Genomic DNA, 56348 nt, shown 5'->3' on the forward strand with positions numbered 1-56348 from the left:
CCTGGCTGGAGGAGGCGATGACGTCCGTGCCGTCGTGCAGCGCGACGGTCACGGCGGGAGTTGCGGTATCGAGAGCGAGCAGGAGCACGCAAACAGCCTACGGCTCCGGCGCCGTCCGCACGGTCGCCACGGTCCGCGCGGCAGGCTCCTGCTACGGTCACGACGGAAAGCGATTGCGTACTCACTCTTCGTGATCATGCGAGGCCGGGCGCATCGCCAGGGCTTCAGGCGCGTTTCCCGCGGGTTCCGGCATGTTCCGCGGGCTCCGCACGGGCTCGGAGCAGGTCAGGGCGACGTACGGCGGAGGTGGACGACGATGTCGGGCAGCAGCTCCGCGATCGTGGCGGGACTGACCGCCGCGGCCCTCGCGACGGTGGGCTTCCTCGCGTACCAGGCGTCGGCGAACGTCCCGGCCGAGTTCACCGGCCCCCGCGCGGCGGCCTCGCCCGGCGTGCCCCCCTCCGGGACCCCCCGGGGCGTCCGGCGTCCCGGCGGCCCGCCGGACGGTTCCGGGCGGGGCGCCCGGGTCGTGTACTCACTCGCCGACGACCGGGTGTGGCTGATCGGCAGGGGCGGCGAGGTCCGGCGTACGTTCCGGGTCAGCCCCGGCGCGGTCGACCCGCTGCCCGGCGTCCACGGCGTCACGTCCCGCTCGGACGCGGTGCGCGGCTCGGACGGCGTCCCCGTCGAGCACGTCGTCCGCTTCGCGGACGTCGACGGGGTGTCCATCGGCTTCAGCGCGGCGGTGGACGGCTCAGTGCCGGCCCGCCCCAAGGAACAGACGGGCGGCATTCGGGAGACCCGCGCGGACGGCGACGCGATGTGGGAGTTCGCGACGTACGGCCGGAAGGTCGTCGTCGTCCGCTAGGCCCTGTCGGTCGGTCACCCCGGCGCCGCGTGCCCGGCACGCGCACCCGCGGCGTTGCCGTCGCCCCCGGCTCAGGCCGCGCTCGGCTTCCCCCACGCCCGGCTCCGCCCAGCGCTCGGCTCCGCCCACCCGGGCGGGGCCCCTCGCGTCGGCTCCCCCGCCGTCCCGCAGCCGCACGCACCTGAGCGCGCTCGGGCGGGCCAGGACGCACGCGCCTCACGACCGGGCCGCTCCAGCCGGCAGTCCCCGGTCCCTGTCGCTCGCCGGTCCCTGTCGCTCGCCGGTTCCCCGCCGGCCGTGACCCCGGCTCAGGCCGCTGTGCGGTGACGTACGGGCTCGGGCGGGCGCGTCCCGCCGTACGGCTCCGAGGGCTGCGTGCCGTACGGCTCCGGGGCCCGCGGCGGCGTGGAGACCGCCCGCGCGGCGGCGCACGCCGCCAGCAGGTCGCGCATGGACACTCCGGCGACCGCGGTCGGCCGCGGGATGGGCTCCGACGTTGGCTCTGGCGTGGACATGGACGCCTCCTGAGGGCCGGGGCAAACGTAGTTAGGTAGACCTAACCACGGACTGGATACCATGTGACCACGCTGGGGAGGCCCAGCGCAAGATTTTCCCGACAGCGTGTCGGTACGTGGGACGGGGCCCCGAGGGTGCGCGGGACGGCGCGGTGCGCGAGCCCTGGAGGACTCCTTGTTCGCGCGGGACGGGACCGTGTCCGTCCCCGGGAAGGTCCCGTGGTCGTGCCCGGCACAGGACCGAGTTCGTCCCCGTGAGCGATCCGCGTTCGCGTCCGGGGCGGGTCCGAGTCGGTGCCCGGGACGCCGCCGTGTTCGTGCGTCGGGCGCGGCGCCATGCGGCTCAGGCCGCCAGCGCGCTCAGGTCGGCCGCCGCCCAGCGCTCCGGGACGGGTCCCAGTCGGTGCCCAGGACACAGCCGTCTTCGTACGTCGGGCGAGGCGCCGTGCGGCTCAGGCGGCCAGCGCCCTCAGGTCGGCTGCCGCCCAGCGCTCCGGGGCGGGTCCCAGTCGGTGCCCAGGACACAGCCGTCTTCGTACGTCGGGCGGGGCGCGCCGTACGGCTCAGGCGGCCAGCGCCCTCAGGTCGGCCGCCGCACAGCGCTCCGGGACAGGACCGAGTCGGTGCCCGGGACGCCGCCGTGTTCGTGCGTCGGGCGCGGCGCCATGCGGCTCAGGCCGCCAGCGCCCTCAGGTCGGCCGCCGCCCAGCGCTCCCCGAGCCCGGTCAGGGTCACGTGCCGCACCTCGTCGGTGGTGTCGCCGACGGCACGGTGGATGACGACCTGGAGCCGGTCCTCGGTCAGCTCCTCGACCTTGCCCTCGCCCCACTCGACGACGATCACGGAGTCCGGCAGCGACACGTCGAGGTCGAGGTCCTCCATCTCGTCCAGGCCTCCTGCCAGCCGGTACGCGTCCACGTGCACGAGCGGCGGGCCGTCACCGAGCGAGGGGTGCACGCGCGCGATGACGAACGTCGGGGAGGTGACCGCGCCGCGCACGTCCATGCCCTCGCCGAGCCCGCGGGTCAGGGTGGTCTTGCCCGCGCCCAGCTCGCCGGAGAGCATCACGAGATCGCCGGCGCGCAGCAGCTCGGCGAGCCTTCGGCCCAGCTCCTTCATCTGCTCGGGCGAGGTGATCGTCAGCCGGGTGCCCGCCGGGACGTCGGCCGGGGTGCCGGCCACGTCCTCGGCCGGGACGGCGGCCGGGGCGCCGGCCGGGTTCTCGGCCCGGTTCTCAGCCGGGTTGTGCGGTGCCGCTGGTGCTTCCATAGCCACCCACGGTAGCTCCTGCGGGCACCGCGCCCACGCGGGTGAGCAGGTCGGCGAGCCGGTCGGTCACCACGTCGGGATGCTCCAGCATCACCAGGTGCCCGGCGTCCGGTACGAGCACCAGCTCGGCGTGTGGCAGCAGGTCGGCGATGGCCTCGCTGTGCTCGCTGGGCGTGACGAGATCGCCGACGCCCGCCAGCACCAGCACCGGTATGTCCAGGAAGCGGGCGAGCGCCTCCGTCTTGTCGTGGTCGGTGAACGCCGGGTAGAACTCGGCGACCACGTCGATCGGCGTGCTCTCGATCATCCGCTCGGCGAACCGGGCGACCGCCGGATCGACGTCCCGTGAGGAGAACGAGTACCGCTTGATGACCCCGGCGAACAGGTCGGCCGTCGCCCGGCGTCCCTTCTCCACCAGCTCGGCCCGCTGCCCCAGCGCCTTCAGCACCCCGGGCAGCACCCTCCGCACCGCGTTCACCCCGGCCACCGGCAGCCCGAAGCTGACCTCGCCGAGCCGGCCCGACGACGTACCGACCAGGGCCGTACCGACGACGCGCTCGCGGACCAGCTCGGGGAACTGGTCGGCCAGCGCCATCATCGTCATGCCGCCCATCGAGTGGCCGACCAGCACGACCGGGCCCTCGGGCGCGGTGGCGTCGATGACGGTCTTCAGGTCGCGGCCCAACTGGTCGATGGTGAGCGGCACGCCGTCCCGCACCTGGGCCGTGCCGCGCCCGGAACGGCCGTGACTGCGCTGGTCCCAGTGCACGGTGCGGACGACGCCGCGCAGCGCGGCGCGCTGGAAGTGCCAGGAGTCCTGGTTGAGGCAGTAGCCGTGGCTGAACACGACCGTGACGGGCGCGGGCGCCTTCCGGCCGAACAGGCGCCTGCGGCGCGGCCCGGTCCCGTCCGCCGCCTCCGGGACCACGTCGTCGATTTCGTAGTACAGCTCGGTGCCGTCGTCGGCGTACGCCTTGCCGGGTATGCCGCGCAGTCCCCCGTACGGGCCGGCCGAGTCGAGCGCGAGGCGGGCCTTCTGCCGCATGCCGCGGCCGACCGTGAGGCGCTCGATCGCGACACCGGCCGCCGCGCCCGCCGCGACGACGCCGATCGCGGCGCCCGCGATACCGGCCCGGCGCCAGGTGCCCGTCCCCACGGCTGCCGTGCCGGTGGTTCCACCGGCGGCGCGGGCGGCGGACACGGCGGCGCTCGCCACGGCCTTCGCACTGCTGTCGCTCACGATCCCCTCCTCGTCGCCGCCACGGACACGGCGGCCGCCTCCCCGCCCGCCTACCCCTTGGCCTGCTCGTTCACCTGCTCGTTCGCCTGCTCGTCCAGATAGACGCGCGGGACGCGCCGTCCGATCCGGGTGACGATCTCGTACGCGATGGTCCCCGCGGCCTGCGCCCAGTCCTCCGCGGTGGGCTCGCCGCGGTCGCCCGGGCCGAACAGCACCGCTTCGCTGCCGGGCGCCGGCTCGTCGCCGCCGAGGTCGACGACGAACTGGTCCATGGCCACGCGCCCCGCGACCGTACGCCACTTGCCGTCCACCAGGACCGGGCCGGACGAGGAGGCGTGCCGCGGGATGCCGTCCGCGTAGCCCACGGGGACGAGGCCGAGGGTGGTCTCGCCGGGGGTCGTGTAATGGTGCCCGTAGCTCACACCGTGCCCACCCGGCACGTGCTTGACCAGAGCCAGGGAGGCCGACAGCGTCATCACGGGACGCAGCCCGAAGTCGGCCGGGGTGCCGATCTCGGGGCTCGGCGAGATGCCGTAGAGCGCGATCCCGGTCCGTACGAGGTCGAAGTGGGACTCGGGGACCGTGAGGGTGGCGGGCGAGTTGGCGATGTGCCGCACCTCGGGGCGGAGCCCCTGCGCCTCGGCGTGGGCCAGCATGTCCCTGAAGACCGTGAGCTGCGCGGCGATGGAGGGGTGGCCCGGCTCGTCGGCGCAGGCGAAGTGGGACCACACGCCCGTGACGCGCAGCAGGCCCTCGGCCTCGGCGCGCAGGGACTCGGCGACCAGCTCGGACCAGGCGCCGGGCGGGCACCCGTTGCGTCCGAGGCCCGTGTCGGCCTTGAGCTGCACGCGCGCGGGGCGGTCCGCGCGCCGGGCCGCCCCGGTGACCTCGCGCAGCGCCCACATACCGCTCACCGACACGTCGAGGTCGGCCTCGACGGCCTCGCGCCAGGGGCCGCCCGGCGTCCACAGCCAGCACATGATCCGGAGGTCGGGCGGCAGGGCTCCGGAGCGGCGCAGCGCGAGCGCCTCCTCGGGCGTCGCCGTGCCCAGCCAGGTGGCCCCCGCCTGGACGGCGGCGCGGGCGCACGGCAGCGCGCCGTGTCCGTATCCCTCGGACTTGACCACGGCCATGAGGGCGGACCCGGGGGCCTTGGCACGCAGCGCGCGCACGTTGGCCCGCAGGGCCGCCAGATCGATTTCGGCGCGGGCGCGCAGGGGTGCCGTCGGCAGGCTCGCTGTCTCAGTCATCGCGTCCCCAGTGTCTCAGAGGGGTACGACAGCCCGGCCCGTTCAGAGGCGTAGGGCAGCCCTGCGGGCGCCCCCCGCGCCGTGCGCGCGCTACCTCCGGGGATGACGGTCGACGAGCGCCGACGGGCGAACGGGGGTGCGGGCCCACGACAGCCGACGGGCGAACGGGGCACACGTCCCGCACGTCCCGCGCACCTCACGCACCTCACATGTCCCGCACACCCCGCGCATCTCACACGTCCCGCACGTCCCGCCAGGCCCTCGGCAGCGCCTCCGCCACGTCGTGGGCGCCGACCGGTGCGCCGTCGGAGGCGAAGCGGCACGCCAGGCCGTGCAGGTACGCAGCCGCGCTGCCCGCGTCGCGCGCGGAGAGCCCGGCCGCCAGCAGTGAGCCGGCGAGCCCGGACAGCACGTCGCCGCTGCCCGCGGTGGCCAGCCAGGGCGTCCCGGTGGCGTTCACCCGCACCGCACCGCCCACTGCACCGCCCACCGGCCCGCTGCCCGGCCCGCTGTCCGGCCCGCTGTCCGGGTGGGCTTCCGGGTGGGCTCCCGGGTCGGCGATCAGCGTCGTGGAGCCCTTCAGCAGCACCGTCGCCGAGTACCGCGACGCCAGCTCCCGCACCGCCGCCAGCCGCGCTCCCTCGACCTCCTCGCGGGCCACGCCGAGCAGCGCGGCGGCCTCTCCGGCGTGCGGGGTCATCAGGGTGGGCGCCGTCCGGGCCCGTACGGCGTCCCGGTCGGCGAGCCGCAGTCCGTCGGCGTCGATCAGCACGGGCACGTCGGCCGCGAGCACCTCGGCGACGGTGCCCGCGTCCTCGCCCGCGCCGGGCCCGGTGACCCACGCCTGCACGCGCCCCGCCTTCTTGGGACCCCGGTCGGAGACGAGCGTCTCGGGGAAGCGGGCGATGACGGCGTCCTGGGCGGGACCGACGTACCGCACGGCCCCGGCGCCGCCCCGCAGCGCGCCGGACACGGCCAGCACGGCGGCACCCGGATAGCGCGCGGAGCCTGCGGCGATGCCGACCACACCGCGCCGGTACTTGTCGCTCTCGGCACCCGGCACGGGCAGCAGCCGGGCGACGTCCGCGTGCTGCAGGGCCTCCAGAACGGGTTGGGCGGGCAGGTCGAGACCGATGTCGACCAGCCGCACCGACCCGGCGTACTCCCGCGCCGGGTCGACGAGCAGCCCCGGCTTGTGCGTCCCGAACGTCACCGTCAGGTCGGCCCGCAGCGCCACGCCGCGCACCTCGCCGGTGTCCGCGTCCACGCCGCTGGGCAGGTCGACGGCGACGACGGCGGCCCGGGAGCGCTCGGCGGCCCTCGCGAACGGCACGGCGTCCGGCCGCAGCCCGCCCCTGCCACCGATGCCGACGATGCCGTCCACCACGAGATCGGCGCGTGCGATCAGCTCGTCGGGGACGGCGGTGCCCGTGGGACCGGTGCGGCCGGTGGAGCCGGCAGGGCCGACCGGACCGGTGGCGCCGGTGACCGACCCGCCGGCCCGGCGCAGCGCCGCGAGGCCCCCGGCGTGGGCACGCCCGGGCGTGAGCAGCACCGCCGTGACGCCCGCGCCGCGCCGGGCGAGGCGGGCACCGGCATACAGGGCGTCACCCCCGTTGTCGCCGCTGCCGACCAGCAGCACGACACGGCTGCCGTACACCCGTCCGCCGCCCCCGGAACCCCTCACGCGCCCGAGCAACTCGGCGCAGGTGGCGGCGAGTCCGGCGGCGGCGCGCTGCATCAGCGCGCCCTCGGGAAGCCGTTCCATGAGACGGCGTTCGGCGGTCCTGACGGTCTCCACGCTGTAAGCACGACGCATGGGGACGAGTGTCCCGCACGGCGACGCACCACGCCCGACGGCCGCACCGAACCGACGGAGCCCCGGCCCCATCGGCGGCTCCCGGACCCGGGAACAGCCGCCCCGAACCCGTCGGCGGCTCCGGACCCGACGGCCCCCCGGACCCGGGAACAGCCACCCCGAACCCGACAGTCGCCCCCGAACCGAACGCCGCCCCGGACCCGGGAACCGCCACCCCGAACCCGACGGGCGACACAGGAACCCGGCAACCGCCCCGGACCCAACGGCCCCACCGAGCCGTCGGGCAGGCCCCGTTGGGCTCTCAGCCCTCCGCGATCACCACGGCCGAGGCGATCCCCGCGTCATGGCTGAGGGAGACGTGCCACGACCGCACCCCGAGCTGCGCGGCCCGCGCGGCAACCGTGCCCGAGACCCGCAGCCGGGGCTGCCCGCTGTCCTCGACGTACACCTCGGCGTCGGTCCAGTGCAGCCCGCCCGGCGCGCCCAGCGCCTTCGCCAGCGCCTCCTTGGCCGCGAACCGTGCGGCCAGCGAGGCGACCCCCCGCCGCTCCCCACTGGCGAGGAACAACTCGCTCTCCAGGAACAGCCGCCGCGCCATCGCCGGTGTACGCGCGAGCGACGCCGCGAACCGCTCGATCTCGGCGACGTCGATACCGACCCCGATAATGCTCATGACGAGCACCCTACGGCGCTCCCACGACCGCCCACGGCCGCACCGGCTCCTCACGCCTCGCCCCGGGCCCGACTCACCGCGGACGACGCCGGCACGCGGAGCCGGCGGCCGGCGCACCCGCACCCGCACCCGCACCCGCACCCGCACCCGCACCCGCACCCGCACCCGCACTTCACACAAGCCCGCGCGCCTACTCCACCGTCACCGACTTGGCCAGGTTCCGGGGCTGATCCACCTCGTTGCCCCGCGCCGTGGCCAGTTCGCAGGCGAAGACCTGGAGCGGCACCGTCGCGACCAGCGGCTGGAGCAGGGCGGGGGTGGCCGGGACGCGGATGAGGTGGTCGGCGTACGGGGTGACCACGTCGTCGCCCTCCTCCGCGATGACGATGGTGCGCGCACCCCGCGCGCGGATCTCCTGGATGTTGGACACGATCTTGTCGTGCAGGACGGACCGGCCCTGCGGCGACGGTACGACCACGACCACCGGCAGGTCCTCCTCGATGAGCGCGATCGGCCCGTGCTTCAGCTCGCCCGCCGCGAAGCCCTCGGCGTGCATGTAGGCGAGCTCCTTCAGCTTCAGCGCGCCTTCCAGGGCGACCGGATGGCCTACGTGCCGCCCCAGGAACAGCACCGTGTTCTTCGCGGCGAGCGAGCGCGCCAGGTCCCGTACCGGCCCCATCGTCTCCAGGACGCGTTCCACGGCGCCCGAGATCTGTGACAGGTCCTGGATCACCGCCCGGATCCCGTCACCGCGCTGCGTGCCGCGCACCTGGCCCAGGTACAGCGCCACCAGGTAACACGCGACCAGCTGCGTCAGGAACGCCTTCGTCGAGGCGACGGCGACCTCCGGCCCGGCGTGCGTGTAGAGCACCGCGTCGGACTCGCGCGGAATGGTCGAGCCGTTGGTGTTGCAGATGGCCAGCACCTTGGAGCCCTGCTCGCGGGCGTGGCGCAGCGCCATCAGGGTGTCCATCGTCTCCCCGGACTGGGAGATCGCCACGACCAGCGACCGGGGGCCCAGGATCGGGTCCCGGTAGCGGAACTCGCTGGCCAGCTCCACCTCGCACGGGACCCGCGCCCAGTGCTCGATGGCGTACTTGGCGATCAGCCCGGCGTGGAAGGCCGTACCGCACGCGACGATGACGACCTTGTCCGCCTCGCGCAGTGCCGCCGCCGAGATGCGCAGCTCGTCCAGGGTCAGCGCACCGGACGGTTCGATCCGCCCGAGCAGCGTGTCGGCGACCGCCTTCGGCTGCTCGGCGATCTCTTTCAGCATGAAGTACTCGTGACCGCCCTTCTCGGCGGCCGAGACGTCCCAGTCGATGCGGTACGTGCGGACGTCGGCGCGGCTGCCGTCGAAGCCGGTGACCGTGACGCCGTCGCGGCGCAGCTCCACCACCTGGTCCTGGCCCAGCTCGATGGCGTCCCGCGTGTGCTCGATGAACGCGGCGACGTCGGAGGCGAGGAAGGTTTCGCCCTCCCCCACGCCCACCACCAGCGGCGAGTTGCGGCGGGCCCCGACGACGACGTCCGGCGCGTCCGCGTGTACCGCGACCAGCGTGAACGCGCCCTCCAGACGTCGGCACACCAGCCGCATCGCCTCGGCCAGGTCGGCGCAGGCGGAGAACTCCTCGGCGAGCAGGTGCGCGACGACCTCGGTGTCCGTCTCGGACGCGAGCGCGTGCCCGCGGGCCGCCAGCTCGGCCCGCAGCAGCGCGAAGTTCTCGATGATGCCGTTGTGGACGACGGCGACCCGGCCCGCGTTGTCGAGGTGCGGGTGAGCGTTGGCGTCGGTCGGCGCGCCGTGCGTGGCCCAGCGGGTGTGCCCGATGCCGGTCGCGCCGGCCGGCAGGGGCCGCTCCTTGAGGGCTTTGTCCAGGTTGAGGAGCTTGCCGGACTTCTTGGCCGCCGCCAGCCCGCCGTCCGCGAGCACGGCGACGCCCGCCGAGTCGTAGCCCCGGTACTCCAGTCTCTTCAGTCCGGCCGTGACGACCTCGAGTGCCGACTGCGACCCCACATATCCCACGATTCCGCACATGGAACGGCAGCCTACGATCAGATGCCCGTCAAAATGGGTCGCCGCGTGCCCGAAATCGGAAATTCCCACCGGGGGGCGACACTCGAACGCCCGCGGCCCCCGGGAGGAATTCCCCTTCGGCGAAGTCAGCCGAGCTTCGCCAACTGCACGTCCACGATCTCGGTCGGGAACGCGAAGTCCTTGCCCGACGCGGCCGACGCCATGTTGATGACCGGGAAGTACGCGAGCGTCGCGCCCCTGCGCACGACGACGGTCTTCATCGGAGCCTTCACGCCCTTGTCGACCTCCATGTTCAGCGTCACGGCGAGCGCCTCGTCCCCGCCCTTCGGCGCCTCGGTCGTCGCGACCGACACGACCTTGGTGTCGCTGCCCTTGGCCGTGTAGGTGAACCCGCCCGCGCACTTCTCGGCAGCCGCGTTCAGGTCCTTCATGGCCTGCTCGGCGCCGCCGTCCGCGTACGACGCCAGGGTGACGTAGAGCTTGCTGACGTCGAGCCCGGCCAGCACGGCCTCCTCGATGTCCGCGCCCTTGGCGGGCTTCTTCGGCGCGCTCGTCCAGCCCCGCTTGACCGTCGCGGCGGGCTTGCCGACGTACGTCGTCATCTGCGCGTACGCGAGCGGCGTGCAGGCCGCGTCGCTCGCCTCGACCTCCGACTGCGCGACATCGTCCGCCGCCGGCACCTTGGCGACGACCTTGCCGCTCGTGACGTCGGCCTGCACCAGCGCGGCCTTCTCCAGCTCCGCGGAGGTGAGCGCCTTGGCCGCGGTCTTCTCCGGGGCCGCCGAAGACCCGCCCTGGTCCTTGGCGTCGTCGTCGCCGTTCTCCCCACCGCAGGCGGTGACGAGCAGGGCGAGCGCGGCGGTGGACGCGGCGAGGGCGGCACGGCGGACGGCGATGGTTCTCACGTAGGGGTCTCTCTCTCGAACGCGCGAAAGACACGTGAAGAACACACGCGCCCTCCGCAAACTGTGCGCGCACTTTATCCACGGGAATGTCACAAACGATCACTCGGCCCCCTGCCCCCGCACAACCCGGTACCCGACCGTGACGACACCGTGATCGCCGTGACCGCCGGGGTCGCGCGGCTCTCGAGGCCCCCTCGAACCACCCCCCGCGTGACGCAGCCCACCCCCACCCCGCCGCGAACTCCGTTAACAATGGACCGTGATCTCTCCGGTCCCCTCGATACCCCGGAGCGCCCACCGGCAGCGGCCGGAGGCGACTCCCTACCTCGACCTCACCCGAGCCGAATGGAGCGCGCTGCGCGACAAGACCCCGCTGCCGTTGTCCGCGGCGGAGGTCGAGAAGCTGCGCGGCCTGGGTGACGTCATCGACCTCGACGAGGTGCGGGACATCTACCTGCCACTGTCCCGGCTGCTGAACCTGTACGTCGGCGCCACGGACGGCCTCCGGGGAGCGCTGAACACGTTCCTGGGCGAGCAGGGCTCCCAGTCGGGCACCCCGTTCGTGATAGGCGTCGCCGGTTCGGTCGCGGTCGGCAAGTCCACCGTCGCCCGCCTCCTGCAGGCCCTGCTGTCCCGCTGGCCCGAGCATCCGCGCGTCGAGCTCGTCACGACGGACGGCTTCCTGCTGCCGACCAGGGAACTCCAGAACCGCGGCCTGATGTCCAGGAAGGGTTTCCCCGAGTCGTACGACCGCCGGGCCCTGACCCGCTTCGTCGCCGACGTCAAGGCCGGCAAGGCAGAAGTGACGGCTCCCGTCTACTCCCACCTGATCTACGACATCGTCCCCGGCGAGAAGCTCGCCGTGCGCCGGCCCGACATCCTGATCGTCGAGGGCCTCAACGTCCTGCAGCCCGCCCTGCCCGGCAAGGACGGCCGCACCCGCGTCGGCCTCGCCGACTACTTCGACTTCAGCGTGTACGTCGACGCCCGCCTCGAGGACATCGAGCGCTGGTACCTCAACCGCTTCAAGAAGCTGCGCGCGACCGCCTTCCAGGACCCGTCCTCGTACTTCCGCAAGTACACGCAGGTCTCCGAGGAGGAGGCCCTCGACTACGCGCGCACCATGTGGCGCACCATCAACAAGCCGAACCTGGTGGAGAACATCGCCCCCACCCGGGGCCGGGCCGCGCTCGTGCTGCGCAAGGGCCCGGACCACAAGGTGCAGCGGCTCAGCCTGCGCAAACTGTGAGCACGATTACGCTGCCGCCATGCTGCATCTGCGTCTGATCACCCCCTTGGACCACACGGACGACGTGGTCCGTCTGATCGAGAAGACGGTCGGCACCACCCACCTCTGCGTCCTGCGGGGCGCGGCCCTCGACCCCGCCGGCGACGTCGTGATGTGCGACGTGGCCCGCGAGGCGGGCGACGAACTCCTCCGGGAACTCCGCGAGCTCGGGCTGGACAAGTCCGGCTCGATCGCCGTGGAGACCATCGACCTGTCGCTGTCCACCCGCGCCGAACAGGCCGCCGACGACGCGCCGGGCGAAGCCGCGGACGCGGTGCTGTGGGAACAGCTCGAGGACGCGACGCACGAGGAGTCGACGCTCTCCGTCACCTACGTCGCCTTCATCACGCTGGCGACGATGATCGCCGCGTGCGGTGTGGTCCTCGACAACGCGGTCCTGATCGTGGGCGCCATGGCGGTCGGACCGGAGTTCGGGCCACTGGCCGGGATCTGCACGGCCGCCGTGCAGCGGGAGCCGCGGCTCGCGGCACGGTCGCTGCTGGCGCTGCTGGCCGGTTTCGCGGCGGCGATGACGGTGACGGTCGGCTTCAGCTGGTTCATGGACGCCGTCGGCCTGTTCACCGAGGGCAAGCTGGCCGCGGACCGTCCGAACACCGGGTTCGTGTACGCCCCGGACTGGTTCTCGTTCGTCGTCGCGGTCCTCGCGGGCGCCGCCGGGACGCTGTCGCTGACGTCGGCGAAGTCCGGGGCGCTGGTCGGTGTGGCGATCTCCGTGACGACCGTCCCGGCCGCCGCGAACGCCGCCGTGGCCCTCAGCTACGGCGACACCCAGCAGATGTGGGGCTCGACGGAGCAGCTCCTGCTCAACCTGCTCGGCATCGTCCTCGCCGGCATCCTCACGCTGCTGACCCAGAAGTGGCTCTGGGCCAGACAGCACCAGCGCACACCGGTACGCCCCGAGCACCTTCCCTAGGACCCGCCGCGCCGACCCGAAGAACCCGGGCGGCACCTGCCCCAGACCTGCGTGCCCGAGCCACCCGGACACCTGCCCCGGACTGCCTGCCCGAACGACCCGGGCACCCACCCCGGCGGCTGCCTGCCCGCGCGGCCCGAGCACCTACCCGAGCGCGGACTTCACCGAGTCGGCCAGTCGGCCGGCCACCGCGCGGGCCTGCTCGAGGTCGGCGGCCTCGACCATGACCCGCACCAGCGGCTCGGTGCCGGAGGAACGCAGCAGCACCCGGCCCGTCGAGCCCAGCTCCCGCTCGGCGTCGGTGACCGCGGCGGCCAGATCGGCGGAGGTCGCCACCCGGGACTTGTCGACGTCCTTCACATTGATCAGCACCTGCGGCAGCCGCTCCATCACCGACGCCAGCTCCCGCAGCGTCCGGCCGGACTCGGCGACCCGCGCGGCCAGCAGCAGCCCGGTGAGCGTGCCGTCGCCGGTGGTGGCGTGGTCGAGGACGATGACGTGCCCGGACTGCTCGCCGCCGAGAGCGAAGCCGTGCTCCTTCATCGCCTCCAGGACGTACCGGTCGCCGACGGCGGTCTGCACGAGGGAGATGCCCTCGCGCTCCATGGCGAGCTTGAACCCCAGGTTCGACATGACGGTCGCGACGACCGTGTCGGAGCGCAGAGCGGAACGTTCCCGCATGGCCACCGCGAGCACCGCGAGGATCTGGTCGCCGTCGACCTCGGCACCGGTGTGGTCCACGGCCAGGCACCGGTCCGCGTCACCGTCGTGCGCGATGCCCAGGTCGGCCCCGTGCTCCCGGACGGCGGCCTGCAGCAGACCGAGGTGGGTGGAGCCGCAGCCGTCGTTGATGTTGAGCCCGTCGGGCGCGGTACCGATCGTGACGACCTCGGCACCGGCCCGGATGAAGGCCTCGGGCGAGACCCGGGAGGCCGCCCCGTGCGCCTCGTCCAGGACGATCTTCAGACCGTCGAGCCGGTTGGGCAGCACGCCGATGAGGTGCGCGACGTACTGGTCGAGCCCTTCGTCGTAGTCGCGGACCCGGCCGACACCGGAGCCGGTCGGGCGGTCCCAGGGAGCACCGGTGCGGTGCTCCTCGTAGACGGACTCGATACGGTCCTCGAGCTCGTCGGCGAGTTTGTGGCCGCCACGGGCGAAGAACTTGATGCCGTTGTCCGGCATGGCGTTGTGACTGGCCGACAGCATGACGCCGAGGTCGGCGCCGAGCGCGCCGGTCAGGTGGGCGACCGCGGGCGTCGGCAGCACGCCGGCCTTCAGCACGTCCACGCCGGCGCTGGCGAGACCGGCGATCACGGCGGCCTCCAGGAACTCCCCCGACGCGCGCGGGTCACGTCCGACGACGGCGGTGGGCCGGTGTCCCTCGAACGTGCCCGCCTCGGCCAGCACGTGCGCCGCGGCGACGGAGAGGCCGAGCGCCATTTCCGCCGTGAGGTCCGCGTTGGCCACACCGCGCACGCCGTCCGTGCCGAAGAGTCGTCCCACTTGTCCTCCTGAGGAAGCGTCAGTTACGGGAAACCGTGCCGGTGCGGATCACGCAGGCGGCTCCCGAGGCCGGGCGGTGCCGTCATGTCAGTCCATGCCCGGACATCCGTACACACAAGCCGTTGAGCGTCTTGTGCCGTTATACGCCCAACGACAGCAATAAACGAACGCCCCGGCAGCACTGTGGCGTGCCGCCGGGGCGTTCGGAGTACGTACGAGCGGGCCGAACCGGCTCGTGGACGTACGAGCAGGCAGCGAAGCCTAGCGCTTGCTGTACTGCGGAGCCTTGCGGGCCTTCTTCAGACCGGCCTTCTTCCGCTCGACCGCGCGGTCGTCGCGGCGCAGGAAGCCGGCCTTCTTGAGCGCACCGCGGTTGTTGTCGACGTCGGCCTCGTTCAGCGCACGGGCGACACCGAGACGGAGCGCACCGGCCTGGCCGGAGACGCCGCCACCGGCGATACGGGCGATGACGTCGTAACGGCCCTCGAGCTCGAGCACCTTGAAGGGCTCGTTGACTTCCTGCTGGTGCACCTTGTTCGGGAAGTAGTCCTCGAGGGTGCGGCCGTTGATCTTCCACTTGCCGGTGCCCGGGACGATCCGGACACGGGCGATGGCGTTCTTGCGGCGGCCCAGGCCGGCGGCCGGCTGGGGCTCGCCGAAGCGGGAGGCCATGGACTCCGAGGTGTACTCGCCCTCGACGGGCGCCTCGGACTCGGTGGTGTAGCTGTCGATGTCGACGGTCTCGTCGAGCGGCTGCTCGGCAGTGGTCTCGGCCACGATTCTCCTCAGATTCTGTTCAGTCTTAGGGGGTGGCCGGACTTACTGCGCGACCTGGGTGATCTCGAACGGCACCGGCTGCTGCGCGGCGTGCGGGTGCTGGTCACCCTTGTAGACCTTCAGCTTCGTGAGCATCTGACGGCCCAGAGTGTTCTTGGGGAGCATGCCCTTGACGGCCTTCTCGATGGCCTTCTCGGGGTTCTTGTCAAGCAGCTCGTCGTAGCGGACGGAGCGCAGACCACCCGGGTAGCCGGAGTGGCGGTACGCCATCTTCTGGGTCCGCTTGTTGCCGGAGAGGTGCACCTTGTCGGCGTTGATGATGATGACGAAGTCACCAGCGTCGACGTGCGGCGCGTAGATCGGCTTGTGCTTGCCCCGCAGAAGGGTGGCGGCAGTGGTGGCGAGACGACCCAGGACAACATCCTGAGCGTCGATGACGTGCCACTGGCGCGTCACATCGCCGGGCTTGGGGCTGTACGTACGCACGGTTCGTAGCCTTCGCTTCGAGTGAATGGTCCTGACAAGGTCACCGAAACGATCACGACAGCCTGGACCGCACGGCGGCGACGCATACCGCATACATGGGGTCGCTGGTCATCGGCCCGGTGGACCGGTGTAAGGGCCCGTCCCGTGAGAATGAGCAAGCCAATACACAACGAACATGCAGGATAGCCGGGCTGCCCCGGACGGGTCAAAACGATCAACCCCGCCGAACGCCCGGCTCCTACCTCCCCCAGAGTACGCGACCCCCGGGCAGCGCGACCCGCGCGCATCCGCTGCCCCGCCCGGCCCACCGCCGGACGGGGCGCCCCGCGCCCCGTCTAAGATGCGCCCCATGAGCTACGGGCAGGGGGGACCCCAGGATCAGTGGGATCCCTGGAAACCGCATTCTCAGCAGCCCTGGAACAGCGGCGGCGACGGCACCCCGGACTGGGCGGCGCTCGCCGAGGCGTCCGAGGCCCGCGCCAAGCGGCGCCGGCTGCTGCTCATCGGCGGCGGCGCGCTCGCCACGGTCGCGATCGGCGTTGCCGTCGCGGTGGCGGTCGTCTCGGCGAACGGCGGCGACAAGCGGTCGGACGAGTCGGCCTCCCAGCTGCCCTCGGCCGACATCCCGAGCAAGAGCGCCGGCGCGCCCTCCTTCGACCCGACCACGGCGCCTCCCCCGCTGGACCCGAAGGACTTCGTGTCCACCGGGAAGAAGGACAAGGCCCCGCTCAGTCCGGAGATCCTCTTCCCCGGCACGCAGCTGACCATGGCCGAGACCGTCTACAAGAAGGGCCCGACGGCGGACGCCAGAACCTGCTCGTCGGCCGCCCAGGGCACCCTGCCGAAGGTCCTCACGTCCAACGACTGCACGCGGCTGATGCGCGTCACCTACACCCGGGACGGCATCGCCGTGACCGTCGGCGTCGCCGTCTTCGACACCGAGGCGCAGGCGCTGAGGGCGAAGAAGCAGGCCGACACCAAGAGCATCGTCCGGTCGCTGTCCGGCGGCGGTGTGCGCCCGTTCTGCACGGGCGCGGTATGCCGCTCGACCACCAACTCCTTCGGCCGCTACGCCTACTTCACCATCGCCGGCTACACCAGCGGCAAGGACGTCACCGAGAAGAACACCGAGGTCTACGCGTCCGGCGACGACCTGGCCGAGTTCACCTTCCGCCAGATCCGCCGCCGCGGCGAGGCCCAGGCCTCGGCGGCGGCGAACGAGTAGCGCGCCCCAGCCCGGTTCAGCAGCAGCCGGTCGAGGGCAGCGACCGCTTGTTCCTGGCCTCCTTGTTCCGCGCCGCGAGCAGTTCGTCGGCCGGATAGCCGACCTCCTCCAGCGTCAGCCCGTGCGGCCGGACGACGTGCACGGCGGAGTCCCGTATGCCCGCGCCGAGCACCTTGCCCGGCCAGTCCGCCGGCCGGTGCCCGTCCCCGACGAACAGCAGCGCCCCGATCAGTGAGCGCACCATGTTGTGGCAGAAGGCGTCGGCCCGCACGGTCGCCGTGATGATCCCGTCGTCCCCGCGCACCAGGCTGAGCTCCTGGAGCGTACGGATCGTGGTGGCCCCGTCGCGCTTCTTGCAGTAGGCGGCGAAGTCGTGCTCCCCGAGCAGCCGCCGGGCCGCCTCGTTCATGGCGTCGACGTCGAGCGGCCAGTCGTGCCACAGGACGTGACCGCGCAGCAGCGGGTCGACGCCGCCCGGCTTGTCGGTGACACGGTAGGCGTAGCGCCGCCAGATCGCCGAGAAGCGGGCGTTGAACCCGGCCGGTGCCTCCGCGAGCGACCAGATCCGCACGTCGCGGGCCAGCCGCCCGGCCAGTCGCTTCAGCAGCTTCTCCCTGTGCTCGGCCCACAGCTCCACGGGAAGATCCACGTGGGCCACCTGCCCGCGCGCGTGCACCCCGGCGTCGGTCCGCCCGGCCACGGTCAGCTCGTACGTCGTGTCCCCGGACCGCGTCACGGTGCGCAGCGCGTCCTCGATCTCGCCCTGCACGGTCCGGCGCCCACCGGCCTGCTTGGCCCACCCGGAGAACGCGGTCCCGTCGTACGACAGGTCCATCCGCACCCGGACGAACCCGGCCTCTGCTTCGTCACTCACCCCTGGATCCTCTCAGCAACGCAAAGGCGGGCCCGCCCCCGGAAGGGAACGGGCCCGCAACGCCCCGAGGGGCGCAGACGCTTACGCGTCCTTCGACTCCTCGGCGGCCTCGTCGGACGCGGCCTCGACGGCCTCGTCCTTCTTGACGGCGTCTTCCTTGACCGCGCGCTTGGTCGCGGCCTCGGCCTCGCCGGTCGCCTCCTGCGCCACCGTCAGCGCCTCGACCAGCTCGATGACGGCCATGGGCGCGTTGTCGCCACGGCGGTTACCGATCTTGGTGATACGGGTGTAGCCACCCGGACGGTTCTCGTAGCGCGGGCCGATCTCGGTGAAGAGCGTGTGGACGACGCTCTTGTCCGTGATGACCTGGAGCACCTGACGGCGGTTGTGAAGGTCGCCCTTCTTCGCCTTGGTGACCAGACGCTCCGCGTACGGGCGCAGGCGGCGGGCCTTCGCCTCGGTGGTGGTGATGCGGCCGTGCTCGAAGAGCGACTTCGCCAGGTTCGCGAGCAGCAGCTTCTCGTGCGCGGCACTGCCGCCCAGACGGGCACCCTTGGTGGGCTTCGGCATGGTGTTTCTCCTAGGTGTCTGCCCCGGCCGTATCAGGTACCGGGGTCAGTATCCGAGCAGGCGGTTACCTGTCGGAGATCCGTGCCCGCCCCGCAGGGGCGAGCACGGAGAGGGGCGCGGGGACTGCGCGGCACGCCACGGCGCACCCGCACCCGAGTACGGACCGTGAGGCCCGGGCTCTCAGTACTGCTCGGTCTCCACGAACCCGGCGTCCGCGTCGTCGTCCGCACCGAAGGCGTCCGCGGCAGCGGTGGGGTCGAATCCGGGAGGCGAGTCCTTCAGCGCGAGACCCATGCCGGCGAGCTTGGCCTTGACCTCGTCGATGGACTTCGCACCGAAGTTGCGGATGTCGAGCAGGTCCGCCTCGGAGCGCGCGACGAGCTCACCCACGGAGTGGATGCCCTCACGCTTGAGGCAGTTGTACGACCGGACGGTGAGCTCCAGCTCCTCGATCGGCAGCGCCAGATCGGCGGCCAGGGCGGCGTCCGTGGGCGACGGGCCCATGTCGATGCCCTCGGCGTCGACGTTGAGCTCACGGGCCAGACCGAACAGCTCGACCAGGGTCTTGCCGGCGGACGCCATGGCGTCGCGCGGGCGCATGGCCTGCTTGGTCTCGACGTCGACGATCAGCTTGTCGAAGTCGGTGCGCTGCTCGACACGGGTCGCCTCGACCTTGTACGTGACCTTGAGCACCGGCGAGTAGATCGAGTCGACCGGGATACGGCCGATCTCCTGGCCCACCTGCTTGTTCTGCACGGCGGAGACGTAACCGCGGCCGCGCTCGACCGTCAGCTCCATCTCCAGCTTGCCCTTGCCGTTGAGCGTGGCGAGGACGAGGTCGGGGTTGTGCACCTCGACACCGGCCGGGGGCGCGATGTCGGCGGCGGTGACCAGACCCGGGCCCTGCTTGCGCAGGTACATCACGACCGGCTCGTCGTGCTCCGAGGAGACGACCAGCTGCTTGATGTTGAGGATCAGGTCGGTGACGTCCTCCTTGACGCCCGGCACGGTGGTGAACTCGTGCAGGACGCCGTCGATGCGGATGCTGGTGACGGCGGCACCGGGGATCGACGACAGGAGGGTGCGGCGGAGCGAGTTGCCGAGGGTGTAACCGAAGCCCGGCTCCAGCGGCTCGATCACGAACCGGGAGCGGAATTCGTCGACGACCTCTTCGGTCAACGAGGGACGCTGAGCGATCAGCATGTGTGGAGATCCTTCTTTCGTGGACGCCCGCTATTTGACGTCCGACGGAAACCGCACCCGTGAAAAGTGCGGGTAGTGCAAGGGTACGGGCGGCACAGCCCCTTTTACGGTGCCGTACCGCCCGAAACCACAGCCTGTGACGCGACGTGCGTCAGACGCGACGGCGCTTCGGCGGGCGGCAGCCGTTGTGCGGGGTCGGCGTGACGTCCTGGATCGAACCGACCTCGAGGCCGGTCGCCTGCAGGGAGCGGATGGCGGTCTCACGACCGGAACCCGGGCCCTTGACGAAGACGTCGACCTTGCGCATGCCGTGCTCCTGCGCGCGACGGGCAGCCGACTCGGCGGCCATCTGCGCGGCGAACGGCGTGGACTTCCGGGAACCCTTGAAGCCGACGTGGCCGGCCGAGGCCCAGGAGATCACGTTGCCGGACGGGTCCGTGATCGACACGATCGTGTTGTTGAACGTGCTCTTGATGTGCGCGTGGCCGTGAGCGACGTTCTTCTTTTCCTTGCGGCGCACCTTCTTGGCAGCGCCCTGACGTCCCTTGGGGGGCATCTATAACTCCTACGGGAGGTGGTCGGTCCTACAGCGAAGACCGTGGACAGGTGTCCGCTGCGGACTACTTCTTGCCCGGCTTCTTCTTGCCGGCAATGGCGCGACGCGGGCCCTTGCGGGTGCGGGCGTTGGTGCTGGTGCGCTGACCGCGGACGGGCAGACCGCGGCGGTGACGCAGACCCTGGTAGGTGCCGATCTCGACCTTGCGGCGGATGTCGGCCTGGATCTCGCGACGGAGGTCACCCTCGGTCTTGATGTTGTTGTCGACGTATTCGCGGATCGCGACGAGCTGCTCTTCGGTGAGGTCCCGGACACGGGTGTTCGGGTCCACGCCGGTGGCGGCCAGCGTCTGCTGCGAAAGGGTCCGGCCGATGCCGAACACGTAGGTGAGGGCGATCTCCACGCGCTTTTCGCGCGGGATGTCAACACCGGAAACGCGTGCCATTCAATGGCTCCAGTTTGATCTTCGGAGGTCTTCCACAGAGCCGACTCCCAGCCGCCGTACTAGGTACGAACTGGGTCCCCGGCCTCCGAACCGGGGGTGTCGAGCCACAGGCTCGGGCTCCGCGTATGAACATTTCAGCTCGCGTCGCGCGAAAATCTGCGAATCGCAGAGGGTACGGTCGTGCGTCAGCCCTGGCGCTGCTTGTGGCGCGGGTTCTCGCAGATGACCATGACCCGGCCGTGACGGCGGATCACCCTGCACTTGTCGCAGATCTTCTTGACGCTCGGCTTGACCTTCATGGGGTGAGGTTCTCCGGGTCAGTTGCCGGCAGCCCCACTGACGCAGGGCCTGGGCAAGATCTACTTGTAGCGGTAGACGATCCGGCCACGCGTCAGGTCGTACGGAGACAGCTCCACCACGACCCGGTCGTCAGGGAGGATGCGGATGTAGTGCATGCGCATCTTGCCGCTGATGTGTGCCAGGACCTGGTGGCCGTTCTGGAGCTCGACCTTGAACATGGCGTTCGGCAGAGACTCGACGACAGTGCCCTCGATCTCGATGGCACCTTGCTTCTTGGCCACGCTTCGCCCTTCGAATCGACTACCTTGATCGACTTTCGCATACCCCCGGAGTCCATGCGGACATGCGGGTACACGAGAGCCGACGAGTCAGTCTACGCCAGGGCTCCCGGAAACACGAATCGGGGGAGTCTGCCCCACGCGGGTGATCCTTAACCGAGCGGATCGGGAGCGGCCGTGACGCCGTACTCCGCGAGCTTGGCCCTGCCTGCGTCGGGGGCGGTCAGGACGAGAGGGCCCTGCTCGGTGAGGGCGACGGAGTGCTCCCAGTGGGAGGACCAGGTGCCGTCGGTCGTGACGACCGTCCAGTCGTCCTCCAGGACGACCGTCTTCGGCGTGCCCAGGGACACCATCGGCTCGATCGCCAGGCAGAAGCCCGGCACCAGCTTCGGGCCCTTGCCGCGCCGCCGGTCGACGTAGTTCAGCAGGTGCGGGTCCATGTGCATCTCGGTGCCGATGCCGTGTCCGCCGTAGTCCTCGACGATGCCGTACTTGCCGCCGCCCGGCTTCGGCTGGCGGCGGATGTACGTCTCGATGGCCCGGGAGACGTCCACGAGCCGGTTGCCCTGCTTCATCGCCGCGATGCCGGCCCACATCGACTCCTCGGTCACCCGGGAGAGCTCGACCAGCTCCGGGGCGTGACCGGAACCCACGAAGGCCGTGTAGGCGGCGTCGCCGTGCCAGCCGTCGATGATCGCGCCGCAGTCGATGGAGATGATGTCGCCGTCCTTGAGGACGACCTCGTCGGACGGGATGCCGTGCACGACGACCTCGTTCACGGACGTGCAGATGGTCGCGGGGAAGCCGCCGTACCCGAGGAAGTTCGGCTTGGCGTTGTGCTCGGTGAGCACCTTCCGGGCGACCTGGTCCAGGTCCCTGGTGGTGGCCCCGGGCACCGCGGCCTCACGGGTGGCCGCGTGGATGGCGGCCACGACCAGCCCCGCCTCGCGCATCTTGGCGATCTGCTCGGGGCTCTTGATCTGCACCATGAGTGACGAGGGCCTTTCTGGACCGGAGAACGAACGCGCGACGCACGCGTACAACGAGCGCTTCCAACGATAAACGGCACGCGGCCCGCCCGGACCGCCCACCCACGGCACAGCCGCGGCCCCCTGGGGGAACCGCGGCTGTGTCACGCAACAGAGGGGACTACGCGTCGTCCCGCTTCAGCGCCTCGAGCGCCCGACCGGTGATCTCGTCGACAGCGCCCATCGCGGAGATGGTCACGACCAGACCCTGCGCCTTGTAGTAGTCGATGATCGGCTCGGTCTGCGTGTGGTAGACCTCCAGCCGCTTGCGCACGGTCTCCTCGGAGTCGTCGTCGCGCTGGTACAGCTCGCCGCCGCACACGTCGCAGACGCCTTCCTTGGCGGGCTGGTTGTACGACACGTGGAAGACGTGCGCCGACTCGTTGCGGCACACACGTCGTCCGGCGATCCGCTTGACGACCTCCTCCTCGGGGGCTTCGAGGTCGAGCACCGCGTCCAGCTTGATGCCCTCGGACTCGAGCACCTCGTCCAGCGCCTGGGCCTGGGAGACGTTGCGCGGGAAACCGTCCAGCAGGAAGCCGTTCTCGGCGTCCGGCTGCTCCATGCGGTCCTTCGCCATCGCGATCGTGACCTCGTCGGGCACGAGGTTGCCGGCGTCCATGTAGGACTTCGCGAGCTTCCCGAGCTCCGTCTGCTGGCTGATGTTTGCGCGGAACAGGTCGCCCGTGGAGATGTGCGGTACGCGCAGCGTCTCGGCCAGTCTCGTGGCCTGCGTTCCCTTACCGGCGCCCGGAGGCCCGACGAGGACGATTCGCATCAGCGGAGGAACCCTTCGTAATTGCGCTGCTGAAGCTGGCTCTCGATCTGCTTCACCGTCTCAAGACCGACACCCACGATGATGAGGATGCTGGTGCCGCCGAAGGGGAAGTTCTGGTTTGCCCCGAAACCAGCCAACGCCATTGTCGGGACGAGAGCGATCAGACCCAAGTACAGCGAACCCGGCCAGGTGATCCGGTTGAGTACGAAACTGAGGTACTCAGCGGTCGGTCGGCCAGCCCGGATGCCCGGGATGAAGCCACCATACTTCTTCATGTTGTCCGCGACTTCCTCGGGGTTGAACGAGATGGCCACGTAGAAGAACGCGAAGAAGACGATCAGGAAGAAGTACAGCGCGATGTGCGCCGGCGCCGCCGTGTCGGCCAGATTCGACCGGACCCAGGTCGCCCAGCCCGCGGTGGAATTCGTGAACTGGACGATCAGCGCGGGAATGTAGAGCAGCGACGAGGCGAAGATGACGGGGATCACACCCGCCTGGTTCACCTTGAGCGGGATGTACGTCGACGTCCCGCCGTAGGAACGACGGCCGATCATGCGCTTGGCGTACTGCACCGGGACACGGCGCTGCGCCTGCTCGACGAAGACGACCAGGCCGACCATGACGAACCCGACGAGCATGACGGTGCCGAACTCGATCCAGCCACCCGCCAGGGAACCCTGCTTCTTAATGGCCCACAGGGCGGACGGGAAGGTCGCGGCGATTGAGATGAACATCAGGATCGACATGCCGTTGCCGATGCCGCGGTCGGTGATCAGCTCACCGAGCCACATGACGACGGCCGTACCGGCGGTCATCGTGACGACCATGACGATCGTGGTGAAGATCGCGCGGTCCGGCACGATCTGGCTGGCGACCGTGCAGCCCTGGAACAGGGCGCCGCTGCGGGCGGTGGCGACGAGGCCGGTGCCCTGCAGGACGGCGAGCGCGACCGTCAGGTAGCGCGTGTACTGCGTGATCTTCGCCGTGCCGGCCTGGCCCTCCTTCTTCAGGGCCTCCAGGCGCGGGATGACCACGGTCAGCAGCTGCAGGATGATGCTCGCCGTGATGTACGGCATGATGCCGAGCGCGAACACCGTGATCTGGAGCAGTGCGCCGCCGCTGAACATGTTGACCAGGCCGAACAGGCCCTGGTTGCCGGACGCCTGGTCCACACACTCCTGGACGCTCTTGTAGTCCACGCCGGGGATCGGCACGTTCGTGCCGATCCGGTACAGGACAACCACGAAGAGCGTGAAGAGCAGCTTCTTGCGCAGGTCGGGCGTCTTGAACGCCCGGGCGAACGCGGTGAGCACGGTGCCTCCTGCGACCCCCGCGTTCGCTACGCGAGAGGTGACGGTATGTTGTGCGAGGGACGGATGTCTCAGTTCCAGTGGCTCGTCTGACGACAGGCCACCAGGGAGACTAACAGTGCGGACTACCCTACGCGGAGCCCGCACCGGTAAGAAACCGCCTCGTCGGCCACCTCGGCAGGGTTAGTACGCCCGCTCCGCGTCATCTGCACGGTTGCGTCCCCACACCGAGCGCCCTCCCGTGGCGTATTCCGCACCCTCACGTGAACCTTCCCACGGGCGTACGACGCGCGCCCGCGGGCGTCCCTGAGCGGCTGCTCACGTCTTCCCGTGCACACCGTGCCCGTACCGCCCCCGTAGCAGCGGCTCTGCGGCCTTCCGTACCCCTCGTCCCCCAGCCCCTCCCCCGCGCACGGCAGAAGGCCGGGAGCTCCCAGAGGGAACTCCCGGCCTTCGCCGTGTGGGTCAGCCGGCTCAGACGAGCTCGGTGACGGTGCCGCCGGCAGCGGTGATCTTCTCCTTGGCGGAGCCGGAGACGGCGTCGACCGTCACCTGCAGCGCCACGGAGACCTCACCCTGACCGAGCACCTTCACGAGGCTGTTCTTGCGAACAGCGCCCTTGGCGACCAGGTCCTCGACCGTGACCTCGCCACCCTGCGGGTAGAGCTCGGCCAGCTTGTCCAGGTTGACGACCTGGAACTCGGTCTTGAACGGGTTCTTGAAGCCCTTCAGCTTCGGGAGACGCATGTGGAGGGGCATCTGGCCACCCTCGAAGCGCTCCGGAACCTGGTAGCGGGCCTTCGTGCCCTTGGTACCACGACCGGCCGTCTTACCCTTCGACGCCTCACCACGACCCACACGGGTCTTGGCGGTCTTGGCGCCCGGGGCGGGACGGAGGTTGTGGATCTTGAGCGGGTTGTTCTCCGCCATGATCAGTCGACCTCCTCGACCGTCACGAGGTGACGGACATGGCGCACCATGCCGCGGAACTCGGGGCGGTCCTCCTTGACGACCACGTCGTTGATCCCCTTGAGACCAAGCGAACGCAGCGTGTCACGGTGGTTCTGCTTGCTGCCGATGTAGGACTTGACCTGCGTAATCTTGAGCTGCGCCATGATTACGCACCCGCCCCGGCACGTGCACGGAGAAGAGCCGCGGGAGCGACGTCCTCGAGCGGCAGACCGCGGCGGGCCGCGACCTCCTCGGGACGCTGCAGGCCCTTCAGGGCCGCCACGGTCGCGTGCACGATGTTGATCGCGTTGTCGGAGCCGAGCGACTTCGACAGGATGTCGTGGATACCGGCGCACTCGAGCACGGCGCGCACCGGACCACCGGCGATAACACCGGTACCGGGCGACGCGGGCTTGAGCAGCACGACGCCGGCAGCCTTCTCACCCTGGATCGGGTGCGGGATGGTGCCCTGGATACGCGGGACCTTGAAGAAGTGCTTCTTGGCCTCCTCAACGCCCTTGGCGATGGCGGCCGGCACCTCCTTGGCCTTGCCGTAACCGACACCCACGGTGCCGTCACCGTCGCCCACCACGACCAGCGCGGTGAAGCTGAAGCGACGACCACCCTTCACAACCTTGGCGACGCGGTTGATCGCGACGACGCGCTCAACGTACGCGGTCTTCTCGGCGGCAGCAGCGCCGCCGTCACGGCCCTTCCGGTCCCGCCGCTCGCCGCCACCGGCACCGCCACCGCGGCGCTGGGGTCCAGCCATTGGAATTACCTCTCTCTGTTTCCGCTAGCTACGGAACCGGCTCAGAACTTGAGCCCGGCTTCGCGGGCGGCGTCCGCCAGGGCGGCGATGCGCCCCGCGTACTGGTTGCCACCACGGTCGAACACGACTGCCTCGACACCGGCGGCCTTGGCACGCTCGGCGACCAGGGCGCCGACCTGCTTGGCCTGCGAGGACTTGTCGCCCTCGCCACCGCGGATCGAGCTGTCCAGCGTGGACGCCGATGCCAGGGTGTGACCCTTCAGGTCGTCGATCACCTGCGCCACGATGTGGCGGTTGGAGCGGGTCACGACCAGACGGGGACGCTCGGCAGTACCCGAGACCTTCTTGCGGATCCGGATGTGACGACGCTTGATAGCAGCACGCTTGTAGGCGTCGCCCTTGAGGATCTTCTGCCCGTATGCCATGGCTTACTTACCCGCCTTTCCGACCTTGCGGCGGATGACTTCGCCCTCGTACTTGACGCCCTTGGCCTTGTACGGGTCGGGCTTGCGCAGCTTGCGGATGTTGGCCGCAACCTCGCCGACCTTCTGCTTGTCGATGCCCTCGACCGAGAAACGGGTGGGGGCCTCCACCTTGAAGGTGATGCCCTCGGGGGCCTCGATGAGGATCGGGTGGCTGTAGCCCAGGGAGAACTCCAGGTTGGAGCCCTTGGCCTGGACGCGGTAGCCGACACCGCTGATCTCGAGCTTCTTGACGTATCCCTGGGTCACACCGGTGATCATGTTCGCCACCAGCGTGCGGGACAGGCCGTGCAGGGCCTTGTTCTGACGCTCGTCGTTGGGGCGCGTGACGTTGAGAATGCCGTCCTCGCCCTTAACGATCTCGATCGGCGCGGCAACGGTGTGGGTCAGTTCGCCCTTGGGGCCCTTGACCTTGACCGTACGGCCATCGATGGTGACGTCCACGCCGGTGGGAACCGGGATGGGGAGCTTGCCGATACGCGACATTGCTGTCTCTCCTCCGTTCCCGAGTTACCAGACGTAGGCGAGGACTTCCCCACCCACGCCCTTCTTCTGCGCCTGCTTGTCGGTCAGCAGTCCGTGGGACGTGGAGATGATCGCCACGCCCAGACCGCCCAGGACCTTGGGCAGGTTGGTGGACTTCGCGTAGACCCGGAGACCGGGCTTGGAGATCCGCTTGATGCCCGCGATGGAGCGCTCACGGTTGGGGCCGAACTTCAGCTCCAGGACGAGGTTCTTGCCGACCTCGGCGTCCTCGACCTTCCAGCCCGTGATGAAGCCCTCCTGCTGGAGGATCTCCGCGATGTGGGACTTGATCTTGGACGCCGGCATCGTCACAGAGTCGTGGTACGCCGAGTTCGCGTTCCGCAGACGCGTAAGCATGTCTGCGATCGGATCAGTCATGGTCATGAATTGGCCTTCGGCCTCTCTCGCCGGGGTTTCCTGGTGCGCCATCCCTCTCCCCGATCCGAGACGGGACGGGTGCGGCGCGGTGGACCTACGGCGTAGTAAGTCGTACGGCACGGCAGGTGCCCAACCCCGCAAGCCTAAGCCATGCGGGGTGGGCCTCCTGCCGTCCCATTGCTTACCGAGAGCCCTGGGTGTCCGGAATTACCGGATTACCAGGAGCTCTTGGTCACGCCCGGCAGCTCGCCACGGTGAGCCATCTCACGAAGGCACACGCGGCACAGGCCGAACTTGCGGTAGACGGAGTGCGGACGACCGCAGCGCTGGCAGCGGGTGTACCCGCGCACTCCGAACTTGGGCTTGCGAGCAGCCTTCGCGATGAGAGCCTTCTTCGCCATCTCGCTCACGCCTCCTTGAACGGGAAGCCGAGGTGACGGAGAAGGGCACGGCCCTCTGCGTCGTTGGTCGCCGTGGTGACCACGGTGATGTCCATACCCCGGACACGGTCGATCTTGTCCTGGTCGATCTCGTGGAACATGACCTGCTCCGTGAGACCGAAGGTGTAGTTGCCACGGCCGTCGAACTGCTTGGGGGACAGACCGCGGAAGTCGCGGATGCGCGGCAGCGCGAGCGACAGGGTGCGGTCCAGGAACTCCCACATGCGGTCGCCACGGAGCGTGACGTGGGCACCGATCGGCTGACCCTCACGCAGCTTGAACTGCGCGATGGACTTGCGGGCCTTGGTGACGGCCGGCTTCTGACCGGTGATCGTGGTGAGGTCCTTGATGGCACCCTCGATCAGCTTGGAGTCGCGGGCGGCGTCGCCCACACCCATGTTGACCACGATCTTGACGAGGCCGGGAACCTGCATGACGTTCTCGTACGAGAACTGCTCACGCAGCTTGCCGATGATCTCCTCGCGGTACTTCGTCTTCAGACGCGGAGTGGTGGTGGTCGTCATCAGATGTCCTCACCCGTCCGCTTGGCAACGCGGATCTTGTTGCCTTCGTCGTCGAAGCGGTAACCGACGCGGGTCACGACCTTGTTGCCGTCCTTCTCCACGACGAGCTGAACGTTGCTCACGTGAATGGGGGCCTCGGTGGTGACGATGCCGCCGGCCTGCGAACCACGAGCCGTGGGACCGGCCTTGGTGTGCTTCTTGACCCGGTTGACACCCTCGACCAGGACGCGGTCCTCACGGGGGAAGGCCGCGATGACCTTGCCCTGCTTGCCCTTGTCCTTACCGGTGATGACCTGGACCAGGTCGCCCTTCTTGATCTTCATGCTCACAGCACCTCCGGCGCGAGGGAGATGATCTTCATGAACTTCTTCTCGCGCAGCTCACGGCCCACCGGGCCGAAGATACGGGTGCCGCGAGGGTCGCCGTCGTTCTTCAGAATGACGGCGGCGTTCTCGTCGAAGCGGATGTACGAGCCGTCCGGACGGCGACGCTCCTTGACGGTGCGAACGATGACGGCCTTGACGACGTCACCCTTCTTCACGTTGCCACCGGGGATCGCGTCCTTGACGGTGGCGACGATGACGTCACCGATGCCCGCGTAGCGGCGACCGGAGCCACCGAGCACACGGATGCAAAGGATCTCCTTCGCACCAGTGTTGTCGGCGACACGCAGTCGCGACTCCTGCTGGATCACGTCTATCTCCTGGTTGTCTGCCGGTTCCCGGCAGGGGTTCTTTTCACGGAACCCCTGCCGAGCCTGGCGGAACGGTGCCTAGGGGGTCCCCCTAGGAGGGATCTGCTTGCCTTCGGAACTCCCTGGCGGGAATTACTTGGCCTTCTCGAGGATCTCGACGACGCGCCAGCGCTTCGTCGCGGACAGCGGCCGGGTCTCCATGAGGAGGACGCGGTCGCCGACGCCTGCGGCGTTCTGCTCGTCGTGGGCCTTGAGCTTGTTCGTACGGCGGATGACCTTGCCGTACAGCGCGTGCTTCACACGGTCCTCGACGGCGACGACGACGGTCTTGTCCATCTTGTCGCTGACGACCAGACCCTCACGGGTCTTGCGGAATCCGCGTGCTTCGCCCGCGCCGGGGGCGCTGGTGTTGGGGGTTTCAGTCACGTTGCTCTCGCTCATCAGGCGCTCTCCACCGTCTCGATGCCCAGCTCGCGCTCACGCATCAGGGTGTAGATCCGCGCGATGTCCTTGCGGACGGCCTTGAGCCGCCCGTGGTTCTCGAGCTGACCGGTCGCCGCCTGGAAGCGGAGGTTGAACAGCTCTTCCTTGGCCTCGCGGAGCTTGTTCAGCAGCTCCTCGTTGCCCAGCTCGCGCAGCTCGGACGCCTTGGTACCGGCCGACATCACGCTTCACCTGCCTCGCGCTTGACGATCCGGCACTTCATCGGCAGCTTGTGGGCCGCACGAGTCAGCGCCTCACGGGCGATCTTCTCGTTGGGGTAAGACAGTTCGAACATGACCCGACCGGGGTGCACGTTCGCGACCCACCACTCCGGAGAACCCTTACCGGAACCCATGCGGGTCTCGGCGGGCTTCTTCGTGAGGGGGCGGTCCGGGTAGATGTTGATCCAGACCTTGCCGCCACGCTTGATGTGGCGGGTCATCGCGATACGGGCGGCCTCGATCTGGCGGTTGGTCACGTAGGCCGGCGTGAGGGCCTGAATGCCGTACTCGCCGAACGCAACCGTCGTGCCGCCCTTGGCCTGACCGCGGCGCTTGGGGTGGTGCTGCTTGCGGTGCTTGACCCTACGGGGGATCAGCATGTCGGTCAGGCCTCCGTTCCGGTGCTCTCAGCCGGAGCGGCGGCGGGAGCCTCGGCCTTGGGGGCCTCGGCAGCCGGAGCCTGCTGCGGCTTACGACCGCGACCGCCACGCTCGCCACCGCGGCCACCGCGGGCCGGGCGGTCGGCGCCACCACGGGCCGGGCGGTTGCCGGCGCGGGCAGCAGCGTTCTCGGCGCGGACCTCGGCGATGTTCTTGACGTCGCCCTTGTAGATCCAGACCTTCACGCCGATGCGGCCGAAGGTCGTCTTGGCCTCGAAGAAGCCGTAGTCCACGTTCGCGCGGAGCGTGTGCAGGGGCACACGGCCCTCGCGGTAGAACTCCGAGCGGGACATCTCGGCGCCGCCGAGGCGGCCACCGCACTGGATCTTGATGCCCTTGGCGCCGGCCTTCATCGTGCCCTGCATGCTCTTGCGCATGGCACGACGGAAGGAGACGCGGGAGGACAGCTGCTCGGCGACGGCCTGGGCCACCAGCTGAGCGTCCGTCTCCGGGCTCTTGACCTCGAGGATGTTCAGCTGGACCTGCTTGCCGGTCAGCTTCTCCAGGTCACCGCGGATGCGGTCGGCCTCGGCGCCGCGGCGGCCGATGACGATGCCCGGGCGCGCGGTGTGGATGTCCACACGCACACGGTCACGGGTGCGCTCGATCTCCACCTTCGAGATGCCGGCGCGCTCCATGCCGGACGTCATCATCCGACGGATGGCGACGTCTTCCTTGACGTAGTCCTTGTACAGCTTGTCGGCGTACCACCGGGACTTGAAGTCCGTGGTGATGCCGAGCCGGAACCCATGCGGGTTAACCTTCTGGCCCATTACCGGGTTCCTTCCTTGCTGCTGACGACCACGGTGATGTGGCTGGTCCGCTTGCGGATCCGGTAGGCGCGGCCCTGGGCGCGCGGACGGAACCGCTTCAGGGTCGGACCCTCGTCGACGTACGCCTCGGAGATGATGAGGCTGCCGGCGTCGGTGTGGTCGTAGTTGTGTGCGGCGTTGGCGATGGCGCTGTCAAGCACCTTGCCGACGGGCACGCTCGCGGCCTGCGGGGCGAAACGCAGGACCGCCTGAGCCTCCGTGGCATCCATGCCACGGATGAGGTCCACCACGCGGCGGGCCTTCATGGGCGTGACGCGGATGTACCGCGCCTGGGCCCTGGCTTCCATGGTTGTCCCTTCAGTGTCTGTCATTGGTCATTCCACCCCGCTGTTAGCGGCGCTTCGACTTCCGGTCGTCCTTGACGTGACCCCGGAAGGTGCGCGTCGGCGAGAACTCGCCGAGCTTGTGGCCGACCATGGACTCGGTGACAAACACCGGGATGTGGGTCTTGCCGTTGTGCACCGCGATCGTGTGACCGAGCATCGCCGGGACGATCATCGAGCGACGGGACCAGGTCTTGATGACGTTCTTGGTACCGGCTTCGTTCTGCGTGTCCACCTTTTTGATCAGGTGGTCGTCGACGAAGGGTCCCTTCTTCAAGCTACGAGGCATCTCAACCCGTCCTTAGCGCTTCTTGTTCGTCTTGCGGCGGCGGACGATGTACTTGTTCGACGCCTTCTTGGGCGAACGAGTACGGCCTTCCTTCTTGCCCCAGGGGGACACAGGGTGGCGACCACCGGAGGTCCGGCCCTCACCACCACCGTGCGGGTGGTCAACCGGGTTCATGACGACACCACGGACGGTCGGGCGAACGCCCAGCCACCGCTTGCGGCCCGCCTTGCCCCAGTTGATGTTGCTCTGCTCGGCGTTGCCGACCTCGCCGACAGTGGCGCGGCAGCGGACGTCGACCAGGCGGATCTCACCGGAGGGCATGCGGAGGTGGGCCATGGTGCCCTCCTTCGCCAGCAGCTGCACCGAGGCACCGGCGGAGCGGGCGAACTTGGCGCCGCCGCCGGGACGGAGCTCGATCGCGTGGATCGTGGTACCGACCGGGATGTTGCGGAGGGCCAGGTTGTTGCCCGGCTTGATGTCGGCCCCGGGACCGTTCTCCACGGTGTCGCCCTGCTGCAGGTTGCGCGGGGCGAGGATGTAGCGCTTCTCGCCGTCGGCGTAGTGCAGCAGCGCGATACGCGCGGTGCGGTTGGGGTCGTACTCGATGTGCGCGACCTTCGCCGGCACGCCGTCCTTGTCGTGACGACGGAAGTCGATCACGCGGTAGGCGCGCTTGTGTCCGCCACCCTGGTGGCGAACGGTCACACGACCGGCGTTGTTACGGCCGCCCTTGCTGTGCAGCGGGCGGACCAGCGACTTCTCCGGCGTGGACCGCGTGACCTCGACGAAGTCGGCGACGCTGGAGCCACGGCGGCCCGGCGTAGTCGGCTTGTACTTGCGGATTCCCATTTCTCAGTCCTCGTCCGATATCGGACGATCCGACCCGCTTACGCGGTCGGACCGCCGAAGATGTCGATACGGTCGCCCTCGGCGAGGGTTACGATCGCGCGCTTGGTCGCCGCGCGCTGGCCGAAGCCGGTGCGGGTCCGCTTGCGCTTGCCCTGGCGGTTGATCGTGTTGACCCCGGTGACCTTGACCGAGAAGACCGACTGCACGGCCTCCTTGATCTGGGTCTTGTTGGCACGCGGGTCGACGATGAACGTGTACTTGTTCTCGTCGATGAGCGCGTAGCTCTTCTCGGACACGACCGGCTTCAGCAGGACGTCACGGGGGTCCGTGTACGCCTTGCTGGCCGGGGTGACGACGGTGTTCTTGCCCTCGGTGGCGTGGCGACGCGCCTTCTTGACGCGCGCCTCCTTGGCCTTCTTCGCGGCCTTCGAGGCGATAGCGGGGTGACGGATGGCCATCAGACCTCGCTCCCTTCGGTGTCATTGGCCTTCGGGCCGGACACGAAGGACTCGAAGGCGGTCTTGGTGAAGACCACGTCGTCCGAGACGAGAACGTCGTACGTGTTCAGCTGGCCCGGCTCCAGGATGTGGATCTGGGGCAGGTTACGGGCGGACAGCCACGCGGCCTCGTCGGCGCGGTCGACGACCAGGAGCAGGTTCTTGCGCTCCGAGATCTTGCCGAACAGCGTCTTGGCGGCCTTCGTGGACGGGGTCTCGCCCTCGATGACGCCGGTGACGACGTGGATGCGGTTGTGGCGGGCCCGGTCGGTGAGGGCGTGCCGCAGGGCGGCGGCCTTCATCTTCTTCGGGGTCCGCTGCGAGTAGTCACGCGGCTGCGGGCCGTGGACGACGCCACCGCCGGCGAACTGCGGCGCACGGGTCGAACCCTGGCGCGCGCGGCCGGTGCCCTTCTGGCGGTAAGGCTTCTTACCGCCACCCCGGACCTCGCCACGGGTCTTGGTCTTGTGCGTGCCCTGGCGGGCAGCGGCCAGCTGTGCGACGACGACCTGGTGGATCAGCGGAATGCTGACCTTCTCAACGTCGAAGATCTCCGCGGGGAGCTCGACGGTGCCGGCCTTGTCGCCCGCCGGCGAAAGGATGTCAACAGTGCTCATCGGTTACCTCAGGCCCCCTTGGCCGCGGTGCGGACCAGGACGAGGCCGCCGTTCGGACCGGGAACCGCGCCCTTGATGAGCAGCAGACCCTTCTCCGCGTCAACGGCGTGGACGGTCAGGTTCTGGGTGGTGACCCGCTCGTTGCCCATGCGACCCGCCATGCGGAGGCCCTTGAACACGCGGCCCGGGGTGGCGCAGCCACCGATGGAACCGGGGGAGCGGTGCTTGCGCTGGGTGCCGTGTCCGGCGCCGAGGCCCTTGAAGTTGTGACGCTTCATGACACCGGCGAAGCCCTTGCCCTTGCTCTTGCCGGTCACGTCGACCTTGAGGCCGGCCTCGAACACCTCGGCGGTGATCTCCTGGCCGAGGGTGTACTCGCCGGCGTCGGCGGTACGGATCTCGACGAGGTGGCGGCGGGGAGTGACGTCGGCCTTGGCGAAGTGGCCCTTGAGGGGCTTGTTCACCTTGCGCGGGTCGATCTCGCCGAAGGCGATCTGGACCGACTCGTAGCCGTCGGAGTCATTCGTACGGACCTGGGTCACGACGTTCGGGCCGGCCTTGACGACGGTGACCGGAACAACACGGTTGTTCTCGTCCCACACCTGCGTCATGCCGAGCTTCTCGCCCAGGATGCCCTTGATCTGCTTAGCCATTCTCAGATCACCGGCCCTCAGAGCTTGATCTCGATGTCGACACCGGCCGGGAGGTCGAGTCGCATCAGAGAGTCAACGGTCTTGGGAGTCGGGTCGAGGATGTCGATCAGGCGCTTGTGCGTGCGCATCTCGAAGTGCTCGCGCGAGTCCTTGTACTTGTGCGGCGACTTGATGACGCAGTACACGTTCTTCTCAGTGGGCAGCGGCACCGGGCCCGCGACCGACGCACCAGTACGCGTCACCGTCTCGACGATCTTCTTCGCCGAGCTGTCGATGACCTCGTGGTCGTAGGCCTTGAGCCGGATGCGGATCTTCTGTCCCGCCATGGCTACTCAGTAGTCCTGTCTCTCGTAACGCTCTGGAACCCGGTGTTCCACACTTCACTCTCCGACCCACGCGGTCGGGCGTGTCGCACTCTCGCTGACATGAATGTCCCTTGTTCGAACATCCCTGCGGGATTGACACGGCCCTACCAGAACCGTGAACCGGGGGCGAAAGGCCCACCGGGTGCCTGGTCGGCGCCGCACTGACACTTCCCGGAAGATTCCCGTACGTCCGCTCCTGATCAGGAACGACGAGTACTGTGGGACTCGCTTCCGGTCCTCCCGGCGGGAGGCGCGCAGCATCAACGCTCGACCGAGCAACTCGGACAGTCTGCCACAGGGACCAGCGCCGACGCCAATCGAGCCGGAGACAATACCCCGGGGGCGGCAGGGATCAAACAAGGGCTCGTGCGCGGAGACGGTCATCCCGGGGACGGGAACCGCCACGGCCGGGAGGCGTGTCCCGGCCGGGACCGGCCCTACGACGCGAAGCGGGCGCCGGACAGCTCCTCGCCGAACTCGATGTCCGCATAGCGGCGGGTCACTCCCGCCGCGGTGCCGCCGATGCCGGCCGAGCCGCTGGTGACCGGACCGGTGGCCGAGCCCCGGGCGATCCACACCATGCCGTCGGAGTTCTCGCCGGGCGCGCCGACGACGGCCTCCGCCCGGCCGTCCTCGTTCAGGTCGACGAGATGGGTGGAGGCGCCGAACATGTCCCCCTGCTCGGCGGTGCCGGGCACGCCGCTCGTGTTCTGCGTGTACCCCGTGGAACCGGCCGCGGTCAGCCCGGCGGACGATCCGCGCAGCAGCGTCGCCGAGCCCGCGTGGCCGGCGGAGCCCACGGCTTCCCCGTGGCTGCCGACGAGGACGTCCGCGTACCCGTCGCCGTTGGTGTCCCCGACGCTGAGGGAGAGGCCGAACAGGTCGCCGTCCTCGCCTTCACCGGGTACCGAGGCGGTGTCCTGGTGGATGATCTGGGGCTCCTGGCCGGTGGTGATGCCCTGCGCGCTGCCGTAGAGGACCTGGATCTCGCCGCCGCGGTGGGCGGGAGTGTCCCCGGACGTCAGCGACGCGTCGTAGGGGACACCGGTGACCAGGTCGCCGTATCCGTCGCCGTCGACGTCACCGATCTGCCCGGACAGGCCGTCGGCGAGCGGGAGTTCGGTGTACGAGCCGCTGTCGTTCTCGAGGTGGACGGGTCCGCCGACGTCTCCGTCGGTCGGGCCGGGCAGCCAGAACCGCTCGGCCGTCCCGTCGCCGTCGACGTCGCCGATGACGACACCGCGGTTGGTGCCGAGCGCGTTCACGAACACCCTGCGGGCAGGGGCCCCGGTACGGGTGAAGGGGCCCGTGTAGGCCGTCGCGCCGCACTGGCCGGTGACGCCGAGGTCGGGAGCCCCGTCGCCGGTGACGTCGCCCGCGGCGACACCGGCGGCGAAGTTGCAGCCCTCGTCCAGACCGGTCGGCGGCGCGACAGAGGCGCCGCCCTTCAGCCCGGCGGAGCCACCCCACACCACGGTGAGCGACCCGGTCCCCCACATGGTGCCCGCCGCCTCCCCGGGGGTACCGACCAGCAGATCGGCGTAGCCGTCGCGGTCGAGGTCGGCGGAGGCCACCGCCGTACCGAATCGGTCCCACTCCTCCGGCGCGCCCGGTACCCCGCTCGTCGCCTGGGTGATCACCGTGCGGCGGGAAGCCGCGACACCGGTTGCGGAGCCGTACAGCACGACGACGGCGCCCGCCGCGTCGACCGACCCGTTGGACGCGCCGGGCGCGCCCACGGCCAGGTCGCGGTAGCCGTCGCCGTTGAAGTCGTCCTGGACGGCAGCGGTGTTGGCACCGCGGTAGGGAGAGGCGGCCACGGCGGGGTGGGCGGGCAGGGCCACGGCGGTGAGGGTGGCGGCGGCACCGGCCGCGACGGCGGCGGCGAGGCGGCGGGACCCGACGGTGCCCGGGGCGGACGAGGTGGGCCGGGTGGGCGGCGTGCTGGAGGTGGGCATGACGGCTCCGGGAGCGAAGGACTGCGGGGACGACGGGCGCGACGTGACGGCGCGAGGAGAACGTGCAGGGGTCACGGACCGGTCACCACCCCGCCGAGGCGGGCGGCTCCCGCCGACCCGAGCCCCGCACCGCCGACGCTGAAGCTGACCGCCCCGGTCGCCGTGACGGACGTGGCCGAGCCGCGCAGGGACCACACGGAGCCGGCGCCGTCGTTCTCGCCCGGAGCGCCGATCAGCAGGTCGGCGCAGCCGTCCTTGTCGGTGTCGACGAGCCGCACGGCGCTGCCGAACGCGTCGCCCGCCTCCGATGTGCCGGGGACGCCGCCGCTGTTCTGCGTCCAGGCGCGGGCGTGGGCGGCGTCCAGGAGGCCGCTGGTGCCTCGTACGGCCGTGACGGCTCCGGTGCCGGTGTTCTCCCCCGGCGCGCCGACCACCAGGTCGGCCCGCCCGTCCTTGTCGGTGTCGCCGATCGCGACAGAGGCGCCGAAGCGGTCGCCCGCCTCACCGGCTCCGGGCACCCCCGCGGTGTCCTGGTCGATGATCTGGACGCGGCTCGGGGAGCCGCCGTACGCGGCGTCGTAGTAGACGGTGACCCGGCCGCCGAGCGAGGTGCCGGGGCTCTGCGCGGGGTCCTCCGGGTCGCCCACCACGAGGTCGGGGGAGCCGTTGCCGTCCAGGTTCCCGACGGCGGAGACCGTGCCGGCGGGAAGGGCGGTGTCCTCGAAGCCGCCGGGGGTGACGAGCCAGGTGCCGGGGTCGTCGCCCTGTCCGTCGTACCCCCAGCCGTCGTCCGAGACGCCGCGGCCGTGGATCATCAGCCGGTCGCTGTCGGTGTTCGGGAGATCGACCGTGGTCAGGGCGACGATGCCGTGCTCGGGGTTGAAAAGGGTACCGGTGCCGCTGGTGCCGGACTGCGCGGACAGGTCCGCCGGCATGAAGGTCACCTCCCCGTCATTGGCGCCGATGGCGATCGACAGCTTCCCCTCGTTCACCGGGTTGAGGGAGTTGTGGGTGCCCACGGCCAGCGTCCTGCCGTAGGCGTCGTGGGAGGACGGCCAGGGGTCTGCGACCGTCTTCGCCTTCGTCGGGCCGGAGGCGGTGCCCCACACGACCGTGACCGACCCGCCGCCCACGTCCCCGTAGACCTCCTCGCCCGGGGCGCCCACGACCATGTCGCCGTACCCGTCGGCGTTCAGGTCGTGCACGACGACGGCAGCGCCGAAGCGGTCGCCCGCCTCGGCGCTGCCCGGGACACCGGTGGAGTCCTGCGTCACGACGGTGCGTCTGGTCGTGTCGATGCCACGGGCCGTGCCGTACATGACGACCACGGCACCGGCCCCCGCCCGGCCCGCGACCGTGGCGTCCGGCGCCGAGACGACGACGTCGCGGTAGCCGTCCTTGTTGATGTCGCCCGGAGTGCCGGTGGCGCCATGGGCCGCTGCTGCCGTCAGCGGAGTAAGGCCCGAGGCGAGCATGACAGCGGACGTCAACAAGGTGCGTGTGCGCACGAGGCTCCTCCAGAGAGCGCGGCGGGGCGAAAGCACACAGGAGACCACCGGGGAGGGCAAAGAGTTGTACGGGAATCGAACCCATTTACGAGACGGTCGGCGGCGTCGTCCGGACCTCCGACGCCGCGCCCCCGGCCCTCCGTAAGGGGTGCGGGCGCGGGCATCCGTACGGAGGGGCGAGCGGGTCGAGGAGCTCAACCGGAACGCTCTGCCGAGGCCGGCCGGGGAGCCGGTGAGCGTGCTGTCCTCGCCGGGCGTCCCCGCCCGCTTCGGTCGCCCCGCACGCCCGGCCGGCATCCCCATGCCCCGACGGCCCGACGGCGCGTGCGTCAGATGACGCCCTGCGCGAGCATCGCGTCCGCCACCCGCTCGAAGCCCGCGATGTTCGCGCCGGTCACGTAGTCGCCCGGGGCGCCGTAGCGCGCGGCGGTCTCGGCGCAGGTGGTGTGCACGTCGGTCATGATGCGGGCCAGCTCGTTCTCGACCCGGTCGGCCTTCCACGACGTACGCGAGGCGTTCTGCGTCATCTCGAGCGCGCTGACCGCTACGCCCCCCGCGTTGGCCGCCTTGCCGGGGCCGAAGGCGACCCCCGCCTGCTGGAAGAGCTGGACCGCCTGCGGGGTCGTCGGCATGTTCGCGCCCTCCGAGACCGCCCTCACGCCATTGCGGATCAGCATGGCCGCGTCGTCCGCGTTCAGTTCGTTCTGGGTGGCCGACGGGAGGGCCACGTCGGCCGGGACCTCCCAGACCCGGCCGCCGGGGACGAAGCGGGCCGAGGCGCCGCGCCGTTCGGCGTACGTGCTCACCCGGCCGCGTTCCACTTCCTTGATCCGGCGGAGCAGGGCCAGGTCGATGCCCTTCTCGTCCACCACGTAGCCCGTCGAGTCCGAGCAGGTCACCGGGGTGGCGCCCAGGGCCGCCAGCTTCTCGATCGTGTGGATCGCCACGTTCCCGGACCCCGAGACGACCACCGTCCGGCCCTCCAGGTCCTCGCCGCGCTCGCGCAGCATCGCCTCCACGAAGAGGACGTTGCCGTACCCGGTGGCCTCCGGGCGGATGAGGGAGCCGCCCCAGCCGGCGTGCTTGCCGGTGAGTACGCCGCCCTCCCAGCGGTTGGTGATCCGCCGGTACTGGCCGAAGAGGTAGCCGATCTCACGGCCGCCCACGCCGATGTCGCCCGCGGGCACGTCGGTGTACTCGCCGATGTGCCGGTACAGCTCCGTCATGAAGGACTGGCAGAAGCGCATGACCTCGCCGTCGCTGCGGCCCTGCGGGTCGAAGTCGCTGCCGCCCTTGCCGCCGCCGATGCCGAGCCCGGTCAGGGCGTTCTTGAAGACCTGCTCGAACCCGAGGAACTTGATGATGCCGAGGTTCACGGAGGGGTGGAAGCGCAGGCCGCCCTTGTACGGGCCGAGCGCGCTGTTGAACTCGATCCGGAAGCCCCGGTTGACGTGGACCCGGCCCCGGTCGTCCGTCCACGGCACCCGGAAGATGATCTGCCGTTCCGGCTCGATCAGCCGCTCCAGCAGGCCCGGCTCGGCGTACTCGGGTCGCGCCGCGAGGACCCGCGCGAGGCTCTCCAGCACCTCGCTCGCCGCCTGGTGGAACTCGGGCTCGGCGGGGTTGCGGCGCTGCAGTTCGGTGCGCAGGAAGTCGAGGGCGGCCTTGGTGTCGGGGCGTGAGGTCACGGGGTCCCTTTCTGGCGCGGGGGTGTCTGGGCCGACCAGATGTCGGAATGTGGGTGCGGCAGTCTCTATACCCGCATCGTGATCCGGATCAATGGGCTCACGTGAAGCTTCCGTGACTTCCGACTTCGTGACGCAGGTCGACACGGCCTGCCCCTCGGCGACGCCGAACAGGGCTGATCGGCGGCGCCCCACGCATGACCCGTGGGGTGCGGGCAGCACGGGGAAGGGGCTCGGCCACCGACGCTGTCGCCGTCCGCCCGCACCATCGGGTAGACGAACGTGTAGTCCGCGTGCGCCTTCACCTCGCCCCGCCGGCCGGCGGCGACGGTCATGTGCCCCCGCACCTTGATCACGTCGCCGGCGAGCCGTGCCTCGTGCGGGTCGAACCCGGCTGAACAGCATGATCGGATCGTTCTCCCGCGTCGGTTCGCGCAGCGCCCGCCGCAGATCGGGCAGCAGGCCGGGCTGCTTCGGATCCAGGAGGTCCAGCGCCCGCTGCGGCGTAACGCCCCGCAGCACCTTCTGGTCCAGGTTGCCAGCCACCAGGAACTCCTTGGCCCGGCGCAGGCCGCGCGCGACGTCCGCCCCGCTCAGACCGGCCAGTGGCCCGGCGTCGGGCAGTTCGACGGCGTCCGCCCCGTCCGCTCCGGCGGGCTGCCGCCTCCTCCTGCTCCCGCAGCCGCCGCGTCACCATCCGAGCCCGTGCCGACGGTTCCTCGGCGCGTCCGCTCCCCCGCCCTCCGCGGCCTCCCGCAGAAACGCCGCCAACCGCGTCGGTCAGCGCGGACTCCGCCTCCGGACGGCTGTCCATGTACCCGTCCGGTTGCCCTGGCAACTCCCCCGGACGTTCACCGGGCTGTTCGGGGTGCCGGCGGGTACTCACGGGCGCTGCGCTCACTTTCGACGGTGGGGCGAATTCTCCGGACGGTCAGGCTCCCGCCCCAGTTCGAAGGGTGTACCGGATCATGTGAAAGTCGACGGAAAGTCAACGACAGCGCGCGGGTGAACCCTTGGTAAGACCGGGACCGCGGGCGGGCCCTGTCCTCCCCGGCTCCACCGGTCCCTGGCCGCCCCCGGCCCGCGGGTGGGCCGCGCGCCCCTCGCCCCATACTCTGCCGATCATGACCCGCACGACACCGCCCCGCCCTCTCGACGTCACCGCGCAGTTCCCCGAACTCGCGCCGCTGGCCCGTACCACCGTCCGGCTGCATCCCCGGGCCGGCAGCCCGACCGCGGCCGACAGCTCGATCGGCGGTCCGCTGCTGTGGCCGGCCGACGAGCCCTGGCCGGTCTGCCCCGACCACGGCGAGCCCTGGCAGCGCGGTCGCGTGCCCGGGGAGATCCGGCAGCGCCGCGGCATCCTCGCCGCGGCGTGGTCCCGCCCCCGCCCGGCCGGCGCCGACCTGCTGACCCCCGAGGAACGCGAGGTGGTGGAGCGTGCCGTGCGGGACCGCCGCGTTCCGGTCGAGGGCCCCTCCCCGCTGATCCCCGTGGCCCAGCTGTACGCCAGGGACGTCCCGGGCCTGCTCCGCCCCGACGGCACCGACCTGCTCCAGGTCCTGTGGTGCCCGTTCGACCACGTCCGCGACTACCTCCCGCGCACCGAGTTGCGCTGGCGCACCGCCGCCGACGTCACGACGGCGCTGGACGACGCCCCGCAGCCGCCGGTCGTCGGCAACGACGACTACCTGCCCGAGCCCTGTGTCCTGCACCCGGAGCCGGTCACCGAGTACCCGGCCCCGCACGAGCTCCCCCGGGAACTGGCCGACCGCATCCGTGCCTGGACCGCGCGGCTGGCCCTGGAGTACCAGTTCGACCTCGGTGTGGCGCCCGGCTGCAAGGTCGGCGGGCACGCCCCGTGGAGCTTCTCCGACCCGTACCCGATGACCTGCGCCGAGTGCGGCGGCGAGGTCCGGCCGCTGCTCACCGTCGACGGCAGCGAATGGGACGGCGGCAGCGGAAGCTGGTGCCCGGTCGAGGACGCCGGCACGGAGCCGGCCCAGGACACCCACCTCACCATCGGCCGCGGCTACCGCCTCCAGCTCTACGTGTGCACCACCTCGTACGACCATCCGCACGTCCAGAACATGCAGTAGCCCCCGGACGGCGGTCCGACCAGCCGGCCAGGGCATGCGAAAAGGCCCGCACGACCGAAGTCGTGCGGGCCCTTCCCGGTGCTCGCTGGAGCTACCAGGTCAGATCAGCAAGCTCACTTGTTGATCTTGGTGACCTGGCCGGCGCCCACGGTCCGGCCACCCTCGCGGATGGCGAACTTCAGGCCCTCTTCCATGGCGATGGGCTGGATGAGCTCCACCTTCATCTCGGTGTTGTCACCCGGCATGACCATCTCGGTGCCCTCGGGGAGGGTCACCACGCCGGTCACGTCCGTCGTACGGAAGTAGAACTGCGGGCGGTAGTTGTTGAAGAACGGCGTGTGGCGGCCACCCTCGTCCTTGGACAGGATGTAGGCCTGGGCCTCGAACTCGGTGTGCGGCGTGACCGAACCGGGCTTGATGATGACCTGGCCGCGCTCGACGTCCTCGCGCTTGATGCCACGGAGGAGCAGACCGACGTTCTCACCGGCCTGGCCCTCGTCGAGCAGCTTGCGGAACATCTCGATGCCGGTGACCGTGGTGGTGGTCTTCTCGGTCTTGATGCCGACGATGTCGACGGTCTCGTTGACCTTGAGGACACCACGCTCGATACGGCCGGTGACGACCGTACCGCGACCGGTGATCGTGAAGACGTCCTCGATCGGCATCAGGAACGGCTTGTCGACGTCACGCTCGGGCTGCGGGATGCTCTCGTCCACGGCCTTCATCAGCTCGAGGACGGAGTTGCCCCACTCCTTGTCGCCCTCGAGGGCCTTGAGCGCCGAGACCTTGACGACCGGCAGGTCGTCGCCCGGGAACTCGTACTCGGAGAGCAGCTCACGAACCTCGAGCTCGACGAGCTCCAGGATCTCCTCGTCGTCCACCATGTCGGCCTTGTTCAGGGCGACGACGATGTACGGAACGCCGACCTGGCGGGCCAGGAGCACGTGCTCCTTGGTCTGCGGCATCGGGCCGTCGGTGGCGGCGACCACGAGGATGGCGCCGTCCATCTGCGCCGCACCCGTGATCATGTTCTTGATGTAGTCCGCGTGACCGGGGCAGTCGACGTGGGCGTAGTGACGCGTCTCGGTCTGGTACTCGACGTGCGCGATGGAGATGGTGATACCGCGCTGGCGCTCCTCAGGAGCCTTGTCGATCTGGTCGAAGGCCGAGGCCTCGTTCAGGTCCGGGTACGCGTCGTGCAGCACCTTGGTAATGGCGGCCGTGAGGGTCGTCTTACCGTGGTCGATGTGACCGATGGTGCCGATGTTGACGTGCGGCTTAGTCCGCTCGAACTTCGCCTTCGCCACTGGGGTCCTCCTGGGAGTGGTTCTGGTACGCCTTACTCATCGGCGCCAGGTGATCTTTGCTGGAATGCCCGGGCCCGTGGGCATTCTCGCCGATTACGGCGGGAATGCCCCTCGAGGCTCCGGAGTCAAGCCTACGGCGTGTAGACGCGGTGCGTTACTCGCCCTTGGCCTTCGCGATGATCTCCTCGGCGACGTTCCGCGGAACCTCGGCGTAGGAGTCGAACTGCATCGAGTAGCTTGCGCGACCCGACGTCTTGCTGCGGAGGTCGCCGACGTAGCCGAACATCTCCGAGAGGGGCACGAGGCCCTTCACGACGCGGGCACCCGCCCGCTCCTCCATGGCCTGGATCTGGCCACGGCGGGAGTTGATGTCGCCGATGACGTCACCCATGTAGTCCTCGGGCGTGGTGACCTCGACGGCCATCATCGGCTCGAGGAGCACGGGTGAAGCCCTGCGCGCGGCCTCCTTGAAGGCCTGCGAACCGGCGATCTTGAACGCGAGCTCGGAGGAGTCCACCTCGTGGTAGGCACCGTCGATGAGCGTCACGCGCACACCGGTCATCTCGTAACCGGCGAGGATGCCGAACTGCATGGCCTCCTGCGCACCGGCGTCGACCGAAGGGATGTACTCCTTCGGGATACGGCCACCGGTGACCTTGTTGACGAACTCGTACGAGGCGTCGCCGCCCTCGATCGGCTCGATCGCGATGATCACGCGAGCGAACTGGCCGGTGCCACCCGTCTGCTTCTTGTGGGTGAACTCGACCTTCTCGACCGACTTGCGGATCGTCTCACGGTAGGCGACCTGCGGCTTGCCGACGTTGGCCTCGACCTTGAACTCACGGCGCATGCGGTCGACCAGCACCTCGAGGTGCAGCTCGCCCATGCCGCCGATGATGGTCTGGCCGGTCTCCTCGTCCGAGTGGACCTGGAAGGAGGGGTCCTCCTCCGCGAGACGCTGGATGGCGACACCCAGCTTCTCCTGGTCACCCTTGGACTTGGGCTCGATGGCGACCTGGATGACCGGCGCCGGGAAGTCCATGGACTCCAGGATCACCGGGTTCTTGTCGTCGGACAGCGTCTCACCGGTGGTGGTCTGCTTCAGGCCCATGACGGCGACGATGTCACCGGCGCCCACCGACTCGATCTCCTCACGCTTGTTGGCGTGCATGCGGTAGATCTTGCCGATGCGCTCCTTCTTGCCCTTCACGGAGTTCAGCACCTGGGTGCCGGACTCCAGACGGCCGGAGTACACGCGGACGAAGGTGAGCTTGCCGAGGTGCGGGTCGCTCATGATCTTGAACGCGAGCGCGGCGAGGGGCTCCTCGTCCGACGGCTTGCGCATGACGGCCTTCTCCGGGTCCTTGACGTCGTGGCCCTCGATGGCCTCGACGTCGAGCGGAGAGGGCAGGTAGCGCACGACCGCGTCGAGCAGGGGCTGCACGCCCTTGTTCTTGAACGCGGTACCGCAGAACACCGGGGTGACGGTGATGCCGTCGCTCTTGCCGGACGCGATGGTGATACGACGGATCGCCGCGTAGAGCTGCTCCACGGTGGGCTCGGTGCCCTCCAGGTACAGCTCCATCAGCTCCTCGTCGTTCTCGGCCACGGCCTCGAGCAGCTTGCCGCGGTACTCCTCGGCAGCCTCGGCGTGCGTGTCCGGGATGTCGACGATGTCGTACATCTCGCCCTTGGTGGCCTCGGCGGACCAGACAAAGGCCTTCATCGTCACGAGGTCGACGACGCCCTTGAAGTCGGCCTCGGCACCGATGGGCAGCTGCATGACGAGCGGCTGCGCACCCAGGCGGTCGGAGATCATGTCGACGCAGCGGTGGAACTCGGCACCGGTCCGGTCGAGCTTGTTGACGAAGCAGATACGCGGAACGCCGTAGCGGTCCGCCTGACGCCACACCGTCTCGGACTGGGGCTCGACGCCGGCGACGCCGTCGAACACCGTCACGGCACCGTCGAGTACGCGCAGCGAACGCTCCACCTCGACGGTGAAGTCGACGTGGCCCGGCGTGTCGATGATGTTGATGGTGTGGTCGACGTCTTCCAGCGGCCAGTGGCAGGTGGTGGCAGCAGAGGTGATCGTGATGCCACGCTCCTGCTCCTGCTCCATCCAGTCCATGGTGGCAGCGCCGTCGTGGACCTCACCGATCTTGTAGGAAACGCCGGTGTAGAACAGGATCCGCTCGGTGGTGGTCGTCTTGCCCGCGTCGATGTGGGCCATGATGCCGATGTTGCGCACCTTGGCCAGGTCAAGCGAAGTGGTAGCCATAAGGCTTTCGTCTTCTCTCGGTCTCGATGGGGTCTGCGACTACCAGCGGTAGTGCGCGAAGGCCTTGTTGGACTCGGCCATCTTGTGCGTGTCCTCGCGCTTCTTCACAGCGGCACCGAGGCCGTTGGAGGCGTCGAGGAGCTCGTTGAGCAGACGCTCGGTCATGGTCTTCTCGCGGCGGGCGCGGGAGTACCCGACGAGCCAGCGCAGCGCGAGCGTGTTGGCGCGACCGGGCTTGACCTCGATCGGCACCTGGTAGGTGGCGCCACCGACACGGCGGGACTTGACCTCGAGGGTCGGCTTGATGTTCTCGAGCGCGCGCTTCAGCGTGATGATCGGGTCGTTGCCCGTCTTCTCACGCAGACCCTCCATGGCGCCGTAGACGATGCGCTCGGCGGTGGAGCGCTTGCCGTTCAGCAGCACCTTGTTGATGAGGGAGGTCACCAGAGGAGAACCGTAGACCGGGTCGATGATGACCGGGCGCTTCGGGGCGGGGCCCTTACGAGGCATTCTTACTTCTCCTTCTTGGCGCCGTAGCGGCTGCGGGCCTGCTTGCGGTTCTTGACACCCTGGGTGTCGAGCGAGCCACGGATGATCTTGTAGCGAACACCCGGCAGGTCCTTCACACGGCCGCCGCGCACGAGCACGATGGAGTGCTCCTGCAGGTTGTGTCCCTCACCCGGAATGTAAGCGGTGACCTCGATCCCGCTGGTCAGACGCACACGCGCGACCTTACGCAGGGCCGAGTTCGGCTTCTTCGGGGTGGTCGTGAACACACGCGTGCAGACGCCCCGACGCTGAGGGGAACCCTCGAGTGCGGGCGTCTTGTTCTTCTCGACCTTGTCCTGCCGGCCCTTCCGGACCAGCTGCTGGATCGTAGGCACTACTTCTCCGGTTTCTGTGTGCCGAATGGTGAAGCTAACCTGGAACATCGCCGACCCACGCGGTCGGGTGTGTCGAATCCAGCAGACTCCCGCCGCAGCGACGGGAAGGGCGCAGATTACGGTGGCCGCTCTCGGACCCTGTGCGGTTCAAAAGGCACACACGAGGGCCAGGGCACACCCCAGGCACAAGGTCTGAGCGTACCTACCTCATTGGCTGTGGTCAAAACAAATGGGCTCCGCCCACCCCGCCGGACGAAGCATGTCAAGACCCCATGCCCTTGATGATCTTCGATTCCGTCAGCCGGACGACTCCACGAGCACCGCCACCAGCCCGATCAGGCCCGCGATGAGCACCCAGGCCGCCACGGACAGCCACCCCAGCACCAGCCCGGTGATCGCGAAGCCGTCGCCGCTCTCGCCGGTGCGGCGGATCTCCGACTGGGCCTGGTGGCCGAGGATCACCGCGGGCAGACCCGTCAGCCCCCCGGTGACCACGCACAGGATGCCGCAGACCATCGACGCGATCGCCTTGCCGTTGGTCTTCTGCTGCGCCGCCGGCAGGAACGTCCGCGGCACGGGGCCCGCCGCGGCCACCGGCTGCGGCACGGGCCCCTGCGGCAGGTCCGCGACCAGCACGGCCAGCTCGGCCACCGTTCGGGCCTGGTACGCCCGCGCGACGCGCTTCTCGAACTCGGGGTGGTCCAGCCGCCCCTCCGCGTACCCCGCGCGCAGCACGTCCACGGCCCGCTCCCGGTCCGCGTGCGCCGCGAGCATCGGCGGCCCGCCCGGCCCTTGCGACGGGCCGCCCTGCCACGGTGTCGGGTACGACACGGGTGCCTCCCGGGGCCGTTGACTGCTCTCGAAGACTCGAACGCCTCATACCCCTGGTTCGGTTCCGCGCATCCCCCGAACACCGCCGTCCGTGACAGCCCTGTCACACACCGGGCCATACCGAACCGTATCGCGGAGCGAGCGCTTTCCACCGGCCGCAACGGCCGGTTGCCGCTCGTTTCCTGCGATGCGTGGACCGCGGCCGCCGACACGCCGAGGGGCGGCCACCCCCACGGGAGTGACCGCCCCTCAGTCGTTCAGACGTACCTACGCCTCACTGGTTGTACGGACCGTAGTCGTAGTCCTCCAGCGGTACGGCCTGGCCGGAGCCCGTGCCGAACGGCGAGTAGTCGATGTCGTCGTAGCCGACGGCCGAGTACATCGCGGCCTTGGCCTCCTCGGTCGGCTCGACCCGGATGTTGCGGTAGCGGGACAGGCCCGTACCGGCCGGGATGAGCTTGCCGATGATGACGTTCTCCTTGAGGCCGATGAGGCTGTCGGACTTGGCGTTGATCGCCGCGTCCGTCAGGACTCGGGTCGTCTCCTGGAAGGAGGCGGCCGACAGCCAGGATTCCGTCGCCAGCGAGGCCTTGGTGATACCCATCAGCTGCGGACGACCGGAGGCCGGGTGACCGCCCTCCTGGACCACACGACGGTTCTCGGTCTCGAACTTCGAACGCTCGACCAGCTCGCCGGGCAGCAGCTCGGCGTCGCCGGACTCGATGATCGTCACGCGGCGCAGCATCTGCCGGATGATGATCTCGATGTGCTTGTCGTGGATCGACACACCCTGCGAGTTGTAGACCTTCTGGACCTCGCCGACCAGGTGGACCTGGACGGCACGCTGACCCAGGATGCGCAGCACGTCGTGCGGGTTGGTGGCACCCACGGTGAGCTTCTGGCCCACCTCGACGTGCTCGCCCTCGCCGACCAGGAGACGGGCGCGCTTGGAGATCGGGAACGCCGTCTCGTCGCTGCCGTCGTCCGGGGTGACGACGAGCTTCTTGGTCTTCTCGGTCTCCTCGATCCGCACGCGGCCGGAGGCCTCGGAGATCGGGGCGACACCCTTCGGGGTACGGGCCTCGAAGAGCTCGACGACACGCGGCAGACCCTGGGTGATGTCGTCACCGGCCACACCACCGGTGTGGAAGGTACGCATCGTCAGCTGGGTGCCGGGCTCACCGATGGACTGGGCGGCGATGATGCCGACCGCCTCACCGATGTCGACCAGCTTGCCGGTGGCCAGCGAGCGGCCGTAGCACATGGCGCAGGTGCCGACGGCGGACTCGCAGGTCAGGACCGAGCGGGTCTTGACCGTCTGGACGCCGTGCTTGACGAGCTCGTCGATGAGGACGTCGCCCAGGTCGGTGCCGGCCGGGGCCAGCACCTTGCCCTCGACCACGATGTCCTCGGCGAGGCAGCGCGCGTACACGGACGTCTCGACGTTGTCCGCCTTGCGCAGCACGCCGTCGGCGCCGCGCTCGGCGATGTCGAGCTTGAGGCCGCGGTCGGTGCCGCAGTCCTCCTCGCGGATGATGACGTCCTGGGAGACGTCGACCAGACGACGGGTGAGGTAACCCGAGTCGGCGGTCCGCAGGGCGGTGTCCGCCAGACCCTTACGGGCACCGTGCGTGGAGATGAAGTACTCCAGCACGGACAGGCCCTCACGGAACGACGCCTTGATCGGACGCGGGATCGTCTCGTTCTTCGCGTTCGACACCAGACCACGCATACCGGCGATCTGACGCATCTGCATCATGTTGCCTCGTGCACCCGAGTTCACCATCATGAAGATCGGGTTGGTCTTCGGGAAGTTCTCGTTCATCGCCTCGGCGACCTCGTTGGTCGCCTTGGTCCAGATCGCGATGAGCTCCTGCGTGCGCTCGTCCTTGGTGATCAGACCGCGCTCGTACTGCTTCTGGACCTTCTCGTCCTGCGCCTCGTACCCCTTGACGATCTCCTTCTTCGCCTCGGGGACGACGACGTCGGAGATGGCCACGGTGACGCCGGAACGGGTCGCCCAGTAGAAGCCGGCCGCCTTCAGGTTGTCGAGCGTCGCCGCCACGATGACCTTCGGGTAGCGCTCGGCGAGGTCGTTGACGATCTCGGAGAGCTGCTTCTTGCCGACCTCGTAGTCGACGAACGGGTAGTCCTCGGGCAGCAGCTCGTTGAAGAGCGCGCGGCCCAGCGTGGTGTTCAGCCGGAAGGTGTCACCCTGCTGCCACTCCGGCTCGCCCTCCTCGCGCGCCGGCGGCATCCATCCGCGCGGCGGGATGGTGCCCACCGGGAAGCGGATGTCGATCTTCGACTGGAGCGACAGGTCGCCCGCGTCGAAGGCCATGATCGCCTCGGCGACGGAGGCGAAGGAACGGCCCTCGCCCTTGAGGTCGCGCATCTCGCCGTCGGTGGTGAGGAAGAACAGACCGAGGACCATGTCCTGGGTCGGCATCGTCACCGGACGGCCGTCGGCGGGCTTGAGGATGTTGTTCGAGGACAGCATCAGGATGCGTGCCTCGGCCTGCGCCTCCGCGGAGAGCGGCAGGTGGACGGCCATCTGGTCACCGTCGAAGTCCGCGTTGAACGCGGTGCAGACGAGCGGGTGGATCTGGATGGCCTTGCCCTCGACCAGCTGCGGTTCGAAGGCCTGGATGCCGAGGCGGTGCAGCGTGGGCGCGCGGTTCAGCAGAACCGGGTGCTCCGCGATGACCTCTTCCAGCACGTCGTACACGACCGTACGGCCGCGCTCGACCATGCGCTTGGCGCTCTTGATGTTCTGCGCGTGGTTCAGGTCGACCAGGCGCTTCATCACGAACGGCTTGAAGAGCTCCAGCGCCATGGCCTTGGGCAGGCCGCACTGGTGCAGCTTCAGCTGCGGGCCGACGACGATGACGGAACGCGCCGAGTAGTCGACGCGCTTGCCGAGCAGGTTCTGACGGAAGCGGCCCTGCTTGCCCTTGAGCATGTCGGACAGCGACTTCAGGGGGCGGTTGCCGGGACCGGTGACCGGGCGACCACGACGGCCGTTGTCGAAGAGCGCGTCGACGGCCTCCTGGAGCATGCGCTTCTCGTTGTTCACGATGATCTCGGGCGCGCCGAGGTCGAGAAGCCGCTTCAGGCGGTTGTTGCGGTTGATCACGCGGCGGTACAGGTCGTTCAGGTCGGAGGTCGCGAAGCGGCCACCGTCCAGCTGCACCATCGGACGCAGGTCCGGCGGGATGACCGGCACGCAGTCGAGCACCATGCCCTTGGGGCTGTTGCTGGTCTGCAGGAACGCGGAGACGACCTTGAGGCGCTTGAGCGCACGGGTCTTCTTCTGGCCCTTGCCGGTCCGGATGATCTCGCGGAGACGCTCGGCCTCCTCGTCGAGGTCGAAGGACTCCAGGCGCTTCTGCAGCGCCGCGGCACCCATCGAGCCGTCGAAGTACGTGCCGAAGCGGTCGCGCAGTTCGCGGTAGAGCAGCTCGTCACCCTCCAGGTCCTGGACCTTGAGGTTCTTGAAGCGGTTCCACACCTCGTCGAGCCGGTCGATCTCGCGCTGGGCGCGGTCGCGCAGCTGCTTCATCTCGCGCTCGGCACCCTCGCGCACCTTGCGGCGCACGTCGGCCTTGGCACCCTCGGCCTCGAGCTCGGCCAGGTCGGTCTCAAGCTTCTTGGCGCGGGCCTCGAGGTCGGCGTCGCGGCGGTTCTCGATCTGCTGGCGCTCGACGGAGACGTGGGCCTCCAGCGAGGGCAGGTCGCGGGTGCGGCGCTCCTCGTCGACGTACGTGATCATGTACGCCGCGAAGTAGATGACCTTCTCCAGGTCCTTCGGGGCGAGGTCGAGCAGGTAGCCCAGCCGCGACGGCACACCCTTGAAGTACCAGATGTGGGTGACGGGAGCGGCAAGCTCGATGTGGCCCATCCGCTCACGGCGCACCTTGGCGCGGGTGACCTCGACGCCACACCGCTCGCAGATGATGCCCTTGAAGCGGACGCGCTTGTACTTGCCGCAGTAGCACTCCCAGTCCCGGGTCGGACCGAAGATCTTCTCGCAGAAGAGTCCGTCCTTTTCGGGCTTGAGCGTGCGGTAGTTGATCGTCTCGGGCTTCTTGACCTCGCCGTGGCTCCACTGACGGATGTCGTCAGCGGTGGCCAGACCGATCCGGAGCTCGTCGAAGAAGTTGACGTCGAGCACTATGCGTCAATCCCTCTCAGGGTTGTAAGTCATGGGGTCTGATACGGGGGTCCTGGGGCCGGCCGGGCTCATGTCGAGCCCGGCCGAACTCCCGTCAGACCTCTTCGACGCTGCTCGGCTCGCGCCGGGACAGGTCGATGCCAAGCTCCTCCGCAGCGCGGAAGACGTCCTCGTCGGTGTCGCGCATCTCGATGGACATGCCGTCCGAGGACAGCACCTCCACGTTGAGGCACAGGGACTGCATCTCCTTGATGAGCACCTTGAAGGACTCGGGGATGCCGGGCTCAGGGATGTTCTCGCCCTTGACGATGGCCTCGTAGACCTTCACGCGGCCGGTGACGTCGTCGGACTTGATGGTCAGGAGCTCCTGGAGGGCGTACGCGGCGCCGTAAGCCTCCAGCGCCCACACCTCCATCTCACCGAAGCGCTGGCCACCGAACTGGGCCTTACCACCCAGCGGCTGCTGGGTGATCATGCTGTACGGGCCGGTCGAGCGGGCGTGCAGCTTGTCGTCCACCAGGTGGTGGAGCTTGAGGATGTACATGTAACCGATCGAGATCGGGTCCGGGAACGGCTCACCCGACCGGCCGTCGAACAGCCGCGCCTTGCCGGACGGGAGGACCATGCGGTCGCCGTCGCGGTTCGGGACGGTGTGCTCCAGCAGACCGGTGAGCTCGTCCTCGCGGGCACCGTCGAAGACCGGGGTGGCCACGTTGGTCCGCGGGTCGACCTTGTCGGCGCCGATGACCTGGAGCCGCTCGGCCCACTCGTCGGCGAGGCCGGAGACGTCCCAGCCCTGGCTGGCGAGCCAGCCGAGGTGGATCTCCAGGACCTGCCCCGGGTTCATTCGGGACGGCACACCCAGCGGGTTGAGGATGATGTCGACCGGGGTGCCGTCCTCGAGGAACGGCATGTCCTCGATCGGCAGGATCTTGGAGATGACGCCCTTGTTGCCGTGACGGCCGGCGAGCTTGTCACCGTCCGTGATCTTGCGCTTCTGCGCGACATACACACGGACCAGCTGGTTGACGCCGGGCGGCAGCTCGTCGCCTTCCTCGCGGTCGAAGACGCGGACGCCGATGACCTTGCCGATCTCGCCGTGCGGCACCTTCAGCGAGGTGTCTCGGACCTCACGGGCCTTCTCACCGAAGATCGCGCGCAGCAGGCGCTCTTCCGGCGTCAGCTCGGTCTCACCCTTGGGCGTGACCTTGCCGACGAGGATGTCGCCGGCGACGACCTCGGCACCGATGCGGATGATGCCGCGCTCGTCGAGGTCGGCGAGGACCTCCTCGGAGACGTTCGGGATGTCCCGGGTGATCTCCTCGGGGCCGAGCTTGGTGTCACGGGCGTCGACCTCGTGCTCCTCGATGTGGATCGAGGAGAGGACGTCGTCCTGCACGAGGCGCTGCGACAGGATGATCGCGTCCTCGTAGTTGTGACCCTCCCACGGCATGAACGCGACCAGCAGGTTCTTACCGAGGGCCATCTCGCCGTTCTGCGTGGCGGGACCGTCGGCGAGGACCTGACCGGTGATGATCCGGTCGCCCTCGTTGACGATGACCTTCTGGTTGACCGAGGTGCCCTGGTTGGAGCGCGAGAACTTCGCCAGGCGGTACGTGATGTACGTGCCGTCGTCGTTGGCGGTGGTGATGTAGTCCGCGGAGACCTCCTGGACCACACCGTCCTTCTCGGCCTTGACCACGTCGCCGGCGTCGACCGCGGAGCGGTACTCCATGCCGGTGCCGACGAGCGGCGCCTCGGACTGGATCAGCGGCACGGCCTGGCGCATCATGTTCGCGCCCATGAGGGCACGGTTGGCGTCGTCGTGCTCGAGGAACGGGATCATGGCGGTCGCGACCGACACCATCTGGCGCGGCGAGACGTCCATGTAGTCGACGTCGTCGCCGGGGACGTAGTCGACCTCGCCGCCACGGCGGCGGACCAGCACGCGGGACTCCTCGAACCGGAAGTCCTCGGAGAGCGGCGCGTTGGCCTGCGCGATGACGAAGCGGTCCTCCTCGTCGGCGGTCAGGTAGTCGACGTCGTCGGTGACGACGCCCTCGACGACCTTGCGGTACGGCGTCTCGATGAAGCCGAACGCGTTGACCCGGCCGTAGGAGGCGAGGGAGCCGATCAGACCGATGTTCGGGCCTTCGGGCGTCTCGATCGGGCACATGCGGCCGTAGTGCGAGGGGTGCACGTCACGGACTTCGAAGCCGGCCCGCTCACGGGAGAGACCACCCGGGCCGAGGGCGTTGAGACGACGCTTGTGCGTCAGGCCCGACAGCGGGTTGTTCTGGTCCATGAACTGCGACAGCTGGCTGGTGCCGAAGAACTCCTTGATGGAGGCGACGACCGGCCGGATGTTGATCAGGGTCTGCGGCGTGATCGCCTCGACGTCCTGGGTGGTCATGCGCTCACGCACGACACGCTCCATACGGGCGAGACCCGTACGGACCTGGTTCTGGATGAGCTCGCCGACGCTGCGGATGCGGCGGTTGCCGAAGTGGTCGATGTCGTCGGTCTCGACGATGATCGAGCGGCCGGACTCGCCGGTCGTCTCGGTCTCACCGGCGTGCAGCTTCACCAGGTACTTGATGGTGGCGATGACGTCGTCGGTGGTGAGCACACCGGCGTCCAGCGGCTCGTCCGCACCGAGCTTCTTGTTCACCTTGTAGCGGCCGACCTTCGCGAGGTCGTAGCGCTTGGGGTTGAAGTAGAGGTTCTCGAGCAGGGTCTGCGCCGCCTCGCGCGTCGGGGGCTCGCCCGGCCGCAGCTTGCGGTAGATGTCGAGCAGCGCGTCGTCCTGGCCCTGGGTGTGGTCCTTCTCCAGGGTGGCGCGCATGGACTCGTACTCGCCGAACTCCTCGAGGATCTGCTCGGTGGTCCAGCCGAGCGCCTTGAGCAGGACGGTGACGGACTGCTTGCGCTTGCGGTCGATGCGGACACCGACCATGTCGCGCTTGTCGATCTCCATCTCCAGCCAGGCACCCCGGGACGGGATGATCTTGGCGGAGAAGATGTCCTTGTCGGACGTCTTGTCGATGGAGGAGTCGAAGTAGACGCCGGGCGAACGGACCAGCTGCGACACGACGACACGCTCGGTGCCGTTGATGACGAAGGTGCCCTTGCCCGTCATGAGCGGGAAGTCGCCCATGAAGACGGTCTGGGACTTGATCTCGCCGGTCTCGTTGTTGGTGAACTCGGCGGTGACGAAGAGGGGAGCCGCGTACGTGAAGTCGCGCTCCTTGCACTCGTCGATGGAGTTCTTCGGCGGCTCGAAGCGGTGGTCGCGGAAAGTCAGCGACATCGACCCGGAGAAGTCCTCGATCGGGGAGATCTCCTCGAAGATCTCCTCCAGACCGGACTTGGTGGGGACGTCCTGACCGTTCTCCAGAGCCTCCTCGACGCGAGCCTTCCAGGCGTCGTTGCCGAGCAGCCAGTCGAAGCTCTCGGTTTGCAGCGCGAGGAGGTTCGGAACCTCGAGGGGCTCCTTGATCTTTGCAAAAGAGATGCGCAGCGGGGCGGTGCTGGCGGCGTTGTTCGTATTCGCGGTCGAGGCGTTGCGCGAGGCGGCCAAGAGGGGGTCCTTCCGAGGGCTCGGACTCACTACGCGCGTACCGGCCCCTCACCGGTGCACAGACAAAGGTCCCAGGTCAGAGACGATCTTTCGTCGGTGCTGAAGCGAGGGCAGACCCCTGGTGACGGGCAGGGGGCAGCTAACAGGCAGCGCAAAGGGTCAGTGTAGCCACTTGGCACACTGATGTCCACTTCGGGTGTGCGAGACCCTCGTTGTTCTCAACTCCTGCGACAAGGCCCTGCCCTCAACGCACGGTGATACTGCCCTCTTCGTCGCCGATCCATGCCTCGGATTCGGATCCTTCTGGCGACGCGTCCTGAGAATCGCGCGCTGCGTCCGGTTCGTCAAGGGCCCCCTTGCCCAAACTGGTTGCCGCCGGTGTGTTCCTGGCCGTGAGGCACGACGAAGATCACCTTACTCGGCACCGCCACAGGTGCAAGGCAGCCGCCACCGGGCCTCGGAAACACCGAAGAGCGACCACCCGGATGGATGATCGCTCTTCGGCGCTGAGGCGTTACAGGTGCTGTCGGATCCGTGGGACCCGTCAGGACCTGCGGGGTGTTACTTGACCTCGACGGAGGCGCCGGCGCCCTTGAGGGACTCGGCGGCCTTCTCGGCGGCGTCCTTGGCGACCTTCTCGAGGACGGGCTTGGGGGCGCCGTCCACGAGGTCCTTGGCCTCCTTCAGGCCCAGGGAGGTCAGCTCACGCACGACCTTGATGACCTGGATCTTCTTGTCGCCGGCACCGGTGAGGATGACGTCGAACTCGTCCTTCTCCTCGGCCTGCTCGGCCGGGGCGGCCGGACCGGCGGGGCCGGCAACGGCGACCGCGGCGGCGGCGGTGACGTCGAACTTCTCCTCGAAGGCCTTCACGAACTCGGAGAGCTCGATGAGGGTCATCTCCTCGAACTGCGCGAGCAGGTCTTCCTGGCTGAGCTTCGCCATGATGGCGGTCCTTCCACTAAATCGGCAGGTGCCGGGTGTACGGGGTGAGGCGGGCGTACGTCGGGCCCGCATCGACCCTCACCTCATGCGGCGAGGATCGGAAAGCGAGCCGAATTACTCGGCACCGCCCTGCTCGTCCTGCTTGGCACGGAGCGCGTCCACGGTGCGGACGAGCTTCGAGGGAAGCGCCTGGAAGAGCTGAGCAGTCTGCGTCTGCTTGCCCTTGAAGGCACCCGCCAGCTTGGAGAGCAGAACCTCGCGGGACTCGAGGTCCGCAAGCTTCTTGATCTCGTCGGCGGACAGCACCTTGCCGTCAAGGACACCGCCCTTGATGACGAGATTGGGGTTGTCCTTGGCGAAGTCGCGCAGACCCTTCGCCGACTCCACCGGGTCACCGGTGATGAAGGCGACAGCCGTCGGACCATTGAACTGGTCGTCCAGCGTCGTGATCCCGGCCTCGTTGGCCGCAATCTTGGTCAGCGTGTTCTTCACCACGGCGTACTGGGCGTTCTCACCGAGCGACCGGCGCAGCTGCTTCAGCTGCGCCACGGTGAGACCGCGGTACTCGGTCAGCACGGCGGCGTTGGAGCTGCGGAACTTGTCCGTCAGCTCGGCAACCGCGGCGGAC

At 69.4% G+C, this 56348-nt stretch carries 60 protein-coding genes and 1 pseudogene (2 of these 61 cut by a window edge); 6 read left to right on the forward strand and 55 right to left on the reverse strand.

Translation table 11 applies throughout. From position 1 onward, the window contains the following. Positions 1-88, reverse strand: the 5' end (the start) of a protein-coding gene (tsaB, locus tag ABZ354_RS15055; RefSeq protein ID WP_358656746.1) for a tRNA (adenosine(37)-N6)-threonylcarbamoyltransferase complex dimerization subunit type 1 TsaB. Its footprint begins 566 nt before the window's first position; only the first 88 of its 654 coding nucleotides appear in the window; the start codon lies at positions 86-88; its stop codon lies off the left edge, out of view. Between the two features lie 228 nt (positions 89-316). Here tsaB and ABZ354_RS15060 point away from each other — a divergent pair, with 228 nt between their 5' ends. Further along, a complete protein-coding gene (locus ABZ354_RS15060) occupies positions 317-868 on the forward strand; it encodes a hypothetical protein (RefSeq protein ID WP_358656748.1) in 552 nt (183 codons plus the stop codon). Between the two features lie 308 nt (positions 869-1176). Here ABZ354_RS15060 and ABZ354_RS15065 read toward each other — a convergent pair whose 3' ends face one another. From ABZ354_RS15065 to ABZ354_RS15100, 8 genes are all read right to left on the reverse strand, one after another. Beyond that, positions 1177-1383: a hypothetical protein gene (locus ABZ354_RS15065; RefSeq protein WP_358656750.1), complete on the reverse strand. Its 207-nt coding sequence runs from the start codon at positions 1381-1383 to the stop codon at positions 1177-1179. 672 nt (positions 1384-2055) lie between these two features. After that, a complete protein-coding gene (gene tsaE / locus ABZ354_RS15070; RefSeq protein WP_358656752.1) occupies positions 2056-2652 on the reverse strand; it encodes a tRNA (adenosine(37)-N6)-threonylcarbamoyltransferase complex ATPase subunit type 1 TsaE in 597 nt (198 codons plus the stop codon). Beyond that, positions 2618-3892 (reverse strand): alpha/beta hydrolase, encoded by a 1275-nt coding sequence (locus tag ABZ354_RS15075; RefSeq protein WP_358656754.1) that lies wholly within the window; start codon positions 3890-3892, stop codon positions 2618-2620. Before ABZ354_RS15075 ends, tsaE begins: the two co-directional genes overlap by 35 nt. A 50-nt stretch (positions 3893-3942) precedes the next feature. Further along, positions 3943-5142, reverse strand: a complete 1200-nt coding sequence (alr, locus tag ABZ354_RS15080; RefSeq protein ID WP_358656756.1) for an alanine racemase — start codon at positions 5140-5142, stop codon at positions 3943-3945. Positions 5143-5374: 232 nt separating this feature from the next. After that, positions 5375-6961 (reverse strand): NAD(P)H-hydrate dehydratase, encoded by a 1587-nt coding sequence (locus tag ABZ354_RS15085; RefSeq protein WP_358656758.1) that lies wholly within the window; start codon positions 6959-6961, stop codon positions 5375-5377. Between the two features lie 301 nt (positions 6962-7262). After that, a complete protein-coding gene (locus tag ABZ354_RS15090; RefSeq protein WP_358656760.1) occupies positions 7263-7634 on the reverse strand; it encodes a holo-ACP synthase in 372 nt (123 codons plus the stop codon). Between the two features lie 190 nt (positions 7635-7824). Further along, positions 7825-9672 carry a glutamine--fructose-6-phosphate transaminase (isomerizing) gene (gene glmS, locus ABZ354_RS15095; RefSeq protein ID WP_358656762.1) on the reverse strand — a complete coding sequence of 616 codons (1848 nt, stop codon included), beginning with the start codon at positions 9670-9672 and terminating at the stop codon, positions 7825-7827. A gap of 125 nt (positions 9673-9797) precedes the next feature. Next, complete coding sequence (locus ABZ354_RS15100) at positions 9798-10577, reverse strand: hypothetical protein (protein ID WP_358656764.1); 780 nt, start codon at positions 10575-10577, stop codon at positions 9798-9800. Between the two features lie 259 nt (positions 10578-10836). Here ABZ354_RS15100 and coaA point away from each other — a divergent pair, with 259 nt between their 5' ends. Both coaA and ABZ354_RS15110 read left to right on the forward strand, forming a co-directional pair. Further along, on the forward strand, positions 10837-11826 hold the full coding sequence (gene coaA, locus ABZ354_RS15105; RefSeq protein WP_358656765.1) for a type I pantothenate kinase: 990 nt from the start codon (positions 10837-10839) through the stop codon (positions 11824-11826). A gap of 19 nt (positions 11827-11845) precedes the next feature. Continuing rightward, complete coding sequence (locus ABZ354_RS15110) at positions 11846-12799, forward strand: DUF389 domain-containing protein (RefSeq protein WP_358656767.1); 954 nt, start codon at positions 11846-11848, stop codon at positions 12797-12799. Positions 12800-12943: 144 nt separating this feature from the next. Here the strand turns inward: ABZ354_RS15110 and glmM are convergent, their stop codons facing one another. The 3 genes from glmM to rplM form a co-directional block, all read right to left on the reverse strand. Beyond that, the gene (glmM, locus tag ABZ354_RS15115) at positions 12944-14302 is read right to left on the reverse strand and encodes a phosphoglucosamine mutase (protein WP_358656769.1); all 1359 of its coding nucleotides are present in this window, start codon (positions 14300-14302) and stop codon (positions 12944-12946) included. A 261-nt stretch (positions 14303-14563) separates the two neighbouring features. Further along, complete coding sequence (gene rpsI / locus ABZ354_RS15120; protein ID WP_358656771.1) at positions 14564-15079, reverse strand: 30S ribosomal protein S9; 516 nt, start codon at positions 15077-15079, stop codon at positions 14564-14566. A gap of 42 nt (positions 15080-15121) precedes the next feature. Further along, entirely contained in the window at positions 15122-15565 is a 444-nt protein-coding gene (rplM, locus tag ABZ354_RS15125) for a 50S ribosomal protein L13 (RefSeq protein ID WP_358656773.1), read from the reverse strand. 349 nt (positions 15566-15914) lie between these two features. Between rplM and ABZ354_RS15130 the strand changes: the two genes are divergently transcribed. Next, complete coding sequence (locus ABZ354_RS15130; protein WP_358656775.1) at positions 15915-16790, forward strand: hypothetical protein; 876 nt, start codon at positions 15915-15917, stop codon at positions 16788-16790. 16 nt (positions 16791-16806) lie between these two features. Here ABZ354_RS15130 and truA read toward each other — a convergent pair whose 3' ends face one another. The 33 genes from truA to ABZ354_RS15295 all read right to left on the reverse strand — a co-directional run bounded on the left by truA (position 16807) and on the right by ABZ354_RS15295 (position 37934). Continuing rightward, on the reverse strand, positions 16807-17664 hold the full coding sequence (truA, locus tag ABZ354_RS15135) for a tRNA pseudouridine(38-40) synthase TruA (RefSeq protein ID WP_358656777.1): 858 nt from the start codon (positions 17662-17664) through the stop codon (positions 16807-16809). An 81-nt stretch (positions 17665-17745) separates the two neighbouring features. Next, positions 17746-18234: a 50S ribosomal protein L17 gene (gene rplQ / locus ABZ354_RS15140; protein ID WP_358656779.1), complete on the reverse strand. Its 489-nt coding sequence runs from the start codon at positions 18232-18234 to the stop codon at positions 17746-17748. A gap of 180 nt (positions 18235-18414) precedes the next feature. Then, positions 18415-19437: a DNA-directed RNA polymerase subunit alpha gene (locus ABZ354_RS15145; RefSeq protein WP_009715858.1), complete on the reverse strand. Its 1023-nt coding sequence runs from the start codon at positions 19435-19437 to the stop codon at positions 18415-18417. Between the two features lie 151 nt (positions 19438-19588). Continuing rightward, positions 19589-19993: a 30S ribosomal protein S11 gene (rpsK, locus tag ABZ354_RS15150; RefSeq protein ID WP_003956432.1), complete on the reverse strand. Its 405-nt coding sequence runs from the start codon at positions 19991-19993 to the stop codon at positions 19589-19591. A 64-nt stretch (positions 19994-20057) separates the two neighbouring features. Next, entirely contained in the window at positions 20058-20438 is a 381-nt protein-coding gene (gene rpsM / locus ABZ354_RS15155) for a 30S ribosomal protein S13 (protein WP_006130767.1), read from the reverse strand. Between the two features lie 185 nt (positions 20439-20623). Next, positions 20624-20737: a 50S ribosomal protein L36 gene (gene rpmJ, locus ABZ354_RS15160; protein WP_003998809.1), complete on the reverse strand. Its 114-nt coding sequence runs from the start codon at positions 20735-20737 to the stop codon at positions 20624-20626. A gap of 60 nt (positions 20738-20797) precedes the next feature. Further along, a complete protein-coding gene (gene infA, locus ABZ354_RS15165) occupies positions 20798-21019 on the reverse strand; it encodes a translation initiation factor IF-1 (protein ID WP_003948620.1) in 222 nt (73 codons plus the stop codon). A 149-nt stretch (positions 21020-21168) separates the two neighbouring features. Beyond that, positions 21169-22005: a type I methionyl aminopeptidase gene (map, locus tag ABZ354_RS15170; protein WP_358656781.1), complete on the reverse strand. Its 837-nt coding sequence runs from the start codon at positions 22003-22005 to the stop codon at positions 21169-21171. Between the two features lie 160 nt (positions 22006-22165). After that, positions 22166-22822 (reverse strand): adenylate kinase, encoded by a 657-nt coding sequence (locus ABZ354_RS15175; RefSeq protein ID WP_358656783.1) that lies wholly within the window; start codon positions 22820-22822, stop codon positions 22166-22168. Then, positions 22822-24135: a preprotein translocase subunit SecY gene (gene secY / locus ABZ354_RS15180; protein WP_358656785.1), complete on the reverse strand. Its 1314-nt coding sequence runs from the start codon at positions 24133-24135 to the stop codon at positions 22822-22824. Before secY ends, ABZ354_RS15175 begins: the two co-directional genes overlap by 1 nt. 471 nt (positions 24136-24606) lie before the next feature. After that, complete coding sequence (rplO, locus tag ABZ354_RS15185) at positions 24607-25062, reverse strand: 50S ribosomal protein L15 (protein WP_358656787.1); 456 nt, start codon at positions 25060-25062, stop codon at positions 24607-24609. Between the two features lie 2 nt (positions 25063-25064). Next, positions 25065-25247, reverse strand: a complete 183-nt coding sequence (gene rpmD / locus ABZ354_RS15190) for a 50S ribosomal protein L30 (protein ID WP_279548905.1) — start codon at positions 25245-25247, stop codon at positions 25065-25067. Positions 25248-25249: 2 nt separating this feature from the next. After that, on the reverse strand, positions 25250-25855 hold the full coding sequence (rpsE, locus tag ABZ354_RS15195) for a 30S ribosomal protein S5 (RefSeq protein WP_007494753.1): 606 nt from the start codon (positions 25853-25855) through the stop codon (positions 25250-25252). Positions 25856-25896: 41 nt separating this feature from the next. Then, positions 25897-26280: a 50S ribosomal protein L18 gene (gene rplR, locus ABZ354_RS15200; protein WP_279548906.1), complete on the reverse strand. Its 384-nt coding sequence runs from the start codon at positions 26278-26280 to the stop codon at positions 25897-25899. 3 nt (positions 26281-26283) lie between these two features. Continuing rightward, positions 26284-26823, reverse strand: a complete 540-nt coding sequence (gene rplF / locus ABZ354_RS15205; protein ID WP_358656790.1) for a 50S ribosomal protein L6 — start codon at positions 26821-26823, stop codon at positions 26284-26286. A gap of 24 nt (positions 26824-26847) precedes the next feature. Continuing rightward, a complete protein-coding gene (rpsH, locus tag ABZ354_RS15210) occupies positions 26848-27246 on the reverse strand; it encodes a 30S ribosomal protein S8 (RefSeq protein ID WP_030839654.1) in 399 nt (132 codons plus the stop codon). 209 nt (positions 27247-27455) lie between these two features. Continuing rightward, a complete protein-coding gene (locus ABZ354_RS15215; protein ID WP_003948630.1) occupies positions 27456-27641 on the reverse strand; it encodes a type Z 30S ribosomal protein S14 in 186 nt (61 codons plus the stop codon). Positions 27642-27646: 5 nt separating this feature from the next. Beyond that, on the reverse strand, positions 27647-28204 hold the full coding sequence (gene rplE, locus ABZ354_RS15220; protein ID WP_358656792.1) for a 50S ribosomal protein L5: 558 nt from the start codon (positions 28202-28204) through the stop codon (positions 27647-27649). After that, positions 28204-28527, reverse strand: coding sequence for a 50S ribosomal protein L24 (gene rplX / locus ABZ354_RS15225; RefSeq protein ID WP_003992365.1), 324 nt, complete (start codon positions 28525-28527; stop codon positions 28204-28206). Before rplX ends, rplE begins: the two co-directional genes overlap by 1 nt. 2 nt (positions 28528-28529) lie before the next feature. Further along, positions 28530-28898, reverse strand: coding sequence for a 50S ribosomal protein L14 (rplN, locus tag ABZ354_RS15230; protein WP_003998823.1), 369 nt, complete (start codon positions 28896-28898; stop codon positions 28530-28532). 132 nt (positions 28899-29030) lie between these two features. After that, complete coding sequence (gene rpsQ / locus ABZ354_RS15235; RefSeq protein WP_358656794.1) at positions 29031-29339, reverse strand: 30S ribosomal protein S17; 309 nt, start codon at positions 29337-29339, stop codon at positions 29031-29033. Further along, the gene (gene rpmC / locus ABZ354_RS15240; protein WP_010036720.1) at positions 29339-29563 is read right to left on the reverse strand and encodes a 50S ribosomal protein L29; all 225 of its coding nucleotides are present in this window, start codon (positions 29561-29563) and stop codon (positions 29339-29341) included. The genes rpsQ and rpmC overlap by 1 nt, the downstream gene beginning before the upstream one ends. Beyond that, the gene (rplP, locus tag ABZ354_RS15245; RefSeq protein ID WP_190037507.1) at positions 29563-29982 is read right to left on the reverse strand and encodes a 50S ribosomal protein L16; all 420 of its coding nucleotides are present in this window, start codon (positions 29980-29982) and stop codon (positions 29563-29565) included. The genes rpmC and rplP overlap by 1 nt, the downstream gene beginning before the upstream one ends. Before the next feature lie 5 nt (positions 29983-29987). Continuing rightward, positions 29988-30815 (reverse strand): 30S ribosomal protein S3, encoded by an 828-nt coding sequence (gene rpsC / locus ABZ354_RS15250; protein ID WP_030220998.1) that lies wholly within the window; start codon positions 30813-30815, stop codon positions 29988-29990. Beyond that, positions 30815-31162, reverse strand: coding sequence for a 50S ribosomal protein L22 (gene rplV, locus ABZ354_RS15255; protein ID WP_358656906.1), 348 nt, complete (start codon positions 31160-31162; stop codon positions 30815-30817). Before rplV ends, rpsC begins: the two co-directional genes overlap by 1 nt. A gap of 43 nt (positions 31163-31205) precedes the next feature. Beyond that, positions 31206-31487 carry a 30S ribosomal protein S19 gene (gene rpsS / locus ABZ354_RS15260; protein WP_003974263.1) on the reverse strand — a complete coding sequence of 94 codons (282 nt, stop codon included), beginning with the start codon at positions 31485-31487 and terminating at the stop codon, positions 31206-31208. A gap of 12 nt (positions 31488-31499) precedes the next feature. Continuing rightward, on the reverse strand, positions 31500-32336 hold the full coding sequence (gene rplB, locus ABZ354_RS15265) for a 50S ribosomal protein L2 (protein WP_279548910.1): 837 nt from the start codon (positions 32334-32336) through the stop codon (positions 31500-31502). Between the two features lie 38 nt (positions 32337-32374). Next, entirely contained in the window at positions 32375-32794 is a 420-nt protein-coding gene (gene rplW, locus ABZ354_RS15270) for a 50S ribosomal protein L23 (RefSeq protein WP_358656798.1), read from the reverse strand. Then, positions 32794-33450 (reverse strand): 50S ribosomal protein L4, encoded by a 657-nt coding sequence (rplD, locus tag ABZ354_RS15275; RefSeq protein ID WP_358656800.1) that lies wholly within the window; start codon positions 33448-33450, stop codon positions 32794-32796. Before rplD ends, rplW begins: the two co-directional genes overlap by 1 nt. Before the next feature lie 8 nt (positions 33451-33458). Then, a complete protein-coding gene (rplC, locus tag ABZ354_RS15280) occupies positions 33459-34103 on the reverse strand; it encodes a 50S ribosomal protein L3 (protein WP_358656802.1) in 645 nt (214 codons plus the stop codon). Between the two features lie 17 nt (positions 34104-34120). Then, the gene (gene rpsJ / locus ABZ354_RS15285) at positions 34121-34429 is read right to left on the reverse strand and encodes a 30S ribosomal protein S10 (protein WP_003948644.1); all 309 of its coding nucleotides are present in this window, start codon (positions 34427-34429) and stop codon (positions 34121-34123) included. A 476-nt stretch (positions 34430-34905) separates the two neighbouring features. Further along, positions 34906-36426, reverse strand: a complete 1521-nt coding sequence (locus ABZ354_RS15290) for a hypothetical protein (RefSeq protein ID WP_358656804.1) — start codon at positions 36424-36426, stop codon at positions 34906-34908. 71 nt (positions 36427-36497) lie between these two features. Then, positions 36498-37934, reverse strand: coding sequence for a hypothetical protein (locus ABZ354_RS15295; RefSeq protein WP_358656806.1), 1437 nt, complete (start codon positions 37932-37934; stop codon positions 36498-36500). 121 nt (positions 37935-38055) lie between these two features. Between ABZ354_RS15295 and ABZ354_RS15300 the strand changes: the two are divergent. After that, positions 38056-38271 (forward strand): annotated as a pseudogene (locus ABZ354_RS15300) (hypothetical protein); the annotation flags it as partial. Here the strand turns inward: ABZ354_RS15300 and gdhA are convergent. Then, positions 38264-39622, reverse strand: a complete 1359-nt coding sequence (gene gdhA, locus ABZ354_RS15305; RefSeq protein WP_358656808.1) for an NADP-specific glutamate dehydrogenase — start codon at positions 39620-39622, stop codon at positions 38264-38266. The pseudogene ABZ354_RS15300 and the gene gdhA sit on opposite strands and share 8 nt — an antisense overlap. A 1121-nt stretch (positions 39623-40743) precedes the next feature. On the opposite strand from gdhA, the gene ABZ354_RS15310 reads away from it, so the two are divergent. Beyond that, positions 40744-41718, forward strand: coding sequence for a hypothetical protein (locus tag ABZ354_RS15310; protein ID WP_358656810.1), 975 nt, complete (start codon positions 40744-40746; stop codon positions 41716-41718). A gap of 113 nt (positions 41719-41831) precedes the next feature. On the opposite strand, the gene tuf is transcribed toward ABZ354_RS15310, so the two are convergent. From tuf to rplJ, 9 genes are all read right to left on the reverse strand, one after another. Next, positions 41832-43025, reverse strand: a complete 1194-nt coding sequence (gene tuf, locus ABZ354_RS15315; protein WP_358656812.1) for an elongation factor Tu — start codon at positions 43023-43025, stop codon at positions 41832-41834. A 154-nt stretch (positions 43026-43179) separates the two neighbouring features. Next, entirely contained in the window at positions 43180-45306 is a 2127-nt protein-coding gene (fusA, locus tag ABZ354_RS15320; protein WP_358656814.1) for an elongation factor G, read from the reverse strand. 39 nt (positions 45307-45345) lie between these two features. After that, positions 45346-45816 carry a 30S ribosomal protein S7 gene (rpsG, locus tag ABZ354_RS15325; RefSeq protein ID WP_003992340.1) on the reverse strand — a complete coding sequence of 157 codons (471 nt, stop codon included), beginning with the start codon at positions 45814-45816 and terminating at the stop codon, positions 45346-45348. 2 nt (positions 45817-45818) lie between these two features. Then, entirely contained in the window at positions 45819-46190 is a 372-nt protein-coding gene (gene rpsL, locus ABZ354_RS15330) for a 30S ribosomal protein S12 (protein ID WP_003948652.1), read from the reverse strand. 297 nt (positions 46191-46487) lie between these two features. Next, positions 46488-47021, reverse strand: a complete 534-nt coding sequence (locus ABZ354_RS15335; RefSeq protein ID WP_358656816.1) for a DUF1707 and DUF4190 domain-containing protein — start codon at positions 47019-47021, stop codon at positions 46488-46490. A 274-nt stretch (positions 47022-47295) separates the two neighbouring features. After that, on the reverse strand, positions 47296-51195 hold the full coding sequence (locus ABZ354_RS15340; RefSeq protein WP_358656818.1) for a DNA-directed RNA polymerase subunit beta': 3900 nt from the start codon (positions 51193-51195) through the stop codon (positions 47296-47298). A 94-nt stretch (positions 51196-51289) separates the two neighbouring features. Beyond that, positions 51290-54775, reverse strand: a complete 3486-nt coding sequence (gene rpoB, locus ABZ354_RS15345; protein ID WP_358656820.1) for a DNA-directed RNA polymerase subunit beta — start codon at positions 54773-54775, stop codon at positions 51290-51292. Between the two features lie 561 nt (positions 54776-55336). Next, entirely contained in the window at positions 55337-55720 is a 384-nt protein-coding gene (rplL, locus tag ABZ354_RS15350) for a 50S ribosomal protein L7/L12 (RefSeq protein WP_358656822.1), read from the reverse strand. 114 nt (positions 55721-55834) lie between these two features. Further along, positions 55835-56348 carry the 3' portion of a 50S ribosomal protein L10 gene (rplJ, locus tag ABZ354_RS15355; RefSeq protein WP_358656824.1) on the reverse strand. It continues 17 nt past the right edge of the window, so the window shows 514 of its 531 coding nt (coding positions 18-531); the start codon falls outside the window, past its right edge — the gene reads right to left on this strand; it ends in the stop codon at positions 55835-55837.

It is taken from the genome of Streptomyces sp. NPDC005925 (assembly GCF_040638805.1).
Classification (GTDB): domain Bacteria; phylum Actinomycetota; class Actinomycetes; order Streptomycetales; family Streptomycetaceae; genus Streptomyces.

Excerpts from the sequence above, each read along its gene's own strand:
- rplF (WP_358656790.1), bottom strand. The coding sequence starts at position 26,823 with ATGTCGCGTATCGGCAAGCTCCCCATCCCGGTTCCCACCGGCGTGGAC.
- rplW (WP_358656798.1), bottom strand. The coding sequence starts at position 32,794 with ATGGCCATCCGTCACCCCGCTATCGCCTCGAAGGCCGCGAAGAAGGCC.
- rpsC (WP_030220998.1), bottom strand. The coding sequence starts at position 30,815 with ATGGGCCAGAAGGTTAACCCGCATGGGTTCCGGCTCGGCATCACCACG.
- ABZ354_RS15145 (WP_009715858.1), bottom strand. The coding sequence starts at position 19,437 with ATGCTGATCGCTCAGCGTCCCTCGTTGACCGAAGAGGTCGTCGACGAA.
- fusA (WP_358656814.1), bottom strand. The coding sequence starts at position 45,306 with ATGGCTACCACTTCGCTTGACCTGGCCAAGGTGCGCAACATCGGCATC.
- ABZ354_RS15065 (WP_358656750.1), bottom strand. The coding sequence starts at position 1,383 with ATGTCCACGCCAGAGCCAACGTCGGAGCCCATCCCGCGGCCGACCGCG.
- rpmD (WP_279548905.1), bottom strand. The coding sequence starts at position 25,247 with ATGGCGCAGCTCAAGATTACGCAGGTCAAGTCCTACATCGGCAGCAAG.
- rplL (WP_358656822.1), bottom strand. The coding sequence starts at position 55,720 with ATGGCGAAGCTCAGCCAGGAAGACCTGCTCGCGCAGTTCGAGGAGATG.
- rpsK (WP_003956432.1), bottom strand. The coding sequence starts at position 19,993 with ATGCCCCCCAAGGGACGTCAGGGCGCTGCCAAGAAGGTGCGCCGCAAG.
- rpsG (WP_003992340.1), bottom strand. The coding sequence starts at position 45,816 with ATGCCTCGTAAGGGCCCCGCCCCGAAGCGCCCGGTCATCATCGACCCG.
- rplP (WP_190037507.1), bottom strand. The coding sequence starts at position 29,982 with ATGCTGATCCCCCGTAGGGTCAAGCACCGCAAGCAGCACCACCCCAAG.
- rplC (WP_358656802.1), bottom strand. The coding sequence starts at position 34,103 with ATGGCTAAGCAGATCAAGGGCATCCTGGGCGAGAAGCTCGGCATGACG.
- map (WP_358656781.1), bottom strand. The coding sequence starts at position 22,005 with ATGGTGCAGATCAAGAGCCCCGAGCAGATCGCCAAGATGCGCGAGGCG.
- ABZ354_RS15130 (WP_358656775.1), top strand. The coding sequence starts at position 15,915 with ATGAGCTACGGGCAGGGGGGACCCCAGGATCAGTGGGATCCCTGGAAA.
- ABZ354_RS15175 (WP_358656783.1), bottom strand. The coding sequence starts at position 22,822 with ATGCGAATCGTCCTCGTCGGGCCTCCGGGCGCCGGTAAGGGAACGCAG.
- rplE (WP_358656792.1), bottom strand. The coding sequence starts at position 28,204 with ATGACGACCACCACCACTCCGCGTCTGAAGACGAAGTACCGCGAGGAG.
- ABZ354_RS15310 (WP_358656810.1), top strand. The coding sequence starts at position 40,744 with ATGACCCGCACGACACCGCCCCGCCCTCTCGACGTCACCGCGCAGTTC.
- rpsJ (WP_003948644.1), bottom strand. The coding sequence starts at position 34,429 with ATGGCGGGACAGAAGATCCGCATCCGGCTCAAGGCCTACGACCACGAG.
- rplQ (WP_358656779.1), bottom strand. The coding sequence starts at position 18,234 with ATGCCGAAGCCCACCAAGGGTGCCCGTCTGGGCGGCAGTGCCGCGCAC.
- rpmJ (WP_003998809.1), bottom strand. The coding sequence starts at position 20,737 with ATGAAGGTCAAGCCGAGCGTCAAGAAGATCTGCGACAAGTGCAGGGTG.
- rplO (WP_358656787.1), bottom strand. The coding sequence starts at position 25,062 with ATGGCGGAGAACAACCCGCTCAAGATCCACAACCTCCGTCCCGCCCCG.
- ABZ354_RS15085 (WP_358656758.1), bottom strand. The coding sequence starts at position 6,961 with ATGCGTCGTGCTTACAGCGTGGAGACCGTCAGGACCGCCGAACGCCGT.
- rpsQ (WP_358656794.1), bottom strand. The coding sequence starts at position 29,339 with ATGAGCGAGAGCAACGTGACTGAAACCCCCAACACCAGCGCCCCCGGC.
- ABZ354_RS15110 (WP_358656767.1), top strand. The coding sequence starts at position 11,846 with ATGCTGCATCTGCGTCTGATCACCCCCTTGGACCACACGGACGACGTG.
- rpsH (WP_030839654.1), bottom strand. The coding sequence starts at position 27,246 with ATGACCATGACTGATCCGATCGCAGACATGCTTACGCGTCTGCGGAAC.
- tsaE (WP_358656752.1), bottom strand. The coding sequence starts at position 2,652 with ATGGAAGCACCAGCGGCACCGCACAACCCGGCTGAGAACCGGGCCGAG.
- alr (WP_358656756.1), bottom strand. The coding sequence starts at position 5,142 with ATGACTGAGACAGCGAGCCTGCCGACGGCACCCCTGCGCGCCCGCGCC.
- rpsE (WP_007494753.1), bottom strand. The coding sequence starts at position 25,855 with ATGGCTGGACCCCAGCGCCGCGGTGGCGGTGCCGGTGGCGGCGAGCGG.
- glmS (WP_358656762.1), bottom strand. The coding sequence starts at position 9,672 with ATGTGCGGAATCGTGGGATATGTGGGGTCGCAGTCGGCACTCGAGGTC.
- rplR (WP_279548906.1), bottom strand. The coding sequence starts at position 26,280 with ATGGCATACGGGCAGAAGATCCTCAAGGGCGACGCCTACAAGCGTGCT.
- ABZ354_RS15090 (WP_358656760.1), bottom strand. The coding sequence starts at position 7,634 with ATGAGCATTATCGGGGTCGGTATCGACGTCGCCGAGATCGAGCGGTTC.
- rpsS (WP_003974263.1), bottom strand. The coding sequence starts at position 31,487 with ATGCCTCGTAGCTTGAAGAAGGGACCCTTCGTCGACGACCACCTGATC.
- ABZ354_RS15290 (WP_358656804.1), bottom strand. The coding sequence starts at position 36,426 with ATGCCCACCTCCAGCACGCCGCCCACCCGGCCCACCTCGTCCGCCCCG.
- ABZ354_RS15060 (WP_358656748.1), top strand. The coding sequence starts at position 317 with ATGTCGGGCAGCAGCTCCGCGATCGTGGCGGGACTGACCGCCGCGGCC.
- rpmC (WP_010036720.1), bottom strand. The coding sequence starts at position 29,563 with ATGTCGGCCGGTACCAAGGCGTCCGAGCTGCGCGAGCTGGGCAACGAG.
- rplV (WP_358656906.1), bottom strand. The coding sequence starts at position 31,162 with ATGGAAGCCAGGGCCCAGGCGCGGTACATCCGCGTCACGCCCATGAAG.
- rpsM (WP_006130767.1), bottom strand. The coding sequence starts at position 20,438 with ATGGCACGCGTTTCCGGTGTTGACATCCCGCGCGAAAAGCGCGTGGAG.
- rplB (WP_279548910.1), bottom strand. The coding sequence starts at position 32,336 with ATGGGAATCCGCAAGTACAAGCCGACTACGCCGGGCCGCCGTGGCTCC.
- ABZ354_RS15215 (WP_003948630.1), bottom strand. The coding sequence starts at position 27,641 with ATGGCGAAGAAGGCTCTCATCGCGAAGGCTGCTCGCAAGCCCAAGTTC.
- rplD (WP_358656800.1), bottom strand. The coding sequence starts at position 33,450 with ATGAGCACTGTTGACATCCTTTCGCCGGCGGGCGACAAGGCCGGCACC.
- rplX (WP_003992365.1), bottom strand. The coding sequence starts at position 28,527 with ATGAAGATCAAGAAGGGCGACCTGGTCCAGGTCATCACCGGTAAGGAC.